At 61.0% G+C, this 57,671-nt stretch carries 43 protein-coding genes, 1 tRNA gene and 4 pseudogenes (1 of these 48 running past the window's edge); 17 read left to right on the top strand and 31 right to left on the bottom strand.

What is annotated here, in order from left to right:
* Window positions 1–456 carry the 3' portion of a transcriptional repressor LexA gene (gene lexA, locus BMAGN_RS01110; protein WP_022859583.1) on the top strand. Its footprint begins 243 nt before the window's first position, so only the last 456 of its 699 coding nucleotides appear in the window; the start codon falls outside the window, past its left edge; the stop codon is at window positions 454–456.
* Window positions 457–569: 113 nt separating this feature from the next.
* Here the strand turns inward: lexA and BMAGN_RS01105 are convergent, their stop codons facing one another.
* Window positions 570–1,529, bottom strand: a complete 960-nt coding sequence (locus BMAGN_RS01105; RefSeq protein WP_022859582.1) for an L-lactate dehydrogenase — start codon at window positions 1,527–1,529, stop codon at window positions 570–572.
* Between the two features lie 143 nt (window positions 1,530–1,672).
* Window positions 1,673–3,154 carry a GTPase HflX gene (gene hflX, locus BMAGN_RS01100; RefSeq protein ID WP_022859581.1) on the bottom strand — a complete coding sequence of 494 codons (1,482 nt, stop codon included), beginning with the start codon at window positions 3,152–3,154 and terminating at the stop codon, window positions 1,673–1,675.
* A 140-nt stretch (window positions 3,155–3,294) separates the two neighbouring features.
* Here hflX and BMAGN_RS01095 point away from each other — a divergent pair, with 140 nt between their 5' ends.
* The 3 genes from BMAGN_RS01095 to BMAGN_RS01085 all read left to right on the top strand — a co-directional run bounded on the left by BMAGN_RS01095 (window position 3,295) and on the right by BMAGN_RS01085 (window position 8,976).
* Window positions 3,295–3,912, top strand: coding sequence for a class I SAM-dependent methyltransferase (locus BMAGN_RS01095; RefSeq protein WP_022859580.1), 618 nt, complete (start codon window positions 3,295–3,297; stop codon window positions 3,910–3,912).
* A complete protein-coding gene (gene hrpA, locus BMAGN_RS01090; RefSeq protein WP_022859579.1) occupies window positions 3,909–7,964 on the top strand; it encodes an ATP-dependent RNA helicase HrpA in 4,056 nt (1,351 codons plus the stop codon). Before BMAGN_RS01095 ends, hrpA begins: the two co-directional genes overlap by 4 nt.
* A gap of 100 nt (window positions 7,965–8,064) precedes the next feature.
* Entirely contained in the window at window positions 8,065–8,976 is a 912-nt protein-coding gene (locus BMAGN_RS01085; protein WP_022859578.1) for a hypothetical protein, read from the top strand.
* 60 nt (window positions 8,977–9,036) lie between these two features.
* Here the strand turns inward: BMAGN_RS01085 and glnA are convergent, their stop codons facing one another.
* Complete coding sequence (glnA, locus tag BMAGN_RS01080; RefSeq protein WP_022859577.1) at window positions 9,037–10,374, bottom strand: type I glutamate--ammonia ligase; 1,338 nt, start codon at window positions 10,372–10,374, stop codon at window positions 9,037–9,039.
* A 51-nt stretch (window positions 10,375–10,425) separates the two neighbouring features.
* On the opposite strand from glnA, the gene BMAGN_RS01075 reads away from it, so the two are divergent.
* Entirely contained in the window at window positions 10,426–11,871 is a 1,446-nt protein-coding gene (locus BMAGN_RS01075) for a DUF2252 domain-containing protein (protein WP_022859576.1), read from the top strand.
* A gap of 1 nt (window position 11,872) precedes the next feature.
* Here the strand turns inward: BMAGN_RS01075 and priA are convergent, their stop codons facing one another.
* From priA to dnaE, 7 genes are all read right to left on the bottom strand, one after another.
* Window positions 11,873–12,598, bottom strand: coding sequence for a bifunctional 1-(5-phosphoribosyl)-5-((5-phosphoribosylamino)methylideneamino)imidazole-4-carboxamide isomerase/phosphoribosylanthranilate isomerase PriA (gene priA, locus BMAGN_RS01070; protein WP_022859575.1), 726 nt, complete (start codon window positions 12,596–12,598; stop codon window positions 11,873–11,875).
* A gap of 81 nt (window positions 12,599–12,679) precedes the next feature.
* A complete protein-coding gene (hisH, locus tag BMAGN_RS01065) occupies window positions 12,680–13,342 on the bottom strand; it encodes an imidazole glycerol phosphate synthase subunit HisH (protein WP_022859574.1) in 663 nt (220 codons plus the stop codon).
* 55 nt (window positions 13,343–13,397) lie between these two features.
* Window positions 13,398–14,072: a hypothetical protein gene (locus BMAGN_RS01060; RefSeq protein WP_022859573.1), complete on the bottom strand. Its 675-nt coding sequence runs from the start codon at window positions 14,070–14,072 to the stop codon at window positions 13,398–13,400.
* Window positions 14,072–14,671: an imidazoleglycerol-phosphate dehydratase HisB gene (hisB, locus tag BMAGN_RS01055; protein WP_022859572.1), complete on the bottom strand. Its 600-nt coding sequence runs from the start codon at window positions 14,669–14,671 to the stop codon at window positions 14,072–14,074. The genes BMAGN_RS01060 and hisB overlap by 1 nt, the downstream gene beginning before the upstream one ends.
* A 28-nt stretch (window positions 14,672–14,699) precedes the next feature.
* Window positions 14,700–15,872 carry a histidinol-phosphate transaminase gene (locus BMAGN_RS01050; protein WP_022859571.1) on the bottom strand — a complete coding sequence of 391 codons (1,173 nt, stop codon included), beginning with the start codon at window positions 15,870–15,872 and terminating at the stop codon, window positions 14,700–14,702.
* Window positions 15,869–17,266: a histidinol dehydrogenase gene (gene hisD, locus BMAGN_RS01045; RefSeq protein ID WP_033510603.1), complete on the bottom strand. Its 1,398-nt coding sequence runs from the start codon at window positions 17,264–17,266 to the stop codon at window positions 15,869–15,871. The genes BMAGN_RS01050 and hisD overlap by 4 nt, the downstream gene beginning before the upstream one ends.
* 104 nt (window positions 17,267–17,370) lie before the next feature.
* A complete protein-coding gene (gene dnaE / locus BMAGN_RS01040; RefSeq protein ID WP_022859569.1) occupies window positions 17,371–20,946 on the bottom strand; it encodes a DNA polymerase III subunit alpha in 3,576 nt (1,191 codons plus the stop codon).
* Window positions 20,947–21,130: 184 nt separating this feature from the next.
* On the opposite strand from dnaE, the gene BMAGN_RS08245 reads away from it, so the two are divergent.
* Complete coding sequence (locus BMAGN_RS08245) at window positions 21,131–21,397, top strand: hypothetical protein (RefSeq protein ID WP_152593249.1); 267 nt, start codon at window positions 21,131–21,133, stop codon at window positions 21,395–21,397.
* On the opposite strand, the pseudogene BMAGN_RS01035 reads toward BMAGN_RS08245, so the two are convergent.
* The 12 genes and pseudogenes from BMAGN_RS01035 to BMAGN_RS00980 all read right to left on the bottom strand — a co-directional run bounded on the left by BMAGN_RS01035 (window position 21,365) and on the right by BMAGN_RS00980 (window position 33,765).
* A pseudogene (locus tag BMAGN_RS01035) lies at window positions 21,365–22,284 on the bottom strand (RluA family pseudouridine synthase). The gene BMAGN_RS08245 and the pseudogene BMAGN_RS01035 overlap by 33 nt on opposite strands.
* A gap of 7 nt (window positions 22,285–22,291) precedes the next feature.
* Complete coding sequence (gene lspA / locus BMAGN_RS01030) at window positions 22,292–22,873, bottom strand: signal peptidase II (RefSeq protein ID WP_022859567.1); 582 nt, start codon at window positions 22,871–22,873, stop codon at window positions 22,292–22,294.
* A 19-nt stretch (window positions 22,874–22,892) separates the two neighbouring features.
* Complete coding sequence (locus BMAGN_RS01025; RefSeq protein ID WP_022859566.1) at window positions 22,893–24,422, bottom strand: DivIVA domain-containing protein; 1,530 nt, start codon at window positions 24,420–24,422, stop codon at window positions 22,893–22,895.
* A 113-nt stretch (window positions 24,423–24,535) separates the two neighbouring features.
* A complete protein-coding gene (locus tag BMAGN_RS01020) occupies window positions 24,536–24,826 on the bottom strand; it encodes a YggT family protein (RefSeq protein WP_022859565.1) in 291 nt (96 codons plus the stop codon).
* A gap of 109 nt (window positions 24,827–24,935) precedes the next feature.
* Window positions 24,936–25,400 carry a cell division protein SepF gene (locus tag BMAGN_RS01015; RefSeq protein WP_022859564.1) on the bottom strand — a complete coding sequence of 155 codons (465 nt, stop codon included), beginning with the start codon at window positions 25,398–25,400 and terminating at the stop codon, window positions 24,936–24,938.
* Window positions 25,401–25,431: 31 nt separating this feature from the next.
* Window positions 25,432–26,775, bottom strand: a complete 1,344-nt coding sequence (gene ftsZ / locus BMAGN_RS01010) for a cell division protein FtsZ (protein ID WP_022859563.1) — start codon at window positions 26,773–26,775, stop codon at window positions 25,432–25,434.
* Between the two features lie 381 nt (window positions 26,776–27,156).
* Window positions 27,157–28,377 carry a tRNA dihydrouridine synthase DusB gene (gene dusB, locus BMAGN_RS01005; protein WP_081640863.1) on the bottom strand — a complete coding sequence of 407 codons (1,221 nt, stop codon included), beginning with the start codon at window positions 28,375–28,377 and terminating at the stop codon, window positions 27,157–27,159.
* Between the two features lie 186 nt (window positions 28,378–28,563).
* Window positions 28,564–30,039: a glycine--tRNA ligase gene (locus BMAGN_RS01000; RefSeq protein WP_026501961.1), complete on the bottom strand. Its 1,476-nt coding sequence runs from the start codon at window positions 30,037–30,039 to the stop codon at window positions 28,564–28,566.
* Between the two features lie 77 nt (window positions 30,040–30,116).
* Window positions 30,117–31,311, bottom strand: a pseudogene (locus tag BMAGN_RS00995) (pyridoxal phosphate-dependent aminotransferase).
* Window positions 31,312–31,367: 56 nt separating this feature from the next.
* Window positions 31,368–32,033, bottom strand: coding sequence for a methionine ABC transporter permease (locus BMAGN_RS00990; RefSeq protein WP_022859560.1), 666 nt, complete (start codon window positions 32,031–32,033; stop codon window positions 31,368–31,370).
* A gap of 53 nt (window positions 32,034–32,086) precedes the next feature.
* Window positions 32,087–32,839, bottom strand: a pseudogene (locus BMAGN_RS00985) (methionine ABC transporter ATP-binding protein); the annotation flags it as partial.
* A gap of 53 nt (window positions 32,840–32,892) precedes the next feature.
* On the bottom strand, window positions 32,893–33,765 hold the full coding sequence (locus BMAGN_RS00980; RefSeq protein WP_022859559.1) for a MetQ/NlpA family ABC transporter substrate-binding protein: 873 nt from the start codon (window positions 33,763–33,765) through the stop codon (window positions 32,893–32,895).
* A gap of 613 nt (window positions 33,766–34,378) precedes the next feature.
* Here BMAGN_RS00980 and BMAGN_RS00975 point away from each other — a divergent pair.
* The 8 genes and pseudogenes from BMAGN_RS00975 (at window position 34,379) to BMAGN_RS00945 (ending at window position 43,490) form a co-directional block, all read left to right on the top strand.
* A complete protein-coding gene (locus BMAGN_RS00975; protein ID WP_022859557.1) occupies window positions 34,379–35,431 on the top strand; it encodes a LacI family DNA-binding transcriptional regulator in 1,053 nt (350 codons plus the stop codon).
* Between the two features lie 212 nt (window positions 35,432–35,643).
* Window positions 35,644–37,041: an MFS transporter gene (locus BMAGN_RS00970; RefSeq protein WP_022859556.1), complete on the top strand. Its 1,398-nt coding sequence runs from the start codon at window positions 35,644–35,646 to the stop codon at window positions 37,039–37,041.
* A 53-nt stretch (window positions 37,042–37,094) separates the two neighbouring features.
* Complete coding sequence (locus BMAGN_RS00965) at window positions 37,095–38,678, top strand: glycoside hydrolase family 32 protein (protein WP_022859555.1); 1,584 nt, start codon at window positions 37,095–37,097, stop codon at window positions 38,676–38,678.
* Window positions 38,679–38,874: 196 nt separating this feature from the next.
* Window positions 38,875–39,765 carry a hydroxyethylthiazole kinase gene (gene thiM, locus BMAGN_RS00960; protein WP_022859554.1) on the top strand — a complete coding sequence of 297 codons (891 nt, stop codon included), beginning with the start codon at window positions 38,875–38,877 and terminating at the stop codon, window positions 39,763–39,765.
* Between the two features lie 23 nt (window positions 39,766–39,788).
* Window positions 39,789–40,466 (top strand): annotated as a pseudogene (locus tag BMAGN_RS08640) (thiamine phosphate synthase); the annotation flags it as partial.
* A 69-nt stretch (window positions 40,467–40,535) separates the two neighbouring features.
* A complete protein-coding gene (gene thiD / locus BMAGN_RS08635) occupies window positions 40,536–41,390 on the top strand; it encodes a bifunctional hydroxymethylpyrimidine kinase/phosphomethylpyrimidine kinase (protein WP_338010442.1) in 855 nt (284 codons plus the stop codon).
* A 177-nt stretch (window positions 41,391–41,567) separates the two neighbouring features.
* Window positions 41,568–42,374: an ABC transporter permease gene (locus BMAGN_RS00950; protein ID WP_022859552.1), complete on the top strand. Its 807-nt coding sequence runs from the start codon at window positions 41,568–41,570 to the stop codon at window positions 42,372–42,374.
* A gap of 54 nt (window positions 42,375–42,428) precedes the next feature.
* Entirely contained in the window at window positions 42,429–43,490 is a 1,062-nt protein-coding gene (locus BMAGN_RS00945; protein ID WP_022859551.1) for an ABC transporter substrate-binding protein, read from the top strand.
* Between the two features lie 27 nt (window positions 43,491–43,517).
* On the opposite strand, the gene BMAGN_RS00940 is transcribed toward BMAGN_RS00945, so the two are convergent.
* The 6 genes from BMAGN_RS00940 to BMAGN_RS00915 all read right to left on the bottom strand — a co-directional run bounded on the left by BMAGN_RS00940 (window position 43,518) and on the right by BMAGN_RS00915 (window position 50,822).
* Window positions 43,518–44,309 carry an isoprenyl transferase gene (locus tag BMAGN_RS00940; protein WP_022859550.1) on the bottom strand — a complete coding sequence of 264 codons (792 nt, stop codon included), beginning with the start codon at window positions 44,307–44,309 and terminating at the stop codon, window positions 43,518–43,520.
* Between the two features lie 4 nt (window positions 44,310–44,313).
* On the bottom strand, window positions 44,314–45,036 hold the full coding sequence (recO, locus tag BMAGN_RS00935; RefSeq protein WP_022859549.1) for a DNA repair protein RecO: 723 nt from the start codon (window positions 45,034–45,036) through the stop codon (window positions 44,314–44,316).
* Window positions 45,036–46,679 carry an alpha/beta hydrolase family protein gene (locus tag BMAGN_RS00930; RefSeq protein WP_026501959.1) on the bottom strand — a complete coding sequence of 548 codons (1,644 nt, stop codon included), beginning with the start codon at window positions 46,677–46,679 and terminating at the stop codon, window positions 45,036–45,038. The genes recO and BMAGN_RS00930 overlap by 1 nt, the downstream gene beginning before the upstream one ends.
* A gap of 145 nt (window positions 46,680–46,824) precedes the next feature.
* Window positions 46,825–48,036 carry a flavodoxin-dependent (E)-4-hydroxy-3-methylbut-2-enyl-diphosphate synthase gene (ispG, locus tag BMAGN_RS00925; RefSeq protein ID WP_022859547.1) on the bottom strand — a complete coding sequence of 404 codons (1,212 nt, stop codon included), beginning with the start codon at window positions 48,034–48,036 and terminating at the stop codon, window positions 46,825–46,827.
* Between the two features lie 39 nt (window positions 48,037–48,075).
* On the bottom strand, window positions 48,076–49,257 hold the full coding sequence (dxr, locus tag BMAGN_RS00920; RefSeq protein WP_026501957.1) for a 1-deoxy-D-xylulose-5-phosphate reductoisomerase: 1,182 nt from the start codon (window positions 49,255–49,257) through the stop codon (window positions 48,076–48,078).
* Complete coding sequence (locus BMAGN_RS00915) at window positions 49,257–50,822, bottom strand: DivIVA domain-containing protein (RefSeq protein ID WP_022859545.1); 1,566 nt, start codon at window positions 50,820–50,822, stop codon at window positions 49,257–49,259. Before BMAGN_RS00915 ends, dxr begins: the two co-directional genes overlap by 1 nt.
* A 146-nt stretch (window positions 50,823–50,968) precedes the next feature.
* Between BMAGN_RS00915 and BMAGN_RS00910 the strand changes: the two genes are divergently transcribed.
* Window positions 50,969–51,042: transfer RNA gene (locus BMAGN_RS00910), tRNA-Val, on the top strand.
* 561 nt (window positions 51,043–51,603) lie between these two features.
* On the opposite strand, the gene BMAGN_RS00905 is transcribed toward BMAGN_RS00910, so the two are convergent.
* The gene (locus BMAGN_RS00905; RefSeq protein ID WP_026501956.1) at window positions 51,604–52,020 is read right to left on the bottom strand and encodes a DUF3052 domain-containing protein; all 417 of its coding nucleotides are present in this window, start codon (window positions 52,018–52,020) and stop codon (window positions 51,604–51,606) included.
* Between the two features lie 127 nt (window positions 52,021–52,147).
* A complete protein-coding gene (locus BMAGN_RS00900) occupies window positions 52,148–53,035 on the bottom strand; it encodes a YlbL family protein (protein ID WP_026501955.1) in 888 nt (295 codons plus the stop codon).
* A 129-nt stretch (window positions 53,036–53,164) separates the two neighbouring features.
* Between BMAGN_RS00900 and BMAGN_RS00895 the strand changes: the two genes are divergently transcribed.
* A complete protein-coding gene (locus tag BMAGN_RS00895; protein WP_022859542.1) occupies window positions 53,165–54,760 on the top strand; it encodes a zinc-dependent metalloprotease in 1,596 nt (531 codons plus the stop codon).
* A gap of 46 nt (window positions 54,761–54,806) precedes the next feature.
* Here the strand turns inward: BMAGN_RS00895 and BMAGN_RS00890 are convergent, their stop codons facing one another.
* Window positions 54,807–56,402: an ATP-dependent helicase gene (locus tag BMAGN_RS00890; RefSeq protein WP_022859541.1), complete on the bottom strand. Its 1,596-nt coding sequence runs from the start codon at window positions 56,400–56,402 to the stop codon at window positions 54,807–54,809.
* A gap of 117 nt (window positions 56,403–56,519) precedes the next feature.
* Here BMAGN_RS00890 and BMAGN_RS00885 point away from each other — a divergent pair.
* Window positions 56,520–57,671, top strand: a 1,152-nt coding sequence (locus BMAGN_RS00885; RefSeq protein WP_193345724.1) for a phosphotransferase, incomplete at its 3' end; no start/stop codon positions are given.

Below are 57,671 nucleotides of genomic sequence, written 5' to 3'. Positions count from 1 at the left end.
CTGGAAATTGTGCCGTTGGAAGAGCCAGAGGCCGCCGTGTCCGTTCCGTTCCAGGAGGGTTCCACGCAATCGGTGATCGATTCGTCGGATGTTCCGCTTGTCGGGGACATCGCGGCCGGCGCCCCCATCACGGCGCAACAGCATGTGGAAGACGTGATGCGCCTGCCCACCCGGCTTACGGGCACGGGAGAACTGTTCATGCTTGAAGTGCACGGGGACTCCATGGTGGACGCCGCCATTTGCGACGGGGATTTCGTGGTGGTGCGCCAGCAAAACACGGCCGAGCCCGGAGATATCGTGGCGGCGCTGCTGGGCAACGAGGCGACCGTGAAAACCTTGCGCTTCGACGACAACGGCCATATGTGGCTCATGCCCCACAACCCCAACTACTCCCCCATTGACGGCGAACACGCGCAAATCATGGGCAAGGTCGTCACCGTACTGCGCAAACTGTAACGGCGGCGTCGTCTTTCCGCACTACTTTCTGCGCCATCCAAATACGTATCCTTATGCAAAAAGCTCCAAGCGTCATACGCTTGGAGCTTTGCTATACGCTATGCCAGCGGCAATCAGATGCCGAACTGGGAAGAGGTTTCCTTCAGCGTCTCAGCGGAGCGCTTCAGGGCGGCGAGCTCTTCGTCGGACACCGGGGTGTTCAGACGGGAGTTCACGCCGTTGCGGTTGAGCAGCGTAGGAACGGACATGCACACATCGGAGATGCCGTGGAAGTCCTGCAGCAGCGAGGACACCGGCAGGATGCGGTTGGAGTCGTTCATGATCGCTTCGATGATGTCCACAGCGGACATGGCGATGGCGAAGTTCGTCGCGCCCTTGCCGTTGATGATCTTGTAAGCGGAGTTCTTGACTTCCCGGTGGATCTCTTCACGCTTGGCGGCGTCGAGCGGCTCGTGACCCGGCAGCGGCTGCCATTCGGTCATCGGGACGCCACCGATGGTGGCGGAGGACCACAGCGGGACCTCGGAGTCGCCGTGTTCGCCGGCGATGTAAGCGTGCACGTTCTTGACGTTCACGCCGGTCTGCTGGGCGATCAGGAAGCGCAGGCGAGCGGAATCCAGGTTCGTGCCGGAGCCGAACATCTGGCTTGCCGGCAGACCCGAGAGCTGCAGGCAGGCACGCGTCACGATGTCCACCGGGTTGGCGATGAGCATGTAGATGGCGTTCGGGGCGACCTTCACGAGGTTCGGGATGATCGACTTCATGATGTTGATCGTGGCACCGGCGAGGTCCAGACGGGACTGGCCCGGCTTCTGGCGAGCGCCAGCGGTGATGACTACCATGTCGGCGTCGCGGCAGATTTCCGGATCATCGGAGCCGTCGAGGGACACGGTCGGCAGGAAGCTGGAGCCGTGCTGCATGTCGAGCACTTCGGCCTCAACGCGTTCCTTGGCGATATCTTCGAGAACGATTTCACGAGCTACGCCGCGCTCTGCAGCGGCGAAAGCGAGCGTGGAGCCAACAGCGCCGGCGCCGACGATAGCCAGCTTGGTGGGCTTAATGGAAGAATTCATCTTAAACAACCTCTCCGTATAACACTATCCCGTGGAATCCGCGGGCGACCCCGCTGGACGCGGGTCTTCGTAGAGCTTTCGGTTCCTCACTCTAGCGAAGTCGTTTGACGTTACGGGCCTGTGGCGTATACCACATTTTATTGTCAGCCGATGGCGGATTCCATGATGCGGGCGCTGAGGTGATCGTCCACAAAAGCTTGCACGCGTACGCCGTCGTCGCGGTATTCAATGTCGAGCACGCGTCCGTCAAGGCGGATTTTTTCGACAAGCGAGCCTGCCGTGTATGGCAGCAGCGCGTCGACGTGCACGGAAGGCTGCGGCAGCATCGCCTCTACTGCGGCCTTCAACTCGTCGATTCCTTCGCCAGTAGCCGAAGAGACGATGAACGCGTCGGGTGCGAGGCGGTGGAGTCGCTCGCGCGTCTCCTCGTCCACAAGGTCGGCCTTGTTCATCACGAGCAGCGACGGAATATCGCCCACATGCTCAATGCTTTGCAGGGTTTCGTTCACGCTGTCGATTTGCGAGAACGGATCCGGATAGGACATGTCCACCACATGCACGATGAGGTCCGCTTCCCCAACCTCTTCGAGCGTGGATTTGAACGCTTCCACGAGCTGTATGGGAAGCCTGCGCACGAATCCCACAGTGTCCACGTAGGCGTAGCGGCGCCCTTCGGGAGTGGAAGCCGCGCGCACGGCCGTGTCGAGCGTGGCGAACAGCGCGTTCTCCACAAGTTCGCGCGAACCCGTCAAGCGGTTCGTCAACGAGGATTTGCCGGCGTTCGTGTAGCCCACTACTGCCACCGTGGGCATCCCGTTGCGGTTGCGAGACCCGCGCTTGATGGCGCGCGACGGTTCCATGTGAGCAATATCACGGCGCAATTTCGCGATACGGTTACGGATGACACGGCGGTCCATTTCGATTTTCGTTTCGCCCGGGCCTCGCGAACCGATGCCCGCGTCGGCGCCCGCCGCGCGTCCGCCCGCCTGCCTGGACAGGGACGCGCCCCATCCGCGCAGTCGCGGCAGCATGTACTGCAATTGGGCGAGCTCGACTTGCGCCTTGCCTTCCTTGGAGGAGGCGTGCTGGGCGAAAATGTCGAGAATGACGGCCGTACGGTCCACGACTTTCACTTTGGCCGCGTCTTCGAGCGCACGGCGCTGGCTCGGCGCCAGATCGTCGTCCACGATAATCGTGTCGGCCTCGTTGGCGGCCACAATATTGGCGATTTCGCGCGCCTTGCCCGATCCCACGTATGTGGCGGCGTCGGGACGGTAGCGCTGCTGGAGCACGCCGTCACACACCACGGCGCCCGCCGTCTGCGCGAGCGCGGACAATTCACGAAGCGACTCCTCGGCCTCGGCCTGCGTCGTCTCGCGCCGCGACCATACGCCCACGAGCACCACGCGTTCCAGACGCACCTTGCGGTATTCGACTTCCGTGACGTCTTGCAGCTCCCCCAAGCCCGTCACATGTTTCAGTTCGTTGCGGGACTCTCGTTCTTCCCACTGTTCGTTTCCCGGAGTAAACAGGTCATGGTCGTCACGGTCGGCAAGCAACACTTCCGACTGGCCGGCGAGCACGCCGCCCCCACGGACTTCGTCGTCACGTTCAATCGACACCAACTGCCCCCAAAGGCACCTCACTATCGCTTTATATAATATGTAGAACTCTCGGTGCCTTATTATCATCGCTTGAAGAGACATACGCAAGAATACGAACCAAATATTTTCATCTACGCAATATATAGACAATTCGAGGAATCATGGGATCGAACACTACGGAACAATATTTCTCCGCGACGCCCGCTTCACAGGACGTGCGCCGCGAATTTCAATTCACGATCCGCGACTGGCCGATGACCGTCACCACTTCCAACGGCGTCTTCTCGTCGTCAAAGCTCGACTTGGGCACACAAGTGCTGCTCAAGCACGCTCCCGCCGCGCCTGAAGACGGCAACCTGCTCGACCTGGGCTGCGGATGGGGCCCGATTTCCCTGGCGCTGGCCAAGGAGTCCCCCGACGCGCAAGTGTGGTCGGTGGACGTCAACGAGCGCGCGCTGGAACTGACGGCGCTCAACGCGAAGGCCAACGGCTGCGGCAACATCCGCGCCGTCACCGCCGACCAGGTTCCCGAAGACGTCCAATTTGACGCGATCTGGTCGAATCCGCCGATCCGCGTAGGCAAAGAAGTACTTCACGAATTGCTCATGACATGGCTGCCGCGCTTGAAGCCGCAGGGCCGCGCCTATCTTGTGGTGCAGAAGAATTTGGGATCCGACTCCCTGATGAAATGGTTGGCGCAGCAGCTTGGCGACGCGTATGCGGTGAGCAAGTACGCCAGTTCCAAGGGTTACCGCGTCATTGAGGTTTGCAAGGCATGAAATTTGAATATCCGCAAGAACTTCCGGTAAGCGCGGCGCGCGAGGACATCGCGCAGGCCGTCCGCTCAAGCCAGGTGGTTATTGTGTCGGGCCAGACGGGCTCGGGCAAGACCACGCAGCTGCCGAAAATCCTGTTGGAGCTCGGCCGCGGTTCCCACGGCCGCCAGATTGTCCACACGCAACCGCGCCGCCTGGCCGCGCGCACGGTGGCCGAGCGTATCGCCAGCGAATTGGGCGTACGCCTTGGCGACGAGGTCGGCTACCAGGTGCGGTTCACCGACGAAAGCTCGCGCGATACGCGCCTGCGCGTGGTGACCGACGGCATTCTGCTCGCACAGATCCAGCGCGACCCGACGCTGAGCCGCTACGACACGATCGTGATCGACGAGGCCCACGAACGCAGCCTCAACATCGATTTCCTGCTCGGATACCTGACGGCGCTGTTGCCCAAGCGGCGCGACCTCAAGCTCATCATCACGTCCGCCACGATCGACTCGGTCAAGTTCCAGCGCCATTTCGAAGAGGCGCTGCATACGAAGGTGCCCGTCATTGAAGTGTCGGGCCGCACCTATCCCGTGCAAATCGCCTACGAGCCGCTGGGCGCGGCGCCCGCGCTGGTCAACCATGTGCCGGGATTCGCCGACGGCGCGCGTCCGGGCGACGACGATTATGGCGCGGACGACGACATCGAGGACATGCCCACGGCCGTGGCGAGGGCGTGCGCGGAACTCGTGATCCTCTCGCAGCACACGACAGGTCCGCGCGACATTCTCGTCTTCGCGGCCGGCGAGCGCGACATCCACGAATACGAGGCCGCGTTGCGCCACCATTACGGTCCGCGCGCCGCGGACATGCGCCGCCCCGACGCGATCGAGATCATGCCGCTGTTCGCGCGCCTGAGCGCCAAGGAGCAGCACCGCGTGTTCGAACCGCATACGCACCAGCGCATCGTGATCGCCACGAATGTGGCGGAAACGTCGCTGACCGTGCCTTCGATCCGTTACGTGGTCGACCCGGGCCTGGCGCGCATTTCGCGTTATTCGAAGACGGCGAAAGTCCAGCGACTGCCGATCGAGCCCATTTCGCAGGCGAGCGCCGACCAGCGCGCGGGCCGCTGCGGCCGTGTGGCCGACGGCATCGCGATTCGCCTGTATTCGCGTGAAGACTACGAGACGAGGGAACGGTTCACCGAACCGGAGATTTTGCGCACGTCGCTGGGCGCCGTGGTGTTGCACATGCTTTCGGTGGGCGTGGCGAAAACTGCGGAAGACATTACCGATTTCGGTTTTATCGATCCTCCGGACATGAAGGCCGTTTCGGACGGTTTCAACGAGCTGACCGAGCTCAAGGCCATTTCGCGCAAGCACGGGCAGACGAAGCTCACGCGCATCGGCCGCCAGCTCTCGAGGCTGCCGATCGACGTGCGTCTGGGACGCATGATCATTGAGGCGGCGGCCCATACGACTCCCAACACGTTGGCCACGGTGCTCGTGATCGTGGCGTTCTTGAGCCTGCAGGATCCGCGCGAACGCCCCGACGAGGTGCGAGAGGAGGCCGACCGCATCCATAATCGTTACGCCGACGCGACCAGCGACTTTTTGACGGCCGCGAACATTTGGGACCGCGCGTTCCAGGTGGACGGCGAGATGAGCAACCACGCGTTGCGCCGCTGGTGCAAGACGGAACATTTCAATTTCCTGCGTATGCGCCAGTGGAAGGACCTTGTCTCCCAGCTGCGCCAGATGTGTAAGGAACTCAAGTTCTCCGTGGGAGAGCCGCTGCCGTCCTCGCGCCCGTCGCGCGACGTGTATGCGCTGCCGCTCAACCAGCAGCCCGCGCATTCGCTGTGCTGTTCGTGGGACGCGCAGGGCGTGCACACGTCCATGCTCGCCGGATTGCTGTCGATGATGGGCATGCAGGTGGTGAGGGACCCGAAGGCGTCCGATTTTTCCCATTTGCGCGGTCCGGCCCGCGCCCGCGCCATGAAGCGCGCGCAAAAGATGGCGAAGAACGACTATCAGGGCGCGCGCGGCACGCATTTCGCGATTTTCCCGGCTTCCAGCGTGGCCAAGTCCACGCCGTCGTGGCTGATGACGACGGAATTGGTGGAGACGAGCCGCTTGTGGGCGCGCTACTGCGCGCAAATCGATCCGGCGTGGGCCGAACCGTTGGCCGGCAACCTGACGCGCACCACGTACGCGAACCCGCATTGGTCCGCGTCCCGCGGCGCGGCCGTGGCGGAAGCGAAGATACTGTTGTACGGACTGCCGATTGTGCAGGACCGTCCCGTGATGTGGGGACGCATCAATCCGGGTGAGGCCCGCGATTTCCTGATCCGCCAGGGACTTGTGGAAGGCGACATCCACCAGCGTTTTTCGTATGACGATTTCATTGCGCGCAACATTGCCGTGCTCGAGTCCGCCGCCGACGACATGAACCGTACGCGCCAGGTGGCGCAAACGGTCAGCGATGAGGACTTGTACGACTTTTACAACGACGTGCTGCCCGCCAGCGCCATCTCGGTGGCCGACTTGGCCAAGTGGTGGAAGCAGGAACATGATGCGCATCCCGATCTGCTCACGTTCGACCCGTCGAAGGTGGAGCGGCTTGACGACGCCGCTTCGGTAAGCATGGACGATTTCCCCGACCATTGGCACACCTACGGTTCCGACGGCATGCCGATCGATTTGCGGTTGAGCTACGTGTACGACACGGCCGATCCTTTGGACGGCGTGAGCGTGCATATTCCGCTCAACGTGTTGAGCCGCATCCAGCCGGCACAGTTCACGTGGAATGTGCCGGGCCTGCTCGACGAGCTGATCGTGGCGCTGATCAAGGCGCTGCCGAAGGCGCTGCGCGTGCAATTCGTGCCCGCCCCCGACACGGCCCGCAAGATTCGCGCGTGGATCGGCGAGCATTACGACGCGCTGCCGGGTTCGGGAAGCATGGAGCATCCGAACCGCCCCCACGAGGGCGACGACGCGCAATCCACATGGCCCGACATTGCGCACGTGTTCACGAAGGCCGCGATTGCGGTGGTGGGCGCCACGATCCATCCGGAAGACTTGGAAGGCTTGCTGGCCAAACTGGCCCCCTATTTGCGCATGACGTTCATTGTGGAGCAGCCCGCAGCCCCCACGAGCCGCCATCACAAGGGCCGTCGCCATATGAAGGAGCTCGGCCGCGGCAAATCGTTGCGTGAACTCCAGCAGCAGTTCGCCGCCCAGGCGCAGGAGTCCGCGCGCAAAGCCATCCACAAGCGCGCCGAACAGGCCGCGGGCGCCGGCAAGAAAGTAACGCAGGCGAACCTGCTGCACAAGGCCGGCGCCACGAACGAGTCGCGCGAATCGATGCTGTGGCATGCCGCGCTCGACCAGTTGCGCCTGCCGGCCGAACGTATCACGTCGCGTTGGCTCGGCGCCGAAGCGCTTATACTGGCCGCCGCCCCGTACCACAGCGCCAAGGAACTGGCCGACGACTTGCAGCTGGCCGCCGTCAAGCGGCTGCTGCCCGACATCGGCTCCATCACTTCCGACGAGGAGCTCGCCCAGGCCGTCGCCGGCGTGACGCAAGTGTTCGAGGACACCGTGTACGACGTGGCCAAGGACGCCATTGAAATCCTCAAAGTGCATGCGCAGGTGGACAAGGCCGTGTCTGGCAAAGCCGACCTGCCCATGCTCTCGGTGCTCCAATCCGTGCGCGAGCATATGGCCGGCCTTGTGTACCCGGGATTCATCGGCAAGACCCCGGCCGTGCCGTTCCAATACCTGTCGCGCTATTTGCAGGCGGACCTTATGCGCATCAACAAGGCGAAAACGGACCGCAACCGCGACGTGCGCTGGGCATGGCAGGCCGACGAGGCGCGCCAGCTCGTGGACAAGGCGCGACAGCGCGCCACCACGCTGCCCGTGGGCAAAACCAGGGACGAGGCGCTGGCCAAGGCGCAGCAAGCGCGTTGGATGCTCGAGGAATTCTACGTCTCGTTGTGGGCGCAGGAATTGGGCACATCGCAGCCAATCAGCTTGCAACGCATTATGAAGGCGCTCAAGTAGCGAGCCAAACTTCGCGTGGTAGTGTGGCCTTGGTGAACAACCGGCCACACTATTTTCGTATTTGCCTTGAATCCTATCCGTCAACCGCGCCGGCTACAGCATGCACGAACACAACTCTTCCGTAAACCAATCCAAACGCACCAACCGCCTGCGCGACTCCTGGACGCGCGCCACACCAGCGCAGCGCGTACGCACCGCCATTATCGGCATCGTCTGCGCGGCCGCGCTGGTGGCCGCCACCGTCTGCAGTTCCAACGCCGCCCTCGCACGCGTCAACATGCAAACCGCGCTCGACCGCCAGGCCGAACTCGTTGAGCTCTACGGATTCGACCCGGGCAACATCATTTCCCAACACCAATTCTTCGACCGCGACGCCATGAGCGAGCACGACATCCAATCGTTCCTCAACGAACAGGGTGAAGCGTGCACGGGCAAGGAATGCCTGAAAAACGCGACGTTCACGGTCGCCAACCGCAAAGCGGACCGCTACTGCAACGAATATGTGGCCGACAAAAGCCACAAGGAACATGCGGCGAGCATCATTTACAAAACCCAGCAGGCGTGCGCCGTATCCGCCAAAGTACTGCTGACGATGCTGCAAAAGGAACAGCAGCTCGTCACGGCCGCCAACCCGACCGCGCAACAATACCGGTCCGCCATGGGATTGAGCTGCCCCGACGACAAAGCCTGCGACACCGCGTACGCGGGATTCTTCAACCAAGTGTTCGGCTCGGCGCAACGCTACCAGTACTACGTGCACCATGAGAACGAGTACGGCTACCATGCGCACGCACTCAACTATGTGCGCTTCAACCCGGATCCGGCTTGCGGCGGCACCGACGTGTACATCCACAACCGCGCCACGGCGCTGCTATACATCTATACGCCGTACCAGCCCAATACGGCGGCGCTGGCCGCGGGAGCGGGCGAAGGCGACGCCTGCTCCACGTACGGCAACCGCAATTTCTCGCTGATTTACCAAGGCTGGTTCGGGGACCCGCGCGTTTCCTGACTTTCGCGCCAACCGCAGCCGTGTTGCGGCTCCGGTCCCCGACCACCTTAAGCTCGTGCGTTAGAGCTTTTGCAAATACTTGCGCAATTCGAACGGCGTGACCTGTTCGCGGTACTCGTGCCATTCCTGGCGCTTGTTGCGGATGAAGTAGTCGAACACGTGCTCGCCCAGCACATCGGCCACGAAATCGGACTTCTCCATAATCTTCACGGCGTCGCCCAACGAACCCGGCAACGGCTGAATGCCCATCGCCTGGCGTTCCTCGTCGGTCAGCTCCCATACGTCGTCGCTTGTGGGCTCACCCAACTGCATTTTCTTGTCAATGCCGTCGAGACCAGCGGCGAGCAGCAGCGAGTACGCCAAATACGGGTTGCATACCGAATCGAGCGCACGATATTCGATGCGCGACGAGTTGCCCTTGCCCGGCTTGTATTGCGGAATGCGCAACAGGGCCGAACGGTTGTTGTGGCCCCAGCAAATGTAGCTCGGCGCCTCGTTGCCGCCCCACAAGCGCTTGTAGGAATTGACATACTGGTCGGTTACGGCGCTGATTTCCGCGGCGTGGTGCAAAATGCCGGCCGCGAACTGGCGCGCCGTCAACGACATGTTGAATTCCTGGCCCGCTTCGTAGAACGCGTTCGTATCGCCCTCGAACAGGCTCAAATGCGAATGCATGCCCGATCCCGGCGCATGCGTCAGCGGCTTGGGCATGAAGCTGGCGTGAATGCCGCGCTCCAGGGAGATCTCTTTGACCACGGTGCGGAACGTCATGATGTTGTCCGAAATCGTGAGCGCGTCGGCGAAGCGCAAATCGATTTCGTTCTGGCCCGGACCCGCCTCATGGTGCGAATATTCCACGGGAATGCCCATCTGTTCGAGCATGTTCACCGTGGCACGGCGGAAGTCCATGCCGGGGCTGCGCGGCACATGGTCGAAATAGCCGCCATCGTCGATCGGCGTCGGAGGCTGGGACCAGTCCTCCTGCTTCTTGAACAGGTAGAACTCGATTTCCGGGTGCACGTAGAACGCGAAGCCCTTTTCCTTGGCCTGCGCGAGCGTCTTGCGGATCACATGGCGCGGGTCCGCCAGGGACGGCGACCCGTCTGGCGTGTAAATGTCGCAGAACATGCGCGCCGTACCTTGCGGGCCGCCACGCCATGGCAAAATCTGGAACGTGGTCGGATCGGGACGCACGATCATATCGTCTTCGAACACGCGCGTCATGCCCTCGATCGCGGAGCCATCGAAGCCGATCCCCTCTTCGAACGCCGCTTCCAACTCCGTAGGAGAAATCGCCACGGATTTCAATGTTCCGAGCACGTCGGCAAACCACAAGCGAATGAATCGAACGTCGCGTTCCTCAACCGTACGCAACACGAATTCTTGTTGTTTATCCATAGCGTTCATCGTTGCATCCGTATGTTACAGATTCCGTTAACATATGGGCTTATGGGCAATCTTGTGCAATCAAGCGCCGACCGTCCGGTTATCGACATGACGCGCTGGCAACCATACTCTTCCGTTCGCGAACGCGGGCAGGCCGGCATCCGGCTGCGCCAGGACGTTCCGCTGCAAACGCACGCCTATTGGCATCTGGCACCGAACCGGCGTGATGTGATCGGGCTGCTCGAGGAGCAAAGCGCTTCGCGTGTCCCCGACCTCGTGCCATTGCGCTACTGGCGCATGAGCCAGTCCGCGTTCACGTTCTTCCGCGGCACGGCGCTGATCATGGCCAACGATTTGGCGAAAACCCCTGTCACGGGCATCCCCGTCCAATGTGTAGGCGACGCGCATATCGGCAATTTCGGCATTTTCTATTCGCCGACGATGCATCTGGTTTTCGATATCAACGATTTTGACGAGACGACCACGGGACCGTGGGAATGGGACATCAAACGTCTCGCCGCGTCCGTGGAAATCTGTGGCCGCGCCAACAAATTGCATGCCGACCAGTGCCACCATGCCGTCAAGGCGTGCGTGCGCGCGTACCGCGAATTCATGGACGAGTTCGCGAACATGGATTATCTGGACATGTGGTACGACCATCTGGATGTCGAGAACACGCTCGACTATTTCGAATCGGAGTCGGACGGCCGGCGCAACCGCACGTTGCGTGCCGCCGTCATGAAGGCGAAATCGAAAGATTCGGAGCGCGCCACGGGCAAACTCACTACCGAAATCGACGGGCGTCTGCGATTCAAGTCGATGCCTCCCGAACTCGTCCCGATCAGCGAACTGCGCGGATATGAGGATCTCGAAAGTCTCAGGGACCGCATCCACCAGCTGTTCGCCGCGTATCGCGACAGCTTGTATGAGGACCGCCGCCATGTGCTGGAACAGTACCATTACCATGACACGGCCCGTAAAGTCGTGGGCGTCGGTTCCGTCGGCACGCGCGCGTGGGTCAGCGTCTTGACGGGCCGCGATATTGACGATCCGCTGATGCTGCAGATGAAGGAAGCTACCGAATCCGTACTCGAACGTTTCGTGGGCCGCAACCAGTACCCGTCGCACGGCGAACGAGTCGTGCAGGGACAGAAGATCATCCAGACCACGGCCGACATTCTGCTCGGATGGACGAAATTCACGCCGCGCGACGGGCACACGCGCGACTATTACGTACGCCAATTGTGGAACGGCAAAGGGTCGATCGACATCGACCATTTGACCGAGCAGTCGCTGACCGATTTGGCGCGCATGTGCGCATGGTGCCTCGCCCACGCGCACGCCCGTACGGGAGACAGCGTGGCCATCGCGAACTATCTGGGAGGCTCCGACTCGTTCGACGTGGCCATGATGAGCTTCGCGGACTCGTACGCGGACCAGAACGACGAGGATTACGCGGTGTTCCGCGAACTTATCGCGGACGGCACGCTGCCATGCTCCAAGGACTGACCTAACGCGACACTTCGAGCGCCTCACGCAACGTGAACGCGCCCGAATACAGCGACTTGCCGAGAATCGCGGCGTCCACGCCCAGCGGCACGAGTTCCTTGAGATGCTCCAGGTCTTCCAGCGTCGCGATGCCGCCCGAAGCTGTCACGCGCGCGTCGGTGTGGCGCGCCACCTCGGCAAGCAGTTCGAGATTCGGGCCGCTCAGCATGCCGTCGCGCGCCACGTCGGTGACCACATACCGCGTGCAGCCGGCGTTGTTGAAGAAGTCGAGCGCGTCGAACAGGTTGCCCGCGTCCTTGACCCAGCCGTGCGAAGCGACGGTGTGACCTTTGACATCGAGTCCGATGGCGACACGTTCGGCGTACTGTGCCAGCATCGAAGCCGTCCATTCGGGCTGCTCCATGGCGGCCGTGCCGATGCTCACACGGCTCGCGCCCGCTTCCAGCATGCCTTCGAGCGCCGCCGTGTTGCGGATGCCTCCCGAAACTTCAATATGGACGCGGTCGCCGAAATTGCGCACGATCTGCGTGACGATATCGCGATTGTCGCCCGTGTCGAAAGCTGCGTCGAGATCTACGAGATGGATCCATGTGGCGCCCTGGTCGGCCCATTGTGCGGCAGCGTCCAGCGGGGTGCCGTAATCGGTTTCCGTGCCCGATTCGCCGCGGCGCAAGCGCACGGCCTTTCCGTTGCGTACATCGATGGCGGGAAGTAGCGTGAGCGTCATTGGCCTGTCCTTGTCAGTAGTGGTGGTGGGTAATGGTGGACGGTCGGTATCCGTAGCGGTTGGTCGGTTTATGACGGCGCGTCAGGCGCGCATCGTGCCGATCCAGTTGCGCAGCAGTTGCGCGCCGGCTTCTCCCGATTTTTCGGGGTGGAATTGCGTGGCGGAAAGCGGTCCGCGCTCGTAGGCGGCCACGAAGGGGCCGCGCCCGTACTCGCAGTAGCTCACGCACTGGTCCGCTTGGGCGAACGCATGGCCCACGTTGGCAGCTTCGCTTTCGGGAAGCGGATCGGCATGTGTGGCGGCATAGGAGTGCACAAAATAGAAGCGTTCGTTTTCCACGCCGCGCATGAGTACGGATCCGGGAGCGGCCTCAACGGTGTTCCAGCCCATATGGGGCACCACGTCGGCGTCCAGCCGCACCACTTCCCCATCAATCAGGTGCAGTCCCTCGGCATGTTCGCCATGCTCGTTGCCGGCCGCGAACATGATCTGCTCGCCCACGCACACGCCGAGCACGGGACGGTTGTCACGCAGCCGCCTGTGCACAATGTCGTCGCCGCCCGCGGCGTGAAGACCGCGCATGCATGCGGCGAACGCGCCCACACCGGGCACCACGAGCCCGTCGGCCTCCATGGCCTGCACGGGGTTGGCGGTAAGCGACACGTCGACGCCGAGGTTCGCCAGCGCGCGAACCATCGACCGCACGTTGCCGAAGCCGTAGTCGAACACCACTATTGAGGTCATTGCTGCTCCTTGTTGCGTTATTGCGCTTGCGCAAGCGGCGCCCGGTGGCGCGGGGTCAGTGCCACTTCGTGTGTAAATATTTGGCGAGCACGTCGTAAGCCTGCTCGGTGGTCAAATCGCCCGACTCGTGGACGGGGCGGCCCGAATCGATGACGCCTTGCGGGGTGTCGATGCCGAGCATGAGGTCTTCCACGAACGGTTCCGTGGTGGTGAACACGATCGGAGGCGCCATGGTCTGTCCCGCGTTGCCGTCCAGGTACACGGTGGTTTCCAGTTTGTCGGCGCGGTTGACGGCGAGGATCACGCCGAGTCCCGACACGACTTGTGTCAGGTCGCGCGCGGCCGCTTCCGGGCCGTCGCCGTCAAGGTTGTGCAGCAGAGCCACTGCGCCCTGGTGCGATTCCACGCAAGTGGCGGAAATGTCGGAGATCTGGCAGAAGGCCGCGAGCAATTCTGCGGCCGTGATGCGCGTGATGAGCATGGCCACTTTGGCGCGGTTGCCCAGCAGGCCTTCGAGATCTTCGTCAAAACGCAATGCGTCCTCGGCGGCGTGCACCATGTCCGAATCGTCGGAGCCGGAATCGGCTACGCCCGCTTCGTCTGAGCCATGGTCCTGCGAGGTTTCCTGCTCTTGGAACTCCTTTTCGAAGTCCGAGAGCGCGGCCTCGAGCTGTGCATCATCAAAATGCAGTCCGTCGTCCGAGAATGCATCGTCGTTATGTTCCGCCATTACAATGCGCCTTTCGTGCTGGGGATCCCGTCGACGCGCGGGTCCGGCTCGATGGCGAACCGCAACGCGCGGGCCAACGCCTTGAATTCCGCTTCCGCGATATGGTGCGGATCCCTTCCTGATATCACATGTAAATGTAGGCAGATTTGCGCATGGAACGCAATCGACTCCATCACATGGCGTACAAGGGAACCCGTGAAATGGCCGCCGATCATGCAGTATTGGAAGCCTTCCGGCTCCCCCGAACATACGCAGTACGGACGGCCCGACACGTCCACCACGGCTTTGGCGAGCGCCTCGTCGAGCGGCACGGTCGCGTCCGCGAACCGGCGGATGCCGCGCTTGTCGCCGAGCGCGGCGCGCAACGCCTCGCCGAACACGATGGCCGTGTCCTCCACCGTATGGTGCGCGTCGATATCGGTGTCGCCGTGGGCGCGGATCGTCAGGTCGATCAGCGAATGCTTGCCCAGCGCCGTCATCATGTGGTTGAAGAACGGTACGGAGGTGTCGATGTCGGTTTTGCCCGTACCGTCCAGATTCAGCGTGAGGTCCACGTAGGATTCGCTGGTTTCGCGGACGATGTGTGCGGTGCGTGCCATAGTTTCTCCTTTACCGACGCGAACGGCGTCAGGCGTCCTGTTCCATGCGGCGCAGCGTTTGCGTCAATGCGGTTTTGAACTGTTCCATTTCTTCGTCCGTGCCCATGCATACGCGCATCCATCCGTCGGGTCCCACCACGCGGATGAGCACGCCTTGGCCGAGCAGATCCTTGAATATGGCGTCGCGGTCGTCGAACGATCCGCCGAACATGAGGAAGTTCGACTGGCTGGGCGCCACCTGCAGCGGTATGCCGCGGTAGGTCTGGCCGGCGAGCCATTGGGCCGTGTCATTGCGGATGTCGCGCAAATGGGCCACTTGCGCGAGCTGTTCGTCGGTATGGTCGAGGGCGGCGAGCGCGACGGCCTGCGTGACGGCGGACAAGTGGTAGGGCATGCGTACGATGCGCATGCAGTTGATGATGCCCGCGTTGGCCACCGCGTATCCGACGCGCGCGCCCGCGAACGCGAACGCCTTGCTCATCGTGCGGCTCACCACGAGGTTCGGGTAGTCGTTGACCAGCGTTACGGCGCTGGGCACTCCCGGATCACGGAATTCGATATAGGCCTCGTCCACGACCACCACGGGATGCGTGCCTTCGGCCGCATCCGCCACACCCACCGTCTGGCAGTAGTCGAGAATGGCGCGCAATTCGTCCATGGGAAGCGGGGTTCCCGTCGGGTTGTTGGGGCTCGTCAAGAGCACCATGGATGGGCGCACTTGCGCGATGCGTTCCATGGTGGCCGCCACATCGATGGAGAAATCGGCGTTGCGCGGGCACAGTTCCCATTGCGTGAACGTGTCGCGCGCATACTCGGGGTACATCGAGTAGGTGGGATCGCAGCTCAGCGCGCTGCGGCCGGGTCCACCGAACGCCATGAACAGTTGCAGCATGATTTCGTTGGACCCGTTGGCCGCCCACACTTCATCCACATTCAGTGAGGCTCCCGATTCCCGCTCGAGATACCGGCACAACGCCTCGCGCAACGCGATATGCTCGCGGTCGGGATACCGGTTGAGCGAGGGCGCCACTTCACGTACGCGGCGCGCGATGGAGTCCGCTACCGCGTCGGCCACGTCATAGGGGTTCTCATTCACGTTGAGGCATACGGGCACGTCGAGTTGCGGGGCTCCGTAGGGCTCCTCCCCCACCAGGTCGTTGCGCAGCGGCAGGTCCGCGGGAATGATGGATGCGTCGCTCATAGTCCCGCTTCTTCTTCCTGTTCGGCCAACGTTTCCTTGTCATACGGGTCGACGACGAAGCGGCTCAGCACGCTTTCGCCATGCGCGGGCAGGTCTTCGGACACCGCGAACGCGTTGATCTTGGCGGCCAGGTCCTTGAGTCCCGTTTCGTCATATTCAATGATTTCGACGGGCTTCATGAACGTGTGCACGCCCAGGCCGCTCATGAAGCGGGCCGTGCCCGAGGTGGGCAGCACGTGGTTCGAGCCCGACATGTAGTCACCCAGCGGCACCGGGGAATAGTTGCCGCGGAAAATGGCGCCCGCGTTGCGGATCTGGCCGATCACGGCGTCGGGGTCGGCCGTTTGCACTTCCAAGTGTTCGGCGGCGTAGGCGTTGGCCGCGTCAATGGCCTGTGCGAGGTCGCGCGCGAGAATGATGCCCGACTGGCGGCCGCGCAGCGAGGTTTCCACACGCTCGGCGTGCTTCGTACGCGGGACGCGCTTGAGCAGTTCGGCTTGTACGGCTTCGGCCAACGATTCGCTTGTGGTGATGAGCACGGAACCGGCGAGCTCGTCGTGTTCCGCCTGCCCGATCAGGTCGGCCGCCACCCATCCCGGGTTGGCCGTGTCGTCCGCAATAATGGCGATTTCCGTGGGGCCCGCGACGGCGTCGATGCCGACAATGCCCGACACCATGCTCTTGGCCGTGGCGACGAAAATGTTGCCCGGGCCCGTGATCTTGTCCACGGGCTCGCACAGGACCACACCGTCCTGCGGTTCGGTGCCCATGGCGCCATATGCGAACATGGCGACGGCCTGAGCGCCGCCGACGGCATAGACCTCATCCACGCCGAGAATCGCGCAGGTCGCGAGAATCGTCTTGTCCGGCAGACCGTCATTGGTGGCCTTGCTCGGCGGCGTGGCGATAGCCAGCGATTCGACGCCGGCGGCCTGGGCTGGGACCACGTTCATGATGACCGAGCTCGGGTATACGGCCTTGCCTCCCGGCACATACAGGCCCACGCGCTGGATCGGGATCCAGCGTTCGGATACGCGCGCGCCGTCGGCCAGATCGGTATAGAACGGCTCGGGCACCTGGCTTTGCGCCACAGCGCGGGCGCGGCGCACGGACTCCTCGATGGCCGCGCGCACCACGGGATCCAAGTCGTCCACGGCGGCCTGGATCGCTTCCTTGGGCACGCGCAGATTCGTGACGTGGATATGGTCGAACGCTTCCTCGTATTCGCGCAATGCCGCGGCGCCGTTGGCCTTGACATTGTCGAGAATCGGCTGCACCAATTCGCTCGCCTCGCTCGTGCCCATTTCGGCACGCGGCATGGCTTCCAGCAGCTGGGAACGGGTAAGGTCCTGGTCGCGCAAGTCGATGACGCGCATGTATGTTTCTTCGCTCATGAGCGAAAGAGTAACAATAATCGGGTGGGCAACCTGTGCGCGTCTCACGATGTGCCACTGAAGTTGACCTCAGTGGCACATCGTGCTTAGGAGCGTGAACTGTGCTACGCTTCCACGGCCGCCGGACCGAACAGCGTCTTGATTTCGGCGAACAGGCTGGTGTCGCGCTCCACGCGGAACTTGTCGCCCAACGTGAACACTTGCGCGTTACCGTTCGAGTCCATGACGGCGATACGCACTTCGCAGTAGCCCGGATAGGTGCCGAGAATATGCGTCAGCTGCTGCAGGCGGTGCTTCTCCATGGCCGCCACGGGCAGCATGATCGTTACGGGACGCTCGTCCTGGGCCGTAAGCGTGGGCACCACAAGGTCGTTCACGTTGAGTTGGACGGTTTCGTCTTCCACGCGTACGCGGCCCTGGACCTGCACTACGTTGTCCACCACAAGGTCTGCGGCGGCGCGCTCGTATGCGGAACGGAACAGCGTGCAGTGGATGGAGCCTTCCATGTCCTCGATCGTGATCAGCGCCCACGGCACGCCTTTTTTCGATACGCGCCGGTCAACGTTCGTGATCAGACCAGCCAGTGTGACCTGCTGTCCGTCGGCGCCGTTTTGTGCGGAAGCGATCAGGCGCGCGATCGACATGTCGCGCAAGTTCGCGAGCACGGACTGCATGCCGCTTAGCGGATGATCGGACACATACAGGCCCAGCATCTCGCGTTCGAAATTGAGTTTCGTTTTCTTGTCCCACTCCTCCAAATCGGGCACGGTGATCGTAATGTCGCCCAACGTGTCCTCTTTTTCGGAATCGTCAAGATCGGCGAACAAGTCGAACTGTCCCGTCGCCTCCTTGCGTTTGACGCCGATCACCGAATCGATGGCCATTTCATGGATCTGGTAGATGGCGCGACGGTTCGGTTCGATCGAATCGAACGCGCCGCCCTTGATCAGGGATTCGACCATGCGCCGGTTGAGCGCGGTCAACGGAACGCGGCGCACGAAATCGACAAAATTGACATACTTGCCTTTTTCCTGCTCACGTTCGTGAATAATCGCCTTGACAGGCTCCTGGCCCACGTTGCGCACGGCGCCCAATCCGAAACGCACCACATCGCCGACTGCGGAGAATTCGAACTGCGACTCGTTCACGTCCGGCGAGAGCACCTTGATGCCCATGCGGCGCGCCTCGCCCAAATACAGGGCCGTCTTGTCCTTGTTGTTCTTGTTGTTTTCCAACAACGCCGCCATGAATTCCACAGGATAGTGGCACTTGAGGTAGGCGGTCCAATAGGAAATGAGGCCGTACGCCGCCGAATGCGCCTTGTTGAACGCGTAGCCCGAGAACGGCACGAGGATGTCCCACACGGCCTGCGCGGCCTCTTCGGAATACCCGTGGTCCTTCATGCCCTGGAAGAACGGGATCTTCTCCTTGGCCAGCACCTCGGGCTTCTTCTTGCCCATGGCTCGACGCAACACGTCGGCCTTGCCCAGCGAATAGCCCGCCAAGATACGCGCGGCAGACTGCACCTGCTCCTGATAGACGATCAGGCCGTAAGTTTCATCGAGCACCTCTTTAAGCGGTTCGGCCACTTCGGGGTGGATTGGCGTGATCTCCTGCAAACCGTTCTTGCGCTTGGCATAGTTGTTGTGCGAGTCCATATCCATCGGGCCCGGACGATACAGGGCGATCAGTGCCGAAATATCGTTGAAGTTGTCGGGCTTCAAGCTTTTGAGCAACGACTGCATGCCGTCGGAATCGAGCTGGAACACGCCCAGCGTTTCACCGCGGCTCAACAATTGGTAGGTTTCCTTGTCGTCGATCGGGATTTGCGTATGGTCGATAACGCCCTTGCCGTTGCGTTCAATGTTGTGCAAGGTGTCGCGGATCACCGTCAAGTTCGACAGGCCCAAGAAATCCATTTTCACAAGGCCCAGCGTTTCGCACGTATGGTATTCGAGCGTCGTCGTCACCGTGCCGTCGGTACGTTCCAGCAGCGGCGACGTGTTCGTGATGGGCTCGGAACCCATGATCGTGGCGCACGCATGCACACCCGTCTGGCGGATCAGGCCTTCGATACCGCGCGCCTCCTGCGTGATCTGCTGCGCGTCGACATCGGAATTGTACAGTTCGCGGAACTCGCGCGCCTCCTCATAGCGCTTCGACGTTTCGTCGAAAATATCCTTGAGGCTCGCGTCCTTGCCGTTCTTGCTCGGCGGCAGCGCCTTCGTGATGCGCTCGCCCGTCGCAAAGTCGTAGCCCATGATGCGCGCGGAATCCTTGAGCGCCTGCTTCGTTTTGATCGTGCCGTAAATCACGCATTGGGCCACACGGTCGTGGCCGTACTTGTCGGCCACGTAATCGAGCACCTTCATGCGGCCGATCGGGTCGAAGTCCACGTCGATATCCGGCAGCGACACACGTTCCGGATTCAGGAAGCGTTCGAAAATCAGGCCGTGCTTAAGCGGATCGAGTTCGGTGATGCCCATCGCGTAGGCGACCATGGAACCTGCGGCCGAGCCACGGCCCGGCCCCACCATGACGCCATGTTCCTTGGCCCAGTTGATGTAATCGGCCACCACGAGGAAGTAGCCGCAGAACTGCATCTGGCAAATCGTGCCGCACTCGTAGTCCGCCTGGGCGGCCACATCTTCGGGCACATTGCCGTCATAGCGCTTCTCGAGGCCTTCCTCCACTTTCTTGAGGAACAGGCTCGTCTCGTCCCAGCCTTCCGGACAGTCGAACTGCGGCATGAACGCGCCGTCCTCGTGGTCGTCGAACATCACATTGCAGCGTTCGGCGATCTCGAGCGTATTGTCGCAAGCTTCAGGGAGTTCCTTGAACAGTTCGCGCATCTCTTCCGAGGAACGCAAGTAATACAGCGGCTCGCCATCGAACTTGAAACGGTCCGGGTCGTTGAGGTGCGAGCCCGAGTTGATGCACAGCATCGCGTCCTGGGCGCCCGCGTCCTCGCGCAACACGTAATGCGCGTCGTTCGTGGCCACAATCGGGGCGTCCAGCTTCTTGGCGATCTCCAGCAGCTCCTTGAACACGCGCTGCTCCACCGTCAGCCCGTGGTCCATGAGCTCAATATAGAAATTCTCTTTGCCGAAAATGTCCTGCAGCTTGCCCGCCGCACGCAACGCCTCGTCGAACTGGCCAAGCTTCAAACGCGTCTGGATCACGCCGGACGGGCATCCCGAGCCGCAGATCACGCCCTTGGCATGCTTTTCCAACGTGTCGTAATCCATACGCGGATACCGCATCACGCGGCCTTCGAGATTGGCGATGGACGACGCCTTGAACAGATTGACCAAGCCTTCGTCGTTCTCCGCCCACAACGTCAAATGGCAGATGCGGCCGCCGCCCGACACGTCATCGGGGTTGCGCTGGTGATGCGGCACGGGAACCCAATTCTTATCCCACGACACCACGGTTTTGTCATGCCTGTCGGTTTCCGGCGTCTGGTACGCCTCAATGCCGATAATCGGCTTGACACCGACCTTGACGGCCTCGCTCCACATCTCATAGGCGCCATGCATGTTGCCATGGTCGGTAATGCCTATGGCCGGCATATTCAAATCTTTTGCAGCCCTCACGAGCTCGGGGATTTTCGCGGCCCCGTCGAGCAGCGAATAATGCGTATGATTGTGCAGCTGAACAAAATTGCCGGAAGAAGTCATAGCACACTAATTTAATAGACCGAACCGACGGGCGCCAGTGCCCGCGTCACAACATTCCGGGAAATTCACGTTTACACATCGTGGCTGTGCATACCAGGCACCGCCGTGCACATACTGCGCCTCCGCTTGCAAACGGACGCCAAGCGGACCACACTGGTAGCACCCATATCCGAAGAGGTGCAGTATGGTCCGCTTTCATCACACCAACCGTCCGGCGCGCGACGCGCTTGCCGTGACGAGCCTCGCACTGGCCATCGCGTCAATAGTGTTTGTAGCACTGGAACTTGCGGGGCATGCGTATCTCAACCGTGGCGTCTACCATCCGTTGGATGCGCTGGTCATGCTTGCACTACTCTATCTAGCCATTCCCACGGTCGGCTGCTGTATTGGCGCAATAGTTACGGGAGCGCTGGCGCTGTCACGCCGCATGCAGCGAACGCATGGTATCTAGCGCGTGTTGCAGGTCGGCCGGGTATTGGGAGGAAACCGTCGTCCACACATGCGTGCGCGGATGTCGGAACTCGAGCTGCATGGCGTGCAGCCACTGGCGTTCCAGCCCCAGCTCATGCGACAATACGGGATTGGCCCCATACATGGGGTCTCCCACCAGCGGATGGCCGATTGAGGAGAAATGGACGCGGATCTGGTGCGTGCGTCCCGTTTCCAGATTGATTTTCGCCAATGTCGCCTCGCCGAAGCGTTCCAGCACATCCCAATGCGTGATGGCTTCCTTGCCGGCCGGCGTGACGCAGAAGCGGAAGTCGGACACTTTGGCGCGTCCGATCGGAGCTCGATGGTGGCCTTGTCTTCCTTGAGGTTGCCTTGGGCCAACGCGTGGTAGGTTTTCACCACTTCATGCTCGGCGAATTGGCGGCGCATCTCCTTGTAGGCCAACTCGGACTTGCATACGAGCATCAGTCCGGACGTGCCTACGTCAAGACGCGACACGATGCCTTGGCGTCCCGGAGCGCCATACGACGTGATATGCACGCCGCGGTCGAGCAATGAACCCAATACCGTCGGGCCCGTCCATCCCACCGACGCGTGTGCGGCCACGCCCACGGGCTTGTCGACCACCACCACATCGTCGTCTTCATACACGATGCGCATGTCGGTGGCGATCGGCTCGGGTTCCTTGCGCTCCTCCACGAGATCGAATTCAATGAGGTCGCCGGCCTGCAGCGCGGCGGCCTTGTCCACATGGCGTCCCAGCACGCGCGCCTGTCCCGTGGTCACCACGTCGGCGGCTTTGGCGCGGGAAATCCCCAGCATCTTCGCCACGGCCACGTCGAAACGCTTGCCGATTAACGCATCAGGTGCAGGAACCATGTGTTCCATAAGCTTGTCATCCTTCCTGAACTGGGCCCGAAGACCCATGAAGCATAGCGGCCTCATTTTCCTTGTAGTGGGCGATTTCCCTGTCGAGTTCCTTTTGGCTGAACGGGACGCCCGCGATCAGCATGATCACGATGCCCACGCCCGCCACGCACAGGAACACGTCGGCCACGTTTCCCACGGACCAGCCGTAGTTGAGAAAATCGATGACCTTGCCGTTGAGGAATCCGTCCGCATAGGCGATGCGGTCAATCAGGTTGCCCAGCGCTCCCGAGAACGCCAAGGCGAACATTACCGTCCACGCCATGGAAATCGTTTTGACCATAAGCCATACCAGCACCACGCATGCGGCGCATGCGATAAGGCTGATCAGCCATGTCATGCCCGACCCCATGCCCAGCGAGGCGCCGGGGTTGCGCACGAGTGTAAGCGACAGCATGCGCGGAATGATTACCACTTGCTCGCCCGCGTGCAGCGTATGGACGGCCCACCATTTGGTGAGCTGGTCGAGAATCAACGCGATAACAGATATACACGCAAAGACGGCCACGCGTTCACGCAGCCGTCTTTGCTGTTTAGACTTGCTCGCCAATTGAGTGCGTCCCTAGTCCTCAGTTGTTCTGTTCAACGGAGTTGTAGGTGTTCGTGTCCGAAACCTGGGCCTGGAGCTGGCCGAGGAATTCGGTGAGGCGTGCACGGTATTCGGTCTCGAACTGCTTGAGGCCCTGGATGTTGCCCTGAATGACCTTGGACTGCGTCTCCAGGTTCTCGCGCACCTGCTGGGCGTAATCGTCAGCGGCAGCACGCGTCTTGGAGGAGTAGTCGTCGGCGGCGGTACGCGTCTTCTTGTCGTACTCGTCGGCGTGGTGCTCGGCGTCGGCCTTGTACGCGTCGATTTCGTTGTGACGTTCCATCACGTACTTGTCCGCTTCGCTCTTCTTCTCTTCGGCGTAGCGGTTGCCTTCAGCTTCCTTGCCGGCTGCGTAGTCGTCGGCTTCCTTGGACTTCGCGGCCGCGTAGTTGTTGGCTTCGGCGGTCTTGTCCGTCACGTACTGGTCAGCCTCGGCGTGCTTGTTCTTCATGTACGTGTCGGCGTTTTCGCGCGTCTGGGCCGCGTAGTTGTCGGCGTCGGAACGCGTGGAGGCCGAGTAGTCGTCGGCGTTGTCGCGCGTCTTCTTGCTGTAGACGTCGGCGCCTTCGTGCGTGCGCTTGTTGTACTCGTCGGCTTCGGAACGCGTGCGGTTCGAGTAGTCGTTGGCCTTCGTGATGAGGTCTTCGTACTTGCGCTGGCTCTCTTCGGTGATTTCCTTGGCCTTGGCCTTGCCCTTGTCGACATACTGGTCGTGCAGCTGCATGGCCAGCGTCAGCATGGCGGTGGCGCGCTCCGGCTCGGTGGAAGCGGTGGCGGCGGCGCTCTTGATCTTCTGCAGGCTGCCCGTCTCCGTGTTCGGTTCCATCTTGGAGACCTGGTCGCGCAGATGCTCTTCGCGCTGCTTGGACTCGTTGAGCTGCTTGGTGAGCTCCTGGATCTTGGCCTGCTGGGCTCCGGCGTCGGCGCCATTGCGCTCGGCGGCGTCGAGGTCGCTACGCAACTTCGCGTTCGCGGCCGTCAGCTCGTCGCGCTGCTTGGTGAGTTCGGAAATCTGTCGACCGAGATCCGGCTGGGCGGCGTCCTTGGCCGCCTGGGCGGTCAGCTGGTCGACCTGGGCGGACAGACGGTCCACCTGATCCTTGAGCTGCTCGTTCTGGGAAGTCAACGCGTGGTTGTTCTGCTCGGATTCCTTGAGCTTGCCTTCCACGGCCTGCGCCTGGGACCGGGCCGCCTCGACGGCCTTGGCCGCCTGCTCGTTGTTGCCGTTCGAAGCCGCGGCAGCTGCTTTAAGGTTCTGGTTTTCATGAGAAAGCGACTGCACCTGCGCAGTCAGCTCCGAGATCTTGGTGTTAAGAGCGGAAACATCCGGACCAAGAGCCTGGGTGGCCTGGCCACCGGCTCCGCCGGCTACCGCCTGGCGACCCAAAGCTTCCACCGTAGCGGTGACCTGATCAAGAAAATCGTCGACCTCGTCGACGTCATAACCTTCCTTAAAACGAACAGTCTGGAAGGTATGCTCCCTAATGTCATTAGGCGTCAAAAGAGCCATATTATACACCTCACTTTGGGGCAATGCCTCGCTAAATTGGACTTAATTTCTGATGGTAACACGAAACATGTCGCATCACTGCGATTTGCCGTTGTTTTCGACTGCTGCCGAACTTAAATTAGAATGCGCAGCACTATCAGCGCGAAATACAATACGAGGAAACTCGTATCGAAATAGACGCGTCCCATTGGGATAGGCTTGATATATCGGCGCAGCCAGCGCAATGGCGGTTCCGTAAGCGCGTAGACGATGCGGATAAGCGTCGCCACAAACCCGTGCGGATACCAGTGGCGCGCCAGCACTTGCACCCAGTCGAGAATCATGCGGACGAACAATACCGCAATGTATGCCTCGATGAGGATGTCGATAATGCCTAACACAAGCGACACAAAAGCAGAGATCATGCTCTAAGCCTATAAAAAGGGATAGAACATGATCTCCGGTGACAGGTGAGTTTTTACGAAAACTCCGTATTTTTTTAATCTTAAATTATAAATTTATTATTGTGGGCGCTCAGTCGGAGAACAGATCGCGGGCCATGCCGTCCTGCGCCTCTTCCGACACAATATTCACTTGGGCCGGGCTCAACAGGTAGACGCGGGACGTCACCTTTTCCACGGATCCGGACAGACCGAACACCACACCCGTAGAAAAGTCGAGTACGCGCAACGCGACGTCCTTCGGCAGGCTCTCGAGATTGAGCACCACCGGAATGCCGCTGCACAGCGAACGGCCGACCAAGTGGGCGTCGTCGAAATTGCGCGGCTGGATCGTCGTGATCCTGTTAAACTTGCCCGCGAACGGATTCGCGGACTTCTGGGAGGATGCGGACGGCGCCACGGAAGACTGCGGCGTGTAGTCCGGTTCGATCGTGGACTCCAATTCCTCGTCCTCTTCCTCGGTTACGTAGGCGTCGTCATTTTCGTCCACCACGTCGGAAAGACCTAAATATGTCTTGAGTTTACCTAACGCAGGCATCGACAGTTCCCTTTTCTTTCACGCTTGTGAATTAGCGAAGGAAATCCGGGAGGTCAAGATCCCCAGCGGGATCGTTGCCCAACGGATAGCCTCCGAAGTTCGGATTATACATAGGCTGGGTCGGCTGCGCCGGTTGCACGGGCTGGACCGGCTGCACAGCGGGCTGGACCGGCTGCACGGGCTGCTGGGTCTGCTGCGGAACGGCCGGCTGCACAGGCTGCTGCACGGGCTGGGACTGCTGCGGCGCCGGCTGCTGCGTGGCAGCGGGCTGCTCGGCGGCCTTCTTGGACTCGTTGACCTGGTCCTCGGCGGTCTGCTTGAGATCCTCAACCTTCTTGTGGTCGACGTTGCTGTTGGCGTCGAATCCGGCGGCGATCACCGTGACGGAGACCTCGTCGCCATAGCTGTCGTTAAGCGACATACCCCAAATGATCTGGGCTTCCGGATGGGCCGCCTTGCGGACCATGGACACAGCGTCGTTGACTTCGAACATGCCCAAGTCGGTCGGGCCGGCCACGTTGACCAGCACGCCGCTGGCGCCCTCGATGCTGGATTCCAGCAGCGGGGAGTTGATGGCCTTCTCTGCAGCCTTGATGGCGCGATCTTCGCCCTGCTCGGAACCGATGCCGAACAATGCGGAGCCCGAATCGTGCAGGACGGCCGTCACATCGGCGAAATCGACGTGGATGTACGGGTTGTCCATGGTGATCAGGTCGGTAATGCCCTGCACACCAGCGAGCAGAGCGGAATCGGCGGCCTTGAACGCGTTCATGACGGTGATGGAACGGTCGCCCAGCTCGAGCAGGCGGTCGTTCGGGATCACGATAAGCGCGTCGACCTCATGGCTCAGCGCCTCGATGCCGCCAGCCGCGGCACCCGCGCGCTGCGGGCCTTCGAACGAGAATGGACGGGTAACCACGGCGATGGTCAGTGCGCCGGCCTCCTTGGCCGCGCGGGCGACCACAGGGCTTGCGCCCGTACCGGTGCCGCCACCTTCACCGCACGTGATGAACACCATGTCGGTGCCCTGCACGCATTCGGTGATTTCCTGCTTGTGAGCCTCGGCGGCGCGTTCGCCGCGGGAAGGATCGGCGCCTGCGCCCAGGCCGCGGCTGTTCTTGTCCACCAACGCGATCTTCGCGTCGGCCTTAGAATAGAACAGATCCTTCTTATCGGTGTTGATCGCCACGAATCCCACGTTCGAAAGACCGTCGTCAATCATTCGGTTGATCGCGTTGCCACCGGCGCCGCCCACGCCGATGACCTTGATGATGGTCTCTTCTTCGAACGGCATCATGCCATCATCGGCAGATGGATCGTAATCATAGCTGTCGTAGTCTTTGAAATTGTCTGACTGGGCAATCTCGCTCACCATAGTCTCCTGTCACTCACGGTCTATTGCTCTACTGTATCGCAAACATTGTGATAATTGCCGACTGCGCCTATTTTTTCACCGATATATTTACGCTTTACTCTGGATCATTTCGTACATACGTGTCTCGCCGATGTTCCCTCGCAGCACTCCATGGTTTTCCATAACGATTCAGTACGTACGTGTGCCCCAGCGCCAGTTGTTTGTGTGAAACATTGAAGTACATTGTTATCGTTTTATTCGCCAGCAATAAGACCGTTTCATATCTCGGACAGTTCACGATCAGTGAACAGAACAACGTCCTTACTATACGGAGTGCTCGATACAACAATATAAATCGACAAACCCGAGCAAAATAATCGGGAACGCGGCAAAAAACCGAAATTAATAGCTTGCATCCATCGGATCGTCACCGAACAATGTTTCACGCTCGTCGTGCGTGGTCGTGCGCGACTCGAGCCAGCCGTACGGCAAGTGCACTTTGCGTGCGAAACGGACACGGCCGCGCGGCTTGTCGACCACGCGTTCGGACAGTGTCGCGGACAGGTCGAGCGTGTCGACCACCTTGCGCATGTCGTCGAGGCTCTCGCATTCCATGAACGCGCGGCGCACGGAACCTCCCACAGGAAATCCCTTGACATACCACGCCACATGCTTGCGCATATCGTGCACGGCCTGACGTTCGTCGCCGTCGTAGAACTCGCACATGAGCTGCGCATGACGCAACATGACGGAGCACACTTCGCCGAGGTCGGGGCGCACACGCTCGTCCTCCCCCGCAAACGCGTGCTTGATGTCCGCGAAAATCCAGGGACGGCCCTGGCAGCCGCGGCCGATCGCCACACCCGCGCAGCCCGTCTGCTCCACCATGGCCAGCGCGTCGTCGGCGCCCCAAATGTCGCCGTTGCCGAACACTGGAATGGACAGCTGTTCCACAAGCTCGCCGATGCGCGTCCAGTCGGAGTGGCCGCCATAATATTCGGCCGTGGTGCGCGCGTGCAGCGTCACGGCGGCGCAACCTTCTTCCTGCGCGATTTTGCCGGCCTCATGGAACGTTTCGTGTTCGTGGTCGATACCCACGCGAATCTTGGCCGTCACGGGAATATTGGCTTCCTGGCACACGCCCACCACGCGCGAGACCACGTCCTGGAACAGGTCCGTTTTCCACGGCAGAGCCGAACCGCCGCCACGACGCGTCACTTTGGGCACGGGACATCCGAAGTTGAGGTCCACATGGTCGGCCATGTTGTTGTCGACCACAATGCGCGCGGCCTGTTCCATAATCGACGGGTTCACGCCGTACAGCTGCAGCGAACGGATCTTTTCCGTGGGCGCGAAACGGCACAGGCGCAACGCCTTGGGGTTGCCCGCGACGAGCGCGCGGGCCGTGATCATTTCGGCCACATACAGGCCGTCGGGACCGTATTCTTCACAGATCACGCGGAACGGCCAGTTCGTCACGCCGGCCATCGGGGACAGAATAACAGGAGTCTGCACGTGCAGCGGGCCGAGTTCCATGGGATCAAGCCGGACTTTGCGGTCCGTGACCGTCGCGTCCGTACGGGGATCCAATTGTTCCGTTTCATTCGCGGCGGTGAGAATCATCTCATCCTGGCGGCCAGAAATAACCGTTTCCGGACCTTTACTGCTCACGTGCGTTCCTTTCGTCAATATCGTATTCAGCATAGAAAAATATGAAGACCTCCGCATGATGCGGAGGCCTTCATATATCAGTACTATGCCGGTGTTTAATCGATGCCGGATTATTCGGCACCGATCAATGCGGCGCGATCAGTACAGTCCGCCCGCTTCGGCGATCTTGACCGAATCCGGCCACGCTTCGCCACCGAATTCGACAGGCTTCTGCGGCACGCGCACGCGCTTGTCCTCGATGCGGGCGCGCACGTAGTCGGCGACCTTGTCGAGGGCGACGCGTTCCTGCTGCATGGTGTCGCGCTCACGGATTGTAACGGCCTGGTCGTCGATCGTGTCGAAGTCCACGGTGATGCACAGCGGGGTGCCGATTTCGTCCTCGCGGCGGTAACGGCGGCCGATGGCGCCGGACTCGTCGTAGTCGATCATCCAGTCGTTCAGGCGCAGGTCGGCGGCCAGATTGTGGGCGATTTCCTGCAGCTGCGGCTTCTTGCTGAGCGGCAGCACGGCGGCCTTGACAGGGGCCAAGCGCGGGTCGAGGCGCAGCACGGTGCGCTTGTCCACGCCGCCCTTCGTGTTCGGAGCCTCGTCCACGTCGTAGGCGTCCACGAGGAACGCCATAAGCGAGCGGCTCAGGCCGGCGGCCGGTTCAATGACGTACGGCACGTACTTCTCGCCCGTGGCCTGGTTGAAGTAGCTCAGATCTTCGCCCGAGTGCTCGGCGTGGGCGGACAGGTCGAAGTCGGTGCGGTTGGCCACACCTTCGAGCTCGCCCCAGTCGGAGCCCTGGAAGCCGAAGCGGTATTCAATGTCCACCGTGCGCTTGGAGTAGTGGGCGAGCTTCTCCTTCGGATGCTCGTAGTGGCGCAGGTTCTCCGGCTTGATGCCCAGATCGAGGTACCAGTTCGTACGGGCGTCGAGCCAGTACTGCTGCCATTCCTCGTCGGTGCCCGGCTCCACGAAGAATTCCATTTCCATCTGTTCGAACTCGCGCGTACGGAAGATGAAGTTGCCCGGCGTGATCTCGTTGCGGAAGCTCTTGCCCGTGTTGGCGATGCCGAACGGCGGCTTGGAACGCGAAGAGGTCATCACGTTCTTAAAGTCCACGAAAATGCCCTGCGCGGTTTCCGGACGCAGGTAGTGCAGCGAGTTCTCGTCTTCGACGGGGCCCAGGTGCGTGCGCAGCATCATATTGAAGTCGCGCGGTTCGGTCCATTCGCCACGCGTGCCGCAGAACGGGCAGGCGATGTCCTTCAAACCGTTTTCCGGCAGCTTGTCGCCATGCTTTTCGGCATAGGATTCCTCGAGCTTGTCGGCGCGCTGGCGCTTATGGCAGCTGAGGCATTCGATCAGCGGGTCGTTGAATACGGACACGTGGCCGGAAGCCACCCACACGTCGGACGGCAGGATGATGGAGGTGTCCACGCCGACGACGTCGCCACGCGTCACCACCATGGAGCGCCACCATTCGCGCTTGATGTTATCTTTCAGCGCCACGCCCAGCGGACCGTAGTCCCATGCGGAACGCGTTCCGCCGTAAATCTCTCCGGCGGGGAATACAAAACCACGACGCTTCGCAAGGGAAACGACTTCATCGAGTTTGGAAACAGCCACAATGCACCTTCTGGTTTGAACGGTTTGGGGTTTGATTAACCATTCCAAACTACCGCCTCATGCTGACTATGGCAACGTCAGGCGCGGGTGCATGCGCGCACGCGATCCACGGCCTGCGCGAGGCGCGCTTCGGGTTGCAACAGGCTCAGCCGCACCCACTGCTCCCCTTGCGCGCCGAAACATGCGCCGTCAAGCACACATACGTCCGCTTCGCGCAACAGGCGCGAGGAGAACGAACGGCCCGTCTCCCCCCGCCGGCGCGCGCATCCATGTATACAGTCCGCCGCTGGCCGGGAACACTTCGTATCCCAAGGCCCGCAGCGGCGCTTCCACGAGCTCGCGGCGGCATCCATAGCACGCCGCCAAATGGCGCACGCACTCTTGGTCGCTCCTCAGCGCCGCGGCGCCCGCGTCCTGCACAAAAGTGGTGACCATGGATCCCATTTGGTAATGGTATTGTTTGGCGACGGCCACAAGCGCGCTGTTGCCCGCGATGAAGCCTGCGCGCCAGCCGGCCATGCCATACATTTTGGAAAGGCTCACGATTTCGACGGCCACATCGCGAGCGCCGTCCACGCCCAGGATGCTGCACTGCTGTTCGTCAACGCCCAGGCCCGCATAGGCGAAATCGTGGATGATCGCGAAATGGTGCGTTTTGGCGAGCTGTACGGCGCGTTCGAAAAACGAGCGTGGCGCCTGGGCGCCTGTGGGATTGTTGGGATAGTTGAGCACGAGCAGTTGCACGTCGTCCCATTGTTCGGGGCTTATGGCGTCAAGGTCGGGAAGGAATCCGAGCTCGCTTCGCGCGGGCAAATGCAGTTCGCGTCCGCGCAGCATGGCCGTCATGCAGTGGTAGCTCGGATAGTACGGGTCGGTGAACGCGACGGTATCGCCCGCGTCCACCAGCACGTTGAACAGCGAGGCGAGCCCGTCCACGGCGCCTTCTACGGCGAAGAGTTCCTTGCTGGCGTCGAGGCGCACATCATGCTCGGCCTCATACCAGTGGGCGGCCGCCTCAAGGAACGAGCGTTTGCCGTCGAAGGACGCGTACCGCGCATTATCCGGCACGTTTACCGCGCGAACGGCTTCGTCGCGGATGAATCGGGCGGGATACGCGTCGGGATTGCCGACGGACAGGTCGATGACGTCGCGGCCGGCAGCCCGGGCCTGGGCGACCATGGTCATCGAATGTTCGAATACGTTGGGCCCGATGGCGCGTGCGGTTGGCGAGAATGTGATCGACGCGGCATTCCAGGGCGTGTGCTGGGTCATAGTGCTTTCTTCCTCTATATGCTTCCTCTATAGGTCTCCATGGTGGTTCGCGGGGGTTAGTGAATTACCGCGCGCGCAATGAGGTCGCCAACCCATTGGATGACTTGCACAAGCACGACGAGCAGTACCACGATGGCGATAAGCACGCCCGTTTCATAGCGGTTGTAGCCGAATTGGATGGCCATGTCTCCGATCCCGCCCGCGCCGATCGTGCCGACCATGGCCGAATAGCCGAGCAGCGAGATGACCGTGAGCACAATGCCGCGGATGAACGAGGGCAGCGCTTGCGGGAATATGGCGTCACACAGGATTTGGCGTGTGGGCGCGCCCGTGGCGATGGCCGCTTCGATTAGTCCCGAGTCCACTTCGGTGAACGAGTTTTCGGCGATGCGCGCGAAGAACGGGATGGCGGCGATTGATAGCGCGATCGCACCGCCCAGCGGCGTGTACGGGTCGCCGATAATCAGCTGGATCAGCGGGATGAGTACCACGAGCAAAATGAGGAACGGCATGGACCGGATGGCGTTGACCACGAATCCGACCACATTGTTGACGGCCGCGTTCGGGGAGAACAGGTGGTGTTGCGTCAGGAACAGCGCGATGGCCAGCAGCGTGCCGAACACCACGCCGACCACCGTGGCGATCGACACCATGAAGAACGTGTCGGCAAGCGCCTTGCCCAGATTGTCTTGCAGAATCTCGAGTGTGGATTGCCAGTTCATGCGGCCTCCCCTGTTTCTTCGCTGAGCAGCGCGCCCACGTTGCGGTACGAGAGCAGGAACTGCTCAATAAGGCCGCGCGTTACGGTTTCTTGCGGGTTGCGGAATACGTCGAAGGTGGGGCCGTGTTCCACGATGCGCCCGGACTCCATCACGGCCACGCGGTCGAATATGCGCTGCGCCACTTCAAGCTGGTGCGTAATGAACACGACGGTGACGCCAAGTTCGCGGTTCACGCGCCGCAGCAGTGACAAAATGCCTTCAGTGGTTTCCAAGTCGAGCGCGCTTGTGGCCTCGTCGCACAGCAGTATTTGCGGATTGTTGGCGAGCGCCCTCGCGATCGAGACGCGCTGCTTTTGTCCTCCCGACAGCTGGCTTGGATACACGTCCGCCTTGTCTTCCAGCCCCACCAGCGCCAGCAGTTCGCGGATGCGCGGTTCGCGCGCCTGTTTGGGGACTCCGGCGGCTTTAAGCGCGAACGCGATGTTGCGCGCCACCGTAGCGTTGCCGATGAGGTTGAACCCTTGGAAAATCATGCCGATGTCGCGGCGCAGTTCGCGCAGCTGTTTGCCGCGCAGGTCCGTCACGTCGCGCCCTGAGATGATCACGCGCCCTTCGCTGGGGCGTTCAAGCAGGTTGATCGTGCGCACGAGCGTGGATTTTCCCGCGCCCGAGAATCCCACAATGCCGAAAATTTCGCCTTTGCGTACGTTCAGGCTCACATGCTTGACGGCGTCGACCGTCCGTTTGCCGTCTTGGAATCGTACGCAGATGTCGCGCAGTTCAATAATTGGTGCCGGCTGTTCCATAATGTTGTGCTCCCTGGTATTTCCGTTTCCCGTGTCAGTTCATTGCGGCTGGCTTACGCCCATGTGGTCGGTTTGCCGAAATCCTTGAAGTCGCTGTCGGCGATGGCTTTTTTAAATTCGTCGCTGTTGAGCAGTTCCCTCACCTTTTGGCCGAAGTCGGAGTCGACATCGCCGCCGCGTACGGCGAACACGTTGATCACGCCTTCGCTTTGCTGTTCGGTGGCGAGCGCGTCGGCCGGGTCGAATCCGGCCGCCCACGCGTAGTTGCCGGGAACGAGCGCCACGTCCACCGTGTCAAGCGAGCGCGCGAGTTGGGCGGCATCAAGCGTTTTGATGTTCAGCTGCTTGGGGTTGCTTGCGATGTCGGAGACGCTGGCTTTCGTGCTGTCCACGCCGTCTTTGAGTGTGACGAGCTTGTTCTGTTGCAATACGCCGAGTGTGCGCGCAAGATTGGAGCCGTCGTTGGCCACGGCCACGGTCGCGCCGTTGGGGATGGCGTCGATCGAATCGTATTTCTTGGAGTAGGCGGCCAGTCCGAGCGTCGGGACCTGGCCGACGGAGGCGATATCGAGATTGTTGTCGGCGCGGAATTTGGTCAGATAGTTGATGTGCTGCATGAGGTTGGCGTCGATGCTGCCGGAGGCGAGCGCCTTGTCGGGCTGCACATAGTCGTTGAATTCCTTGACGGTCAGGTCGTAGCCGTCATCTTTGAGCAGTGGCGCGATCACGTCCTTGACCATGTCTCCGTAAGGTCCGGGGCATACGCCCACGCTCACCTGCACGGTGTGGTCGGCCGTGGGTGTGGCGATATGGGCCGCGGGGCCCGATTGCGAGGAGGAGGATCCGCAGGCGCATGCGGTCAGCGCGATAATGCCCGCGCACGTTACTGCAATCGTTTTCTTAATGGAATTGGCGATAGTAGTCATGGGTACAGTGCTCCTGGAAATAGAGAAAAAGTATGAAAAAAGTGGGAAAAAGATACGGTGGTACCCGTATATGCGCCCGGCAGACGTCATCGGCGAATCATATATGTCGCGAAATATCGTGAAAAAATTACAATATTTGGCAATGCAATTCCGACGATGCTGAATACGTATTCAATTCGTTTGATTCGGATCGCGGAATATCAATAATTCATAAATTTACATATATGAATTGCGCCACGGCGAGCGGCGAGAGAAAGATTGGATGACGGGCCGGTCATGCCGGCGCACCGTTACAGGTCACCCATGCAATATTGGAAAGAAATAAAACGGCCCTCAGGCCATACCGATCATACGGCGGGCGTAGGCGCACACAGCACAGTTCATGACGCCGGCCTCGATGATGATGGTGTTCATTTTTGTGCCGTCCTTTCCATGAAATGTTCCCTACGATGATTCACGAACCGACTGATTGTGATGTACTGTTCGATTCGCTTGATATGCCACGATACTTGACGGCCTTGTACAGGCCGCAGATAGCGTCCACATAGTGAAAACATCTGTTCCAGATCTTTTCCCATGGCGTCGCGTCTGACCAGTGGCTACTCTGGAACATATGGTCACCATGAAGCAAATTGCCGAGCGTACGGGCGTTTCCGTCTCCACGGTCTCCCTTGTGCTCAACCACCGCGACGAAGGGCGCGTCAAAGCCGACATCGCGCGCAAAGTGCGCACCACTGCGCAGGAACTCGGATATCAGCCCAACGCGCTTGCGCGTTCCTTGCGCACCAACAAAATCCCGATTATCGGATTCGTCAGCGAGGAAGTGGCGACCACGCCGTATGCAGGCGGCATCATCCAGGGCGCGCAGGACGCGGCGCGGGAACTGGGATATTTGCTCATTACCGTCAGCGGCGACGACGCGGCCACCGTTGAGCAGGAAGTGCTCGCGTTGAAACGCTACGGCATCGACGCGTTCATCTATTCGGCCATGTCGAACCGCGTGGTCACGATCCCGCAATGCCTGGCCGACTATCCGCTGGTCCTGGCCGACGCCACGGACCGCGACAACCGCTTCCCCGCCATCGAGCCGGACGAATTCCGCATCGGCTACGACGCCACCACACGCCTGATCGAGGCCGGATGCGCCAACATCGCCTATGTCGGCTGCACGACGCCGGGCCCCATCATCGCCCAGCGCGGGCGACTGGAAGGTTACCGTGCCGCGTTGGACGACCACGGCAGGGAATTCAACGAAGCTCTGGTATGCAATGTGGACGGCAATGAAGAGGCGTTGCGGGCGGTGGAGCACCTGTTTGCCGAACAGCATCCCGACGGATTCTTTTGCTTCAACGATTCGCGCGCCTGGTACGTGTATGAATGTGCGGCAAGGCAAGGGCTGATCGTCGGCAAGGACATCTCCGTTGTCGGTGTGGACAACCACCGCGTCATTGCGGAAACCTTCGCGCCACAGCTGACCACGATCGCGCTGCCCCACTATGAGATGGGCTATTGGGCCGCCGACAAGCTCATCAGCATCGTGGAACATCGCGATATCGCGCCCACGCCCAATCCGCTTATGCTTGCGCCGATCCCGCCGCTGGACGGCGAGGAGCCCGTGAAAATGCACTGCGTGCTTATCGAGAAGGAATCGGTGCGCCCGCAATAAGCGACACGCCGGGATCTCAGAAACCGGCAATATCGGAAATGGCGGAACGTCAATCGTTTGACGCACTACTGTGACCCTTTCGTGAAGAAAGTGCGTCAATCGTTTGACGTCAAACGTTTGACGCGTTATATTCGTAAGCAAGAACTTCGCAGTAGGAATCTTTTTCCTGAAGTTTGTCCATTATTCCGTGATCTCAACGACGAGGTGTCACCATGGTGAATAAACCGAAGACCGCAAAAATCTGGTCCAACCCGTCCTATTTGCAGAGCTCGTTTGGCATTTTCCTGTTCTTCTGCTCATGGGGCATCTGGTGGTCCTTCTTCCAGCGCTGGCTCAATACCATTGGCCTGAACGGCGCGGAAGTCGGCACCGTCTATTCCATCAACTCGCTGGCCACGCTGATCCTCATGTTCGGCTACGGCATCATCCAGGACAACCTGGGCATCAAGCGCCGTCTCGTGGTCGTCATCGCCACCATCGCGGCACTGATCGGCCCCTTCGTCCAGTTCGTGTACGCGCCGCTCATGCAGACGAACATCATGGCCGCCGCCCTGATCGGCTCCGTGGTGCTCTCCGCCGGCTTCATGTCCGGATGCTCGCTGATTGAAGCGCTTACCGAACGCTACAGCCGCAAGTTCGGCTTCGAATACGGCCAGTCCCGCGCATGGGGCTCCTTCGGCTACGCCATTGTGGCCCTGATCGCCGGCATTGTCTTCAACATCAACCCGATGATCAACTTCTGGCTCGGCTCCGCATTCGGCGTGGGCATGCTCATCGTGTACCTCACGTGGTACCCGGCCGAGCAGCGCCAGGCCCTCAAGGAAGCGGCCGACCCGAACGCCGAGAAGTCCAACCCGTCCTTCAAGGACATGGCCAACGTGCTCAAGATGCCGACGCTGTGGGTGCTCATCATCTTCATGCTGCTGACCAACACGTTCTACACGGTCTTCGACCAGCAGATGTTCCCGACCTACTACGCCTCGCTGTTCCCGAGCATTGAAACGGGCAACACGGTCTACGGCGTGCTCAACTCCATCCAGGTCTTCTGCGAATCCGCGATGATGGGCGTCGTCCCGATCATCATGCGCAAGATCGGCGTGCGCAACGCGCTGCTGCTGGGCGCCACCGTCATGTTCCTGCGCATCGGCCTGTGCGGCATCTTCCACGACCCGGTAGCCATCTCCATCGTCAAGATGTTCCACGCCATCGAGGTTCCGCTGTTCTGCCTGCCGGCGTTCCGCTACTTCACGCTGCACTTCAACCCGAAGCTCTCGGCCACGCTGTACATGGTGGGCTTCCAGATCGCCTCGCAGATCGGCCAGGTTATCTTCTCCACCCCGCTGGGCATGCTGCACGACCGCTTCGGCGACCGCACCACCTTCCTGTCCATCAGCGGCATCGTGCTGCTGGCAACGATCTACGGCTTCTTCGTCATCAAGCGCGACGACGAGCACGTGGACGGCGATCCGTTCCTGCGTGACCGCGACCGCAAGGAAATGGAACTCATCGAAGAGAACCTGCAGCCAGACGCCGAGCTGGAAACGAGCCCCGTAGGCGTCGCAGCACGGGTGCGCGACAACCGCGCGGCCCAGCCGGAATACGCAAGCTGAGCCTCCGGCCGCAGTCCACAACCACTATTCGAATCGTTCAAGGAATATCAATCATGACCAACTTCACCCCATCCCAGCCGGTACTCACGCCGATTGCCAACCACAAGGAGCAGCTCGCACTCGCCGAGCGCGGCGTGGCCAAGCTCGCCGCGGGCCGCAACGACCGCTGGTACCCCAAGTTCCATATCGCCTCGCCGGGCGGATGGATCAACGATCCCAATGGCCTGTGCTATTACGGCGGACGCTGGCACGTGTTCTACCAGCTCCATCCCTACGGCACGCAGTGGGGACCGATGCACTGGGGCCACGTCTCCTCCACGGACCTTGTCCACTGGAAGCGCGAACCCATCGCTTTCGCGCCCAGCCTCGAACAGGAAAAGGACGGCGTTTTCTCGGGCTCGGCCGTGGTGGACGATAACGGCGACCTGAAAATCTTCTACACGGGCCACCGTTGGGCCAACGGCAAGGACAACACGGGCGGCGACTGGCAGGTCCAGATGCTCGCCGAACCTGAGGACGATTCGCTCACTTCCTTCACGAAGCGCGGCATGATCATCGACTGCCCCGTTGACGAGGTCGACCACCACTACCGCGACCCCAAGGTCTGGAAGACGGGCGACACCTGGTACATGACGTTCGGCGTCTCCTCCAAGGACAAGCGCGGCCAGATGTGGCTGTTCACCTCCGAAGACATGGTGCGCTGGACCTATGCGGGCGTGCTGTTCGAGCACCCGGATCCGGACGTGTTCATGCTCGAGTGCCCCGACTTCTTCCCGCTTACCGACAAGAACGGCGAGACCAAGTGGGTGATCGGATTCTCGGCCATGGGCGCCAAGCCGGACGGATTCATGAACCGCAATGTGAGCAACGCCGGCTACATGATCGGCTCGTGGACGCCGGGCGGCAAGTTCGTACCGGAAACCGAATTCCGCCTGTGGGATTGGGGCCACAACTTCTATGCCCCGCAGTCCTTCACGGCGGATGGACGCCAGTTCATGGTCGGCTGGATGAGCCCGTTCGTGCAGCCCATCCCGATGGAGCATGACGGCTGGTGCGGCAACCTCACGCTGATGCGCGAAATCGTGCTCGGCGAAGACGGCGACATCCACACCATTCCTGTGGCCCAAACCGAGGAGCTGCGCACGAGCACCATCGAACGCGACAACGTCGCGCTGCGTCCCAACACGTCGCTCACGCTGACGCCGGACGCGCAGGCTTGCGAAATCGAGCTGACGCTCGACCTGGCGAACCTGACCGCGGAACGCGCCGGCCTCCATGTGAACGCCACGCCGGACGGCAGCTACACCTCCATCGTCTTCGACGCCCAGCTGGGCCGCGTCGTCATCGACCGCCAAGCCATGGCGAACGGCGACAAGGGCTACCGCGCGGCGCCGTTGAGCGCCGAGGAACTGGCCAGCGGCACGCTGAACCTGCACGTGTTCGTGGACCGCGGCTGCGTGGAAGTGTACATCAACGGCGGCAAGCAGGTCATGAGCTCCTACTCGTTCGCAAGCGAAGGGCCGCGCGCCATTGAGCTTGTCTCAGAATCCGGATCCTGCGTATTTTCGTCGGTCCGCGTCCACGAACTCGCGTCTATCGGGCTTGACGCGTCGTCTTCGCTGGACACGGTCGACTAATCCGCGAGATTTCCGGATCTAGCAAACGCCTCCTTGTCTTACTCTGCACATAACGTTCGTAGAGTAAGCAGGGGGGGCTTTTTCGTGCCGCCGCCGCGTGTTTCACACATGGGACACGGCAACGCAAAAGCTGAGATGGGCGTATGCCCGGACCCTTCGAACCTGTTGGCCAATACCATCGTAGGGAGCGTTCATCATGACTTCTCATACCATCACACCATCCACGTGGCACGCCGTCGACGCCGACGATCCAATCCGCGCCCGTATCGTCCAAGCCGCACGCGACGTTCGCGAACGCACGCCGCTGGCCCAGTCGTTCACCAATTTCGTGACGATGAATTTTGTGGCCAACGCGCAGCTTGCCGCCGGAGGCAGCGCCGCCATGAGCCTGCTGGACCAGGACATTGTGGAGATCTCCTCCGTGGCCGGCGCCACCTACATCAATGTGGGCACGTTGCTGCCCTCCTACCAGGACGCGCTGCACGCCATTGTCCGCGCATTCAAGGAATCGGGCCACATGTGGGTGCTCGATCCTGTGGCGGCCGGCCTTGGCGCCGCCCGTACGGCCATTTTGACCGACATGGCCAACGCCGCGCCGAATATTGTGCGAGGCAACGCTTCGGAATTGATCGCATTGGCTTCCATGTGGGGCCTGCAGAGCGCGGATGGCTCGTCGCGCCCGGAAGGCGTCGAATCCGTGGACGATGTGGAATCGGCGGCCGCCGCGGCCCGCGCCGCGGCACAGTTCATCACGACCGAGCGCGGCGAAGGCGCCGTGGCCGTTTCCGGAGCGATCGATCTGGTAACTGACGGCGATCGCACGTTCCGCCTTCCGGGCGGCAGCCCGCTCATGACGAAGATTACGGGCGCGGGATGCTCGTTGGGCGGCGTGACGGCCACATATTTGTGCGTGACGGATCCGCTGACGGCGGCGCTGGCCGCGTCTTTGCTCTATAACCGCGCGTCCGAGATGGCGGCCGAACACGCCCATGGTCCGGGCTCGTTCCAAGCGGAGTTCCTGGATGCGCTGTGGACGTGCGCTCCGGAAGACATTGCGAACGGTGAACTCTTCGAGGTGCGCGACTAGGCGCGCTTCGCCGCCGTGACGCCATGCCGCGGCAGACAATTCAGGAAATCAGGGAATCTATGGAACAGTTTGCATACGCGTCCATGCGCGCCACATGCGATATCAGCAAGTATCTGGTGGTCGGGCCTTCCGATTGCGCGGGGCGCGACCTTAGTGATGTAGTGCGCGAGGCGTTGGCCGGCGGCATCACTTTTGTGCAGTTGCGCGACAAGGGCGCAGACGTGTCCACGCTCGTCCGCGAGGTGCGCGAGATCGCCGATGTGATCCGCGAGTCGAGTCGTGAGCAGGAGGTGGCGTTCGTCATTGACGACCGCGTGGACGCGGCCGTACAGGCGCGCGCCGAGGGCATCAAGGTGGACGGCGTGCATGTGGGTCAGGACGATCTCGATCCTGTGCTAGCACGCCGTTTGCTGGGCCGCGACGCGATTGTGGGATTGAGCGCGAAAACCGCCGAGGATGTGGCGCGCGCCAACGCGCTGCCGTTCGGCACGGTCGATTATCTGGGGGCGGGCCCGTTGCACAAGACGGCCACGAAGCCCGACTGCATTGTGGTGGACGCCGACGGTTCGCAGCACACGTTGGATACGGAACGCATCAATGCACTGTGCGACGCCACCGAACTGCCCGTGATTGTGGGCGGCGGCGTGCACGAATCCGATTTGCCGCTGCTCGCGTCCACACATGCGGCGGGATGGTTTGTGGTGTCCGCGATTGCGGGCGCGCACGATCCGCAACGTGCCGCACGCGCGTTGGTGGACGGGTGGGACAAGCTGCGCGGCGGCACGGTTCCTGAGCATCCCGCGGCCGAGTTGCGTGAAACCACGCTGCCGGCCGCCATCACTGTGGCCACGACGGATTCCTCGGGTGGCGCTGGCGTTCCCGTGGACATCAAGACGATGATGGCGTGCGGCGTGTTCGCCGAATGCGCCGTGGCGGCCATCACCGCGCAAAATACCACGGGCGTCACGCTGATCGAGGAGCTCTCCCCCGAAGCCATTACCGCACAAATCGACGCCGTGTTCGCGGACATTCGTCCCGCGGCCGTGAAAATCGGCATGGTGCCCAGCATTGCGGGCATTACGGCCGTTGCCGACGCGCTTGAGGCCAACCATGCCGACAACATTGTGGCCGACCCCGTAATGGTGGCCACAAGCGGCGCCAAACTCATCAACGACGACGCCATCGAGGCGCTGGTCACGCGCCTGTTCCCGATGGCCACGGTGATCACGCCGAACATTCCCGAGACGCGCGTCCTGCTCAGCGCGATCGGCGAGCCCATGGATATTGCCACCGAACATGACATGGAAGAAGCCGGCAAACGTCTTGCGCGCAAGTTCGGCTGCGCCGTGCTCGTCAAGGGCGGCCATGGCACGCAGGACGCGAGCGATGCGCTCGTGTGCGCGGACGGCTCCGTCACGTGGTTCCGCGGCGAGCGCATCGCCAATCCGAACACGCATGGTACGGGTTGCACGCTCTCGTCCGCGATCGCCGCGTTCCTGGCGCAGGGCGAGACGCTTGAGCAGGCTATCGGACATGCCAAGCGCTACCTGACGGGTGCGTTGCGCCAGATGCTCAATCTTGGCGCGGGCTCGGGCCCGTTCGACCACGCGTGGATGTGGCGCTGATTCATAGCACTGATACTCGGCGGCCGCGGGCGCGTGTCCGGCGCTTGTTGGCCGCCTACCTTACAATGACGCAACGTATAGGTTTAGTTTTCTGATCCGGGTGCGCGCGGACTCCTCACCTTGCCGCTTCCCGCTCCGGGTCGCAAGCACGTGATCGTGCAGAAAGTAAGGTGTCTCGTGGCTCAACGCAACCATCCGACAGCACCCTCGCGCACTCTCAAACGATATGTACCCACATGCGTCACCGTTGCGGTACTGCTCGTCGCCTGGCAAGTGTGGGTGGTGCAGGGCCATGTTCCGTCCACGTTGCTCGCCTCTCCCACCGCCATGGTTCAGTCGATGGTGCGCACCTGGCCCACCTTGTGGCCGGCCACCGTCGTCACGTTCTGGGAGGGATTTCTGGGATTTGCGATCGCCGTGGCGCTTGGCGTGCTGCTGGGCATCGGCCTGTATTGTTCCAAAATCGCGCACGCCGCGTTCTATCCGCTGCTTGTGGCCGCGCAGACGCTGCCGCTTATTTCCGTGGCGCCGCTATTCCTCATCTGGTTCGGATTCGAGCCCGTCGGCAAAGTCGTGATCGTGGCCCTGTTCGCTATCTTCCCTGTCGTCGTGCAGACGGTGCGCGGACTGGAATCGGTGCCGCAATATTATTCCGACGTGGCGCTCACATGCGGCGCCACCCCTTCGTGGACGCTGTGGCATGTCAAGTTGCGCGTGGCCGCTCCCGCGATTTTCGGCGGCGTGCGCGTGTCGGCGGCCTACGTGTTCGCCACGGCTGCGACCGCCGAATATTTGGGCGCGCGCAAGGGACTCGGCATCTGGCTGCAGTCGGCCTACAATTCGTTCCAAACGCCGCTTATTTTCGCCGCGACGATCATGATCGTGCTCATGACGGTCGTACTTATGGTCATCATTCATGTCGCGGAACGCGTTATCTTGGGCAATCCTGCGGACAATGCGGATCCCGACGCGGACCAACTGTGATTTTTATAAATTTTCTTCAACTGTTCAATAATCATTCGATTCTGTGAGGAACATATGATCAATTTCCGTCGCATTATGGTATCGATTATCGCCGCGCTCACGTCCATCATGACGATTATTGGCGTGGCCGGCTGCGGATCGTCGTCCGCTTCCGAAGATCCGACCGACGTGACGTTCATGCTGTACTGGACTCCCGATACGAACCATATCGGCGTCTATGTGGCGCAAAATCTCGGATATTACAAAGACGCCGGACTCAACGTGAATATTGTGGCCGTCTCCCAGACGGGCGGCGAAACGGCCGTGGATACGGGAGTCGCCGATTTCGCGCTGTCCACAATGACTATTCTGAGCCAGTACGACGCGAAAACGCACGGCGATCTGAAGATGGTGATGCAGGTCCAGCAGAAGCCGAGTTCGATTTGGTGCGCACTCAAGTCGAACGCGTCGATCAAGTCTCCGAAAGATTTTGACGGCAAGACGTTCGCCACGGCCGGTTCCAGCGAATCGGACGCCGTCGTCAAGCGCATGATCCAGAACGACGGTGGCAAGGGCGTGTTCGACAAGGTGACGGCCGGTACGAACACGTTCCAGACGCTTACCAGCGGACGCGCCGATTTCGGCGGATTCTACGCGACTTGGGAAGGTGTGCAGGCTCAGCTGCACGGGCCGGCGCTCAACTGCTTCACGGAACCCGACTACGGCATTCCGGGCAACGCCGATTCGATCGGCGTGATCACGTCGGAGAAGATGATCAAGAACCATCCGCAAACCGTCAAGAAATTCGTGCAGGCCACGCAAAAGGGCTACCAGTACGCTTACGACCATCCGGACGACGCTTCGGAAATCCTCGTGAAGGAAGCTCCTGACGCCAATCTCGAACTCGACATGGTCAAGAAGAGCATGCACACGATCATCGACGGCGACTATTGGGGAGACGCCAACAAGATTGCCGACGGCACCTTCACCATCGGCACGGTGGACACGACGCAGACGCAGCGCTACTTCGATTTCCTGTCCGACACGTCCGACACGTATGTGGACGCGAACGGCAACAAGCTCAAGGAAGCGCCAAAGGCCGCGGACATGTCCACGAACGAATTCGTGAAGCAGTGACGAGCTCCGCCACCGCTTCACATGGCGTCATTTCTTGACGCCACCGAACCTGCGGTCGCGATGGATGTAGTCGTCAATCGAACGCCACAGCACATTGCGGCCGCAGTCCGGGAACAGCTCGGGCACAAAGTCGAGCTCGGCGTAGGCGGCTTCCCACGGCAGGAAGTTGCTCGTACGCTGTTCTCCGGACGTGCGGATCACGAGATCGCAATCGGGAATGTCCGGATTATACAGATGATCGGCCACCATCTTTTCCGTGACCCTGTCGCCGGAAATCTTGCCGTCGCGCACTTCCTTGGCGATCTCGGCGCAGGCGTCGGCAATTTCCGCACGGCCGCCGTAATTGATGCAGAAGACCACGTCAAGCGTCTTGTTGTGCTTGGTCTTTTCCATGGCCACTTCCAGCTCGTCGATCACTGACTTCCACAGGCGCGGACGGCGGCCGCTCCAGCGCACGCGCACACCCCACTCGTTCATCTGGTCCACACGGCGACGAATGATGTCACGGCTGAAGCCCATGAGGAAACGCACCTCCTGCGGGCTGCGCTTCCAGTTTTCCGTGGAGAACGTGTACAGGCTCAAATAGCGCACGCCCGCCTCAATGGCACCGGCAATCGTGTCGAACACCACGGGCTCGGCGGCCTTGTGGCCTTCCGTGCGAATAAGGCCGCGCTGTTGCGCCCAACGGCCGTTGCCGTCCATAATCACGCCCACATGGCGCGGCACTTTGTTTTTGGGAAAATCCGGAATGATCGAGGGATCCGAGAATGGGGCCGCCGGAATGTCCAGCGACGTAGTATCGACATGTTCAAAAGCCATACCGTTAATCTAACAGCCGCATCGAACGAATCGGCCGTTCGAGAATCGTTTGCGCCCAATGCTCCACGGCCTGCATGGTGGCGGGCTCCAGCTCGTTGCGGTCCAGCTCGTTCCAGTCGCCGTCCAGCAGCGCGCGCAACTGGCGCAGCGAAACGGCGGATACGGGTCTCGAATCGGGCGTGTGGTCGAGCGTACACATCACGCCGCCGGCGCGGCTGGAAAAATAGCGCAGGTTTTCTTGTGTGCCGCATACCACGCAGGCGTCGAGGCGCGGCGTCCAGCCGGCGAGCGCCAGCGCGCGCATCACATAGGATTCGCCGATCGCGTTGGCTCGGTGGCGCCGGTTGGCGAGCGCGTGCAACGCCCCGACAAGCAGACGGTACTGCGCGTAAGCGGGTTCGTGTTCCGTGGACACGAGGTCGTTGGCCGTTTCGGCAATGATGCTGGCCACCGTGAAAGATTCGTAGTCGCGCGAGATCGGGTCGGCGTACACGTTCAGCGATTCGACTTGGCGGATACCTTCGAACGTGCGGCCTTGGCTGAGCAACATGTCCACGCGCATGAACGGTTCGAGACGCGCTCCGAAGCGTGATTTGGTGCGCCGCACGCCTTTGGCGACGGCGCGGATTTTGCCGTGGTGCTGCGTCAGCAGCGTGATGATGCGGTCCGCCTCCCCCAGTTTGGCGGTGCGCAACACTATGCCTTCATCTCGATATAGCCGTGGCATCAGTACACAAACACTCCCCAAAACGCGAAGACAAGCAGGATCGTGAACATCGTGGCGGCACTCACCCAGAACAGTACGCGTCCCAAGCGCGTGGTGGCGAGCACGGGACGTTCGCCGCGTACGATTTCACGGACCGCGCCTTTGCGCATGGGCCATTGCGCGATGCCGCGCAGCGACGCGACTTCGATCATGCGACGGAATACGAGCGACCAGGCCCATACCACTACCACGCATACGATTTGGATGACGGGCCAGCTCCAGTACATGACGCCGGGGTCGTCGGTCGGAGCCGATCCCCATGCGAGTTGCACGACACCCATAACCACTTCGCCGAATCCCGCAAAGAACAGCACGAGCATGGCCATCGTCACCACGGAAAGCGTGAGCATGGCCTTGCCGAACCCGTTTTGGAAGCCAAGCGTGCTGTGGCGCGGGCGTTTGCGTACGCGGTCGACGATCCAGCGGATTACGGCGACAAGCCAGATAATGAGCGTCACGACCAGCATAAGCGCCATGAGCAGGTGGATGACGACGGCATAGATGGTCATGGAACGCTGCGCGTGCAGGTCGGTGGGCACAGCGATGGACTGGTAGAGCTCACTTCCGGCGATGGCTGGCGTGGTTTCTTTCAGGCCGTCGGCCGTGCCGTTGGTCCAGGCGATCACGTCGTTGACGTAGTTGTCGGCTAGCGGCGTGCCCGCGTTCGCTTCGTTGCCCAGGCGCAGCACGTGGTTCGCCACGGGATACGAGCGGATCGTCACGTTGCGGTTGCCGGCTTCATGGGCGTTTTTCAGGATTTCCTTGACGCCTTCGACTTGTGCGGTCATGACGTCTTTGGAGCCGTAGGCCACGAGCGTGGGTATGGAGTACGCTTGCGGGTTCAACGTGTTGAGATCGATGTTGGTCAGGCCGAACATGGCCGTGTCGAAGGAGAAGACACGGCGCACGATGGACTGGTAGCCGTCATGGGCGCCGGCCAGCGCGAAGTCTTGCGCGGCGAGGAATCCGAGCGCCACGCGCGGCGAGAACACCATGGGGCTGAGCAACACTTGGAACGCGATGTTGTGGTCTTGTTCCAGCAGGTAGGAGGAGATCCACGTGCTTTCCGAGGTGGCGTAGATGCCGACTTTTTTGGCGTCCACGTTGCTCATGCCGCGTACGAGGTTGATGACCTGGTCGTAGGCGTAGGCCGATCCCGGATAGTCGCGTGTGGCGTCGTTGGTGTTCCACACGGGCTTGTCGAGCACGGCCGTCACTATGCCGGCCGAAGACAGCGCCGTGGCCACATCGCCGAACGAGTTGTCGCACGTGCCGTAACCGGCACCATGCATGAATACGACGCCCGGAAGATTGGAGACGTGCGGCGCTTTGGGCTCGCGCACGAGAATCTTGATATGCTGCACGTCCCCTGTGGACGGTTCGCGCACGTCAAGCGTTTCATAGTGTTGTTGCACCTCATAGGTGTCACGGGCGGGAAGGTTTGCGGCGCCTTCGCCATTGGCGTTGGCAAACGAGATGGCCGTGCTGCTGGCCAAGGTTTGCAGATGCTGACCCGTGGGCTCATAGTCCCATTTGACGCGCGTGTTCATGGAAACGCCGATAAGCACGGCCATCAGCACAATAAAAATGGGAAGCGCGACCATCATCCGTCGCGCTCGAGTCCATCCTGCCGTCTGTTGTCCGTTCGGTTCGTTTCTCTGATTCACACCAACAGATTACAGGAACCGTCGTCCGTCGGGCAGATGGTTTGGCCGCCACCTAAAAGTCGTGGCGGCCGGAAAACGCCTGTCAGGCGTGGACGGGGACGATGACGGGGCCGGACTGCGGAACGCCTTCCTGCACCGGCATGTTGGCCGCCATGTCGTTGGCGTACCTGAGCAGTGTTTCGACAATCTGGTCTTCGCGCACGGTTTCCACAACCTTGCCCTTGATGAAGATCTGTCCCTTGCCGTTGCCGGAGGCGACACCAAGATCAGCTTCGCGGGCTTCGCCCGGGCCGTTGACGATGCAGCCCATGACGGCCACGCGGATCGGGGCCGTAATTTCCTTCAAGCCGTCCGTCACGGCGTTGGCCAGCGCGATCACGTCCACCTGGGAACGGCCGCAGCTCGGGCAGGAAATAATGTCGAAGTGGCGCTGGCGCAAGCCCAAGTATTCAAGGATCTTGCATCCGACTTTCACTTCTTCCACGGGAGGCGCGGACAGCGAGACGCGAATCGTGTCGCCAATGCCTTCCGCCAGCAGCGCGCCGAACGCGAGGCACGACTTGATCGTGCCCTGCCATGCGGGGCCAGCTTCGGTGACGCCCAAGTGCAACGGCCAGTCGCCCTTGGAGGCGAGCAGACGGTAGGTTTCCACCATCGTGACGGGATCGTGGTGCTTTACGGAAATCTTGAAATCATGGAAGCCGACGTCTTCGAACATGCGCGCTTCCTTCAGCGCGGACGCGACCAGCGCTTCGGGAGTCGGGCCGCCGAACTTCTCGTACAGCTCCTTGTCAAGCGAGCCCGCGTTCACGCCAATGCGCAGCGAAATGCCCGCGTCCGTGGCGGCCTGGCAAATCGAGGGGCCCACCTGGTCGAACTTGTGGATGTTGCCCGGGTTCACGCGCACCGCGGCGCAACCGGCGTCAATCGCCTGGAACACGTACTTGCTCTGGAAATGGATGTCGGCGATCACGGGAATCGGCGACTGCTGCACAATGCGCGGCAACGCGTCGGCGTCATCCTGGGTCGGAACGGCCACGCGCACAATATCGCAACCGGCCGCCGTCAACTCGGCGATCTGCTGCAACGTGGCGCCCACGTTCGCCGTCTTCGTGTTCGTCATGGACTGTACGGAGATCGGCGCACCGCCGCCGACCGGAACGGGACCGACCATGATGCGGCGCGTCTGGTGGCGCGGGTGCAGCGGACTTTCGCTGATACCGGCTACGCCTGTTTTACGGAACTCGTGCGAGACCTCTTCGGCCGCGCTTGTCTCGATGGACTGCGTGTCCATCACATCACCCCATTAATAACTTTGTAATTTCAGCTGTGTTTAGCGATTGTCGATAAGCTCGTCGGCGACGCGGCGGGCGTGATCCTCAAGCTCTTCCATTTCCGCCACGTTTTCGAACAGCGGATTTCCGGACAGCTCGGCATCCAAATGGTCAATGGTCTCACGGACCGTGTCCACAATGCCCAAGTATGGCAGGCGCTTCTCGAGGAACGCATGCACGGCCTGCTCGTTGGCCGCGTTGAGTACCGTCGTGTGCTTCTCTGAAGCCTTCAGGCAGTGGCGTGCCAGCTCCACGGCCGGGAACGCCTCGTTGTCGAGGGGCTCGAACGTCCATGTGGCGGCCTTCGTCCAGTCGCAGCCCGCGGCCACATCGCCCATGCGCTCGGGCGCGGACAGGCCCAGCGCGATCGGCAGGCGCATGTCGGGCGGCGAAGCCTGGGAAATCGTGGCGCCATCGCGGAATTCGACCATCGAATGCACAATCGACTGCGGGTGCACGGTCACCGTAATGTGGTCGGCGTCAATATTGAACAGACGGCTCGCCTCAATGACTTCCAGGCCCTTGTTCATCATCGTGGACGAGTTGATCGTCACGACGGGCCCCATGTTCCAAGTCGGATGGTTGAGCGCCTGCTCGGGCGTAATCGTGCTCATTTGTTCGCGAGTCCAGCCGCGGAACGGGCCGCCCGAAGCCGTCACAATCAAGCGCGAGACTTCGCTATGCGTGCCCGAACGCAGGCTCTGCCAGATGGCGGAATGTTCCGAGTCGACAGGATTGATTTGTGCGTCGCGGATCTGGGCGCTGAACAGCAGATGGCCGCCGGCCACCACGGATTCCTTGTTGGCGAGCGCCAGCTGGGAGCCCGCTTTCAACGCGTGGATAGACGGTTCGAGTCCGATGGAGCCCGTAATGCCGTTAAGCACTACGCTGGCGCCGCTTGCGGCCAGAGCGTTGACTTCCTCGCGGCCGGCACGGATTTGCGTGAAGCTGGCGCCCGCGGCGTCGAGCGCTTCACGCAGCTCGGCGACTTTGGATTCGTCGGCGACCACGACTTCCGGCACGTTGAACTGCGCGGCCTGCTGGGCGAGCAATTTCACGTGGCTGCCGCCCGCGGCCAGACCGATTACGGTGAAACGGTCGCGGTGGCGCGCGATGACGTCGAGTCCCTGCGTGCCGATGGAGCCGGTGGATCCGAGAATAACTACTGTCTGATGCTGTATCACTGCTGTGACTTTCCCTCGGAATCGTCGTCAAAAGTCGGGAACGACAAATCCGGGATCTCGATATGGATTGATTCGCTCTGCGGGTTCAGCGAGCGGAACGAAATGTTGGAGGTCTGCTCCCCCGGCTTCTGGCCCTGGTCGCCATCGTGGTGATGGTTGACGGGCAGGTCGGGAATGTTGGCCGCTTCTTGCGCGGACACTTGCGTGGCCTGGACCATGTGCGCCAGGGCGCTCAGCGAATCCGACTGGTGGCCGTGAATATGGTCGTTCATGGCGTCTTGCGGCAGCACGGACGCAGTGGACTGCGCGGGGGCCGTAACCGACACTTCCTCGGCTTCGGCGATGATGCGCGGCTGGCTATTGTCCGCTTGCGCGGCATGGGATCCGGCGGCATGCTCGGCGTGGGCCGCATGGCGCGCGCCACGAGAAGTGTGGCTGGTTTCCGCGGGCGTGAAGCTTGGCGGGACCGCGTCCTCTTCCATGTCTTCGAGAGGATTCCATGCGGCCGTAGTCTCGCCTACGGAAACCGTTTCCGTTTCCGTGGCACTCTCGAAGGCGGACGGAGCTTGCACGGATGCCGAAGTTCCTGAAGTGTTTGGAGTCTGCGTAGCTGCGGATGCGGTTCCGGCTGCGGCTGTGGTCGTGGCCGCGGCCTCCTGCGGCATGTGCGAAACCAGTGAGGCCGTTTCATAGACGTTCGTGCCTTCGTCGCTCGTATGCAGCGAAGTTTCATACATCGCCTGCTCGGCCTTCTGCAGCTCGTCGAAGTTTTCCGTCGGCTCCGTCTTGACGGACTGGACAGCCCCTGCCGCCGCAGCCGCCACGGTGGACGGCTGGGCGCTGCTGAACAGCGAGTTCGTGCCCTGCGCGGAGTTCACGATGGCGATGCGGTCCGCGGCGTCCGAATTCACATAGTCGGCGATGCGCTCATACGATTCGAGGCGGCTAAGCAGTTCCACGCACGAATTGAGGTAATAGTCCACCTGACGTTCGTCATAGCCATGCTTGCCCTTGCGTTGCGTGAACACGGTGTTCGCCACGCTCGACGACGTGATGTTGTCGAGTTCCTTGCTACGTTCGGCCGTCAGTTCCTCGCCTTCGGGCAGCTCATCGAGATCCACTTGGGCGCGCGTGATGATGCCGTCGATCAGGCGGTCTACCTGCTTGCGGTCGTACGACGGGTTCTTGCCCTTGCCTGGCGCGAAACGCTGGCCTTCAGCGCGCTTGGCATGATCGCGCACTTGGCGGAACAGTTCTTCGGTCTGCGCCTTCCATGCCACGCGGCCGCTTTGCGCGATCTCGTACGACGTCTGCTTGTCCACTACCGCGCGTTCCAGGCGTTCCAGCGTCGCATCGACCTGGCTGATGACGTAGCCGCCCTTGCTAAGGTCGAACGACACGTTCTGGATTTCGCCTTGTGTCAGATTCAATCCTTCAGCCTCGTACTGGGCATGGGCTTTTTCCAAGAATTCATCGACCTGTCGCGGGTCGTATCCCCATTTGTTTTTCTTGGCATGCTCAATGCCAGACGTGCTTTTCTCAGACTGCTGATCCTGAGCCATAAGCTATCGTCCTTCCCTACAAATTGCCATATATGCAACAGATTACGTGACTGAGCCGACGCGATCACGCTAGAAAATACTTTATTGTAGCAATCCCGCCACGCCGGTGGTACAAATTTTAAATGTAGTGTATAGTGTCTCTTCGCGGGCGATTAGCTCAGTTGGTTAGAGCGCCACCTTTACACGGTGGATGTCAGGAGTTCGAGTCTCTTATCGCCCACTGTCAATCCGCTGGAGATCATGTTCGACTCCGGCGGTTTTTTATTGCCGTATTCCGTCTTCCATTTTCCGACCGTTAAAATCTGCGGTTCCCTTATTAGCTGCGTAAATATACGCAGATTACGCGTTATCTGCAGTTTTTGACCGTTAAATTTTGCGGTTTGCTCGTTAGTTGCGTAAAAATACGCGGATTACTCATAAACCTACGATTATTCACGTGAAAAACCGCAAATAACGCCTTAACCGCGCTTTTCATTCGCATTCTACGGCGTGTCTCGACTAAAAACCGCAGTTAACGAGCAAACTGCAAAAATTCACGTGAAAAATCGTCGTCTAACTAGTAAATTGCAGATTTTTACGCACGAAAAGCGCGGTTTAGTCGTTAATTGCAATTTTTTACGCGGCGTCAGGGAGATTAAGAAGATCAGAAGAATCGGTAAGCCCACGAAAACCAAGAAAATAAAGCTACGGCAATAGAAAAACGGGCTCCGCAACATATCAAAATATATCAAATATATCGATAGTATTGCGAAACCCGTAACGTTGTAGTTGACAGCCGGAATCAGCGGCCCTTACCAAAGGCGCGCAGATGAATGCCGTTCCAATCGTCGCTTACCGTAAGCGGCATCGCGGCGTTCATGCCGGCGGTCTTTGCCGCATTCTGCACCACAATGGAACTTGCAGCACCCGGACGGCCCGGCTTCGGTGTCAGTACCCACAGCGGACCATCTTCCCCCAATACCGCATAGGCGTCCACAATGGTGTCCGACAGCTCATCTTCATCGTCGCCGTCACGCCACCACAGGATCACACCATCCACAGCGGAATCATAGTCCTCATCGACCAGTTCTTCACCAGTCAGATTTTCAATTTTTTCTCGGATCGAATCGTCCACGTCGTCGTCCCAGAGCCATTCCTGGACAATGTCTCCGGCGTGGAACCCGAACTCCTCGGCTTTCTTAGATGCTGTTTGGTTCACGTTCGCCAATATAGCAAAACGGCGGGAACAGCACATTTCCGTTCCATATTTTTCCCGCGATTTTCGAACCTATTTTTCGCGCGGAAAAATACCTACCCGCCGATTTTGTGCACCGTGGCGCAGTATGTCACTGCTTGGCGCTGCAACTTGGCAATGATTGCGCCGTTCCGTTGCCGATGGTGACAAGCGCGTCATACGCCTCGTCGAGCGTCGCGACTTTCACGACACGCAATCCGCCGGGCACATGGCCTTCCACTTCGTCACAGTTTGATTCGGGGGCCAGGAACCACGTGGCGCCGTCACGCTTGGCGCCCAGCATTTTCAGATCAATGCCGCCAATGGATCCGACTTTGCCGTCCGCGTTGATCGAGCCCGTGCCGGCAATTACTGTGCCGTTCACCTCCTTGACGGGCGTCAGCTTGTCGATTAATCCCAGCGCATACATCATGCCCGCGGACGGGCCGCCGATGTCGTCCACATGCATCGTGACTTTCATGCCGTCGGTATCGATGTGGTGCGATTTGGCGAAATTGCGTACGGCGGCAACGGCGTCGTCCTGCGACGTGGTCATTTCCTTGTCGGACTCGTGCTCATATTCCTCGGCGCTTTGGCCCACGGGGAAAATGGCTTCGCGCGGCATTACGGTCATGTGTCCGCTCAGCCATGCGTACGCGATTTGCGCGTTGGTCACGGGATATCCGGGCACTCCCGACGCGTTGACCGTCACAAGCAGCAGCTTGCCCGTGTCCTTGTGGACGGGCACACCTTGTACGCTGATGATTTCCTTGCCCTCGTCCTTGCCCAACACGTTGGCCGTCGGCCCGGGCATTTCCATGACATAGGCGCTCGGCAGGCACAGGATGACCACGCCGAGCAGCACGGCGCACAGTCCTACGAAATACTTGCGCGGTTTGCCATGGAAGAATGCGCGCACGCCCCCGCGCGCATGCCGGGATTCGTCCGGGGACTGCCCGGCCTGGGACGGTGGAACGTCTGTGGTGTGCAATGTTGACATGCCTTCCATAGTATTGACGAAGTTGACGTTATTGTGAATCTGCAGCGTAAACGGGAACACAATGCGCCTTATGGCGGTTGAACATCATGTTGAGTACTACTCATTGAATGTGAATGGATGGAAGATACTATGGATGACAACGCGATCCACCAGTGGTTGATCGAATGTTTCGGTCCCGTTCAGGGCGAAATGGCTTGGAAACAGTTGGAACAGCTTCCGCCCGAGATTCGTGAACAGTTGGCGTCCCAAGGGGAATTGCCGGATCCGGCGCGCATGCGTGCGATGATGCAGGCGATGAACGCCGGCGGCCTCAATTCGTTTACGGGCATGCAAAACGCCGTGGACCAGGGGCCCATCAATATCGCGCTGGCCAAGTCGCTGGCATTGCAGCAGGCCAACGCGTCCGGCAGCGACACAAGCGTGTCCGCCACCGACGGCGCGCAGATGCGCCGCATCATGAGCGAAGTGAACTTGTGGCTCGACACGGCTTGCGAGTTCAACCCTCCCGCCGGAGAGGCGGAAGCGTTGACGCGCGACAGCTGGGTCGAGGGCACCATCGATTCGTGGGCCAATTTCGCCGCTCCCGTGGCGCGGTCCATGAACGAGGCGCTCACGTCCGTGATTTCCGAGCGTCTGGGCGACGCCATGCAGGGGGAAATCACGGGCATGTTCGCAGGCCCCGTCCCGATCCCGATTCCGGACAACATGAAGGATCCCAAGCAGATCATGAAATTGTTCGCCAACACGTCTTACGCCATGCAGCTGGGCCAGGCGGCCGGCGATTTGAGCCGCGAAGTGCGCGGAAGCTTCGACCAGGGCATTGCGCTGTTGAACAACCCGGCGGGCGGCCTGATCGTGCAGAACGTGAAGGAGTACGCCAAGTCCCTTGACCTTGACGAAACCGAAGTCATGGAATTCCTCGCGCTGCATGAGGCCGCCTATGCGCGCCTGTACGCGAACGTGCCGTGGCTTATGCCGCGTTTCGAGGCGCTGCTCGGCAAGTACGCGCGCGGCATCACGATCGACATGGACGCCATGGAGGAACAGCTTCGCGAGGCGGCGGCCATGGATCCCGAATCACTTTCGGGCGCCGTGAACCTCGCCAATGTGGGCATTACGGACACTCCGGAACAGCGCGCCGCGATGCGTTCCATCGAGACGCTGCTCGCCCTGGTGGAAGGCTGGGTCGACTGCGTCGTGTGGCGCGCCGGCATGCCGCATATTGCCCATATGGAACAGCTGCGGGAAATGATGCGCCGCGAACGCGCCGTGGGCGGCCCGGCCGAGTGCACGTTCGAGGCGCTGATGGGCCTGCAACTGCGCCCCAAGCGCATGCGCGAGGCGGCGGCTTTGTGGGAGCAGCTCACGTTGGAGGGCGCCGACGCGCGCGACGCCAAGTGGAGCCATCCGGATCTGTTGCCGGCACTCCCCGACGAGGAGTCCGCGGCGGCCTCCGGTTCCGCCAATGGCGCGGGCGCCGGTTCAGCAAGCGCCGACCAGGCGCAGTCCGCGTCCAAGGGCGCCAACATTGATTGGGATGACGAGCTCAGCAAGCTGCTCAATGGCGAGCTGAGCGATCCCAAGCAGGAGGAGCCTAAGGAAGATTCGTCAGCCGAGTCTTCGGACGATCCGCAGAACACTGCGGAAGAGTCCGATAACGGTACGGATTCCACGGATCCCACGGATTCCGACGACGAGAAACCGCAGTCCGGTTCGGGCGAATAAATTCGGGCCATACCGGCTGCGATAGATAATTCAAGATCGCGAATCTTCAGATTACGAATCTGCTGGGAGCGCGGCGCATGGAAATCTGGCCGTTTTTCCGTTCCGCATACGACATGTGCAACGTGTCTTGCGCGCGGGTGACGCCCACATACATGAGCCGGCGCTCCTCTTCTATATGGTCCTCGTCTTGCAGAGCCCCGAACGGCAGCAACCCTTCAGAGCACCCTACAAGAAACACATGGTCGAATTCGAGGCCTTTGGCCGCGTGGATTGTGGAAATCGTCACTTTGCCGCCGTCATGGTCCACATGAAGACCCTCGAGTTTGGCAATTTGCGCGGCGGCGCGGTCTTCGCCCACATGTGCCATATGGCTCTCGGCCGCCGATTCCGCCTCGGCCGAATTCTCTCGCTCCGCTTGCATGAGCCGCTCGCGTTCCTCGCGCAACTCGTCGCTTAACGCTGTCTGCTGCCAATTCGTGTCGCGCTTGCGCTGGTACGCGATATGCCGTTCCTTAAGCGCGCGCGCAAAAATGGGCTGCTGCGCGTTGATGCGCGTCAGGATCGCGCACTGCGCGGCGCTGCCGCCATGGGCCACGATTTGCTCGATCATGTGTGCCACGGCGCGCGCCTCCTCCTCGTCCGTCGCGTAACGGATGCGCGTCACGTTCGGCCTGCCTTCGCGCACCGCATGCAAGCGCAAATAGTCGCCGCGCTCAGGAGACATGCTGAGCACCTGGTTGGCTGCGTGAATGATGGCGGGCAATGAACGATAATCACGATCCAACGTGATATTGGCGTGCAACGGCGCAAACTCGTCGGCGAAATGCGTCAGATAATAGCTCGTTGCGCCCGCGAACGAGTAGATCGTCTGCGCGGGATCCCCTACCACGCACACGTTGCGGTTGTCCCCCAGCCACCGTGTCATCAGCAAATGCTGCAACGGTGACACGTCCTGGTATTCGTCCACCGTCAGCCAGCCGATACGCGAACGGATTTTGCGCGCGGCCTGCGGGAACGCCTCGATCACATGGCTTGCGAGCAGCAGGATGTCGTTGAAGTCGATTTCGTTGCGGCTTGTTTTCTCCTGCTCGTACATCGTGTAGACGCGCGCGAACTGTTGCGCGTCCAATCCCGCGGGCGCGGTCCTGCCGATCCCGGCGCACACGCGCGCATAGTCGTCTGGCGCTATCAGCGAAACTTTGCACCAGTTGATTTCCGCATGCGCGTCGCGCACCGTCACGGGATCGGGATCCTGCATGTTGAGGGCGCGCGCCACGGCGCGTTGGACGGTTTCCGTCTGCCGTTCGCTGATATAGGGGAAGTCGCCGTCGCAAATGTCGCTCCACACGTCGCGCAGCTGGTGCAAAGCGGCCGAATGGAACGTCGCGGCCCGCACCTCGTTGGTCACGCCCAATCCCGCCAGGCGGCTTTTCATCTCGTTGGCGGCTTTTACCGAAAAGGTAACGGCGAGTACGCGTCCGGGCTCCCATTTGCCCGAAGCGATGCCGTAGGCGATACGCCGTGTGATCGTGCGCGTCTTTCCGGCGCCGGCGCCCGCGATAATGCGTACGGGGCCCATCACACTACTGGCCGCCGCACGTTGCGCGTCGTCCAAACCTGCAAGCAGCGATTGAGCATCCATGCACCCTATTGTGGCATGGCCGGTCTTGGCCCGGCGCGTCGAGAAAATCATCTACTCTTGTCACGGAGAAGAATACGGGGAGCTTCGCGCTCTTTTATGTACTAATGTGAGAATGTGATGGAACGTAACAATCTTATGTTGGCGGCGCTGGCATCGTCTGCTATGCCCAATCTGAATGTGGCCGGCGTGCGCACGAGCGAGCAGCGCAATCAAACCGACGAAGACGCTGGAATTGATCAGGCCGTAGTACAAGATACGCAGGGCAACCTCTACAACGTGTACGCGTCGCGCATGCCCGCCGGAAAGAAACGTTTGACGAACCGCACGCGGGCCGCGGCCGCGATCGAAATCTCGCGCGAGTTCGCGGGACTGAGTTTCAATATTGACCAAATTGTCGCGTTTTCCGCGGCGAACGGAGCCAACGACCTGAGCCGTCCCACGGTACTCATCACGCGCCACCCCGACGGACAGTCGCGTTCGCTGGACCTGCTGACGCTCAATGATTGCGCGAGCATCGGCACGGCGATCGCCACAATCCACCGCATGCGACCCAAATTCATTGTCGACTCCCGCTACCCGGCGTACACGACCGAGCAGATCCGCATGCAGCTGGTCGCGTGGATCCAGCGCCTGCGTGCGGCTGGCCATGTTCCCCAGGAAATCACGAACAACTGGGACCGCATCATGGAAACCGAGGGATTGTGGTCGTTTGAAACCTGCCCAGTCCACGGCGGCTTCAGCGACGGCGATTTCATTTTCTCGGGTTCGACGATCACCACCATCACCAACTGGCAGCACATGCAGATCAACGATCCGGCGCGCGACCTGGCATGGATTTTCTCCCAGCTCGACGACACGCACCGCAACGCCGTGCTCGCCGCCTATGGACGCATGCTCGGCAACCGTCTCGACGACCTGATCATGCTGCGCGCCAACCTGTGGGTGCAAATGGAACAGGTCGGCGACTTCATTGCCGCCATCCAAAAGGGCGACAATGAGAAGATCATGCAGTTCAAGGCGCAAGTGGACCGTCTCGCGCACCAGCTGGGTGTGACGCGCCACCGTAACGAATCGCAACAGCAGCACATTGAACGCAAGTCGCAGGCCGAACCGAGCACTGTGACCGTCAATACGCTGCTGCGCAACGAAGCCATGATCAACAACGCCACGGGTACGGGAGCCGTGCGTCAGGAGCCCGCTTCCGCGCCATCCCAGCCTGTACGACCTGCGCCGGCGCCGCCGCAACCCGCTGCCTCCGCGCCCCAGCCG

The sequence above is a fragment of the Bifidobacterium magnum genome (assembly GCF_000741255.1).
In the GTDB taxonomy this organism is placed as follows: Bacteria; Actinomycetota; Actinomycetes; order Actinomycetales; family Bifidobacteriaceae; genus Bifidobacterium; species Bifidobacterium magnum.
The sequence above is the reverse complement of the archived record's forward strand: the minus strand, read 5'-3'. Positions and strand labels throughout refer to the sequence as shown.

Coding starts and splice junctions, on each gene's coding strand:
- BMAGN_RS00895 (WP_022859542.1), top strand. CDS start 53,165: ATGGATGACAACGCGATCCACCAGTGGTTGATCGAATGTTTCGGTCCC.
- BMAGN_RS00890 (WP_022859541.1), bottom strand. CDS start 56,402: ATGGATGCTCAATCGCTGCTTGCAGGTTTGGACGACGCGCAACGTGCG.
- BMAGN_RS00965 (WP_022859555.1), top strand. CDS start 37,095: ATGACCAACTTCACCCCATCCCAGCCGGTACTCACGCCGATTGCCAAC.
- dnaE (WP_022859569.1), bottom strand. CDS start 20,946: ATGACTTCTTCCGGCAATTTTGTTCAGCTGCACAATCATACGCATTAT.
- BMAGN_RS00980 (WP_022859559.1), bottom strand. CDS start 33,765: ATGACTACTATCGCCAATTCCATTAAGAAAACGATTGCAGTAACGTGC.
- BMAGN_RS08245 (WP_152593249.1), top strand. CDS start 21,131: ATGGTCCGCTTTCATCACACCAACCGTCCGGCGCGCGACGCGCTTGCC.
- BMAGN_RS00970 (WP_022859556.1), top strand. CDS start 35,644: ATGGTGAATAAACCGAAGACCGCAAAAATCTGGTCCAACCCGTCCTAT.
- priA (WP_022859575.1), bottom strand. CDS start 12,598: ATGACGCTCACGCTACTTCCCGCCATCGATGTACGCAACGGAAAGGCC.
- BMAGN_RS00990 (WP_022859560.1), bottom strand. CDS start 32,033: ATGAACTGGCAATCCACACTCGAGATTCTGCAAGACAATCTGGGCAAG.
- BMAGN_RS00945 (WP_022859551.1), top strand. CDS start 42,429: ATGATCAATTTCCGTCGCATTATGGTATCGATTATCGCCGCGCTCACG.
- ftsZ (WP_022859563.1), bottom strand. CDS start 26,775: ATGGTGAGCGAGATTGCCCAGTCAGACAATTTCAAAGACTACGACAGC.
- BMAGN_RS01105 (WP_022859582.1), bottom strand. CDS start 1,529: ATGAATTCTTCCATTAAGCCCACCAAGCTGGCTATCGTCGGCGCCGGC.
- recO (WP_022859549.1), bottom strand. CDS start 45,036: ATGCCACGGCTATATCGAGATGAAGGCATAGTGTTGCGCACCGCCAAA.
- BMAGN_RS00900 (WP_026501955.1), bottom strand. CDS start 53,035: ATGTCAACATTGCACACCACAGACGTTCCACCGTCCCAGGCCGGGCAG.
- BMAGN_RS01075 (WP_022859576.1), top strand. CDS start 10,426: ATGGGCAATCTTGTGCAATCAAGCGCCGACCGTCCGGTTATCGACATG.
- BMAGN_RS01085 (WP_022859578.1), top strand. CDS start 8,065: ATGCACGAACACAACTCTTCCGTAAACCAATCCAAACGCACCAACCGC.
- hisH (WP_022859574.1), bottom strand. CDS start 13,342: ATGACCTCAATAGTGGTGTTCGACTACGGCTTCGGCAACGTGCGGTCG.
- BMAGN_RS01095 (WP_022859580.1), top strand. CDS start 3,295: ATGGGATCGAACACTACGGAACAATATTTCTCCGCGACGCCCGCTTCA.
- BMAGN_RS01015 (WP_022859564.1), bottom strand. CDS start 25,400: ATGCCTGCGTTAGGTAAACTCAAGACATATTTAGGTCTTTCCGACGTG.
- glnA (WP_022859577.1), bottom strand. CDS start 10,374: ATGGATAAACAACAAGAATTCGTGTTGCGTACGGTTGAGGAACGCGAC.
- BMAGN_RS00915 (WP_022859545.1), bottom strand. CDS start 50,822: ATGGCTCAGGATCAGCAGTCTGAGAAAAGCACGTCTGGCATTGAGCAT.
- BMAGN_RS01025 (WP_022859566.1), bottom strand. CDS start 24,422: ATGGCTCTTTTGACGCCTAATGACATTAGGGAGCATACCTTCCAGACT.
- dusB (WP_081640863.1), bottom strand. CDS start 28,377: ATGATTCTCACCGCCGCGAATGAAACGGAACAATTGGATCCCCGTACG.
- BMAGN_RS00940 (WP_022859550.1), bottom strand. CDS start 44,309: ATGGCTTTTGAACATGTCGATACTACGTCGCTGGACATTCCGGCGGCC.
- BMAGN_RS00930 (WP_026501959.1), bottom strand. CDS start 46,679: ATGGTCGCGCTTCCCATTTTTATTGTGCTGATGGCCGTGCTTATCGGC.
- hisD (WP_033510603.1), bottom strand. CDS start 17,266: ATGAGCGAAGAAACATACATGCGCGTCATCGACTTGCGCGACCAGGAC.
- hrpA (WP_022859579.1), top strand. CDS start 3,909: ATGAAATTTGAATATCCGCAAGAACTTCCGGTAAGCGCGGCGCGCGAG.
- hisB (WP_022859572.1), bottom strand. CDS start 14,671: ATGGCACGCACCGCACACATCGTCCGCGAAACCAGCGAATCCTACGTG.
- BMAGN_RS01060 (WP_022859573.1), bottom strand. CDS start 14,072: ATGGCGGAACATAACGACGATGCATTCTCGGACGACGGACTGCATTTT.
- BMAGN_RS01020 (WP_022859565.1), bottom strand. CDS start 24,826: ATGATCTCTGCTTTTGTGTCGCTTGTGTTAGGCATTATCGACATCCTC.
- BMAGN_RS00975 (WP_022859557.1), top strand. CDS start 34,379: ATGGTCACCATGAAGCAAATTGCCGAGCGTACGGGCGTTTCCGTCTCC.
- ispG (WP_022859547.1), bottom strand. CDS start 48,036: ATGGACACGCAGTCCATCGAGACAAGCGCGGCCGAAGAGGTCTCGCAC.
- thiM (WP_022859554.1), top strand. CDS start 38,875: ATGACTTCTCATACCATCACACCATCCACGTGGCACGCCGTCGACGCC.
- BMAGN_RS01050 (WP_022859571.1), bottom strand. CDS start 15,872: ATGAGCGACGCATCCATCATTCCCGCGGACCTGCCGCTGCGCAACGAC.